General features: G+C 53.5%; 59 protein-coding genes and 1 pseudogene (2 of these 60 running past the window's edge). 20 read left to right on the plus strand and 40 right to left on the minus strand.

Annotation, left to right across the window (positions count from 1 at the left end):
* Together CBW42_RS05195 and CBW42_RS05200 are read left to right on the plus strand one after the other, a co-directional pair.
* Positions 1–199, plus strand: the final stretch of a protein-coding gene (locus CBW42_RS05195; protein ID WP_087018434.1) for a DUF421 domain-containing protein. Its footprint begins 485 nt before the window's first position; only the last 199 of its 684 coding nucleotides appear in the window; its start codon lies beyond the left edge, outside the window; it ends in the stop codon at positions 197–199.
* Positions 196–576, plus strand: a complete 381-nt coding sequence (locus CBW42_RS05200) for a DUF4363 family protein (RefSeq protein WP_087018436.1) — start codon at positions 196–198, stop codon at positions 574–576. Before CBW42_RS05195 ends, CBW42_RS05200 begins: the two co-directional genes overlap by 4 nt.
* 54 nt (positions 577–630) lie before the next feature.
* Here CBW42_RS05200 and CBW42_RS05205 read toward each other — a convergent pair whose 3' ends face one another.
* The 3 genes from CBW42_RS05205 to CBW42_RS05215 form a co-directional block, all read right to left on the minus strand.
* Positions 631–1,041 carry a hypothetical protein gene (locus CBW42_RS05205; RefSeq protein WP_087018438.1) on the minus strand — a complete coding sequence of 137 codons (411 nt, stop codon included), beginning with the start codon at positions 1,039–1,041 and terminating at the stop codon, positions 631–633.
* 126 nt (positions 1,042–1,167) lie between these two features.
* A complete protein-coding gene (locus CBW42_RS05210) occupies positions 1,168–2,319 on the minus strand; it encodes a D-alanyl-D-alanine carboxypeptidase family protein (protein ID WP_087018440.1) in 1,152 nt (383 codons plus the stop codon).
* Positions 2,320–2,479: 160 nt separating this feature from the next.
* Positions 2,480–2,719: an HPr family phosphocarrier protein gene (locus CBW42_RS05215; RefSeq protein ID WP_242969801.1), complete on the minus strand. Its 240-nt coding sequence runs from the start codon at positions 2,717–2,719 to the stop codon at positions 2,480–2,482.
* Between the two features lie 122 nt (positions 2,720–2,841).
* Between CBW42_RS05215 and mtaB the strand changes: the two genes are divergently transcribed.
* Positions 2,842–4,137, plus strand: coding sequence for a tRNA (N(6)-L-threonylcarbamoyladenosine(37)-C(2))-methylthiotransferase MtaB (gene mtaB, locus CBW42_RS05220; protein WP_165761068.1), 1,296 nt, complete (start codon positions 2,842–2,844; stop codon positions 4,135–4,137).
* Between the two features lie 408 nt (positions 4,138–4,545).
* On the opposite strand, the gene glgB is transcribed toward mtaB, so the two are convergent.
* Complete coding sequence (gene glgB, locus CBW42_RS05225; protein ID WP_087018445.1) at positions 4,546–6,504, minus strand: 1,4-alpha-glucan branching protein GlgB; 1,959 nt, start codon at positions 6,502–6,504, stop codon at positions 4,546–4,548.
* Between the two features lie 285 nt (positions 6,505–6,789).
* On the opposite strand from glgB, the gene CBW42_RS05230 reads away from it, so the two are divergent.
* The gene (locus CBW42_RS05230; protein ID WP_087018448.1) at positions 6,790–7,224 is read left to right on the plus strand and encodes an acyl-CoA thioesterase; all 435 of its coding nucleotides are present in this window, start codon (positions 6,790–6,792) and stop codon (positions 7,222–7,224) included.
* A gap of 162 nt (positions 7,225–7,386) precedes the next feature.
* Complete coding sequence (locus CBW42_RS05235) at positions 7,387–7,638, plus strand: DUF6061 family protein (RefSeq protein WP_087018450.1); 252 nt, start codon at positions 7,387–7,389, stop codon at positions 7,636–7,638.
* A 51-nt stretch (positions 7,639–7,689) separates the two neighbouring features.
* Here CBW42_RS05235 and CBW42_RS05240 read toward each other — a convergent pair whose 3' ends face one another.
* Positions 7,690–8,001, minus strand: a complete 312-nt coding sequence (locus CBW42_RS05240) for a helix-turn-helix domain-containing protein (protein ID WP_087018452.1) — start codon at positions 7,999–8,001, stop codon at positions 7,690–7,692.
* 111 nt (positions 8,002–8,112) lie between these two features.
* On the opposite strand from CBW42_RS05240, the gene CBW42_RS14625 reads away from it, so the two are divergent.
* From CBW42_RS14625 to CBW42_RS05265, 6 genes are all read left to right on the plus strand, one after another.
* On the plus strand, positions 8,113–8,268 hold the full coding sequence (locus CBW42_RS14625) for a hypothetical protein (protein ID WP_165761069.1): 156 nt from the start codon (positions 8,113–8,115) through the stop codon (positions 8,266–8,268).
* A 108-nt stretch (positions 8,269–8,376) separates the two neighbouring features.
* A complete protein-coding gene (locus tag CBW42_RS14325) occupies positions 8,377–8,580 on the plus strand; it encodes a type II toxin-antitoxin system prevent-host-death family antitoxin (RefSeq protein ID WP_054339137.1) in 204 nt (67 codons plus the stop codon).
* Positions 8,577–9,236, plus strand: coding sequence for a type I restriction-modification system subunit M N-terminal domain-containing protein (locus CBW42_RS05250; protein WP_087018456.1), 660 nt, complete (start codon positions 8,577–8,579; stop codon positions 9,234–9,236). Before CBW42_RS14325 ends, CBW42_RS05250 begins: the two co-directional genes overlap by 4 nt.
* Before the next feature lie 156 nt (positions 9,237–9,392).
* A complete protein-coding gene (locus tag CBW42_RS05255; RefSeq protein ID WP_165761070.1) occupies positions 9,393–9,881 on the plus strand; it encodes a helix-turn-helix transcriptional regulator in 489 nt (162 codons plus the stop codon).
* Positions 9,882–9,886: 5 nt separating this feature from the next.
* Positions 9,887–11,812, plus strand: a complete 1,926-nt coding sequence (locus tag CBW42_RS05260) for a hypothetical protein (protein ID WP_087018460.1) — start codon at positions 9,887–9,889, stop codon at positions 11,810–11,812.
* Entirely contained in the window at positions 11,802–12,074 is a 273-nt protein-coding gene (locus CBW42_RS05265; RefSeq protein ID WP_087018463.1) for a hypothetical protein, read from the plus strand. Before CBW42_RS05260 ends, CBW42_RS05265 begins: the two co-directional genes overlap by 11 nt.
* 24 nt (positions 12,075–12,098) lie before the next feature.
* Here CBW42_RS05265 and CBW42_RS05270 read toward each other — a convergent pair whose 3' ends face one another.
* The 5 genes from CBW42_RS05270 to CBW42_RS05295 all read right to left on the minus strand — a co-directional run bounded on the left by CBW42_RS05270 (position 12,099) and on the right by CBW42_RS05295 (position 16,288).
* Entirely contained in the window at positions 12,099–12,380 is a 282-nt protein-coding gene (locus CBW42_RS05270) for a VRR-NUC domain-containing protein (RefSeq protein ID WP_087018467.1), read from the minus strand.
* A 139-nt stretch (positions 12,381–12,519) separates the two neighbouring features.
* A complete protein-coding gene (locus CBW42_RS05275; RefSeq protein ID WP_087018469.1) occupies positions 12,520–14,793 on the minus strand; it encodes a phage/plasmid primase, P4 family in 2,274 nt (757 codons plus the stop codon).
* Positions 14,793–15,125, minus strand: coding sequence for a hypothetical protein (locus tag CBW42_RS05280; protein WP_087018472.1), 333 nt, complete (start codon positions 15,123–15,125; stop codon positions 14,793–14,795). Before CBW42_RS05280 ends, CBW42_RS05275 begins: the two co-directional genes overlap by 1 nt.
* A gap of 4 nt (positions 15,126–15,129) precedes the next feature.
* Entirely contained in the window at positions 15,130–15,354 is a 225-nt protein-coding gene (locus CBW42_RS05285; RefSeq protein ID WP_087018474.1) for a hypothetical protein, read from the minus strand.
* 655 nt (positions 15,355–16,009) lie between these two features.
* Entirely contained in the window at positions 16,010–16,288 is a 279-nt protein-coding gene (locus CBW42_RS05295) for a hypothetical protein (RefSeq protein ID WP_087018478.1), read from the minus strand.
* Here CBW42_RS05295 and CBW42_RS05300 point away from each other — a divergent pair.
* The 6 genes and pseudogenes from CBW42_RS05300 to CBW42_RS15335 form a co-directional block, all read left to right on the plus strand.
* Positions 16,279–17,316 (plus strand): annotated as a pseudogene (locus tag CBW42_RS05300) (DNA primase family protein); the annotation flags it as partial. The gene CBW42_RS05295 and the pseudogene CBW42_RS05300 sit on opposite strands and share 10 nt — an antisense overlap.
* A 423-nt stretch (positions 17,317–17,739) precedes the next feature.
* Positions 17,740–17,991 carry an LLM class flavin-dependent oxidoreductase gene (locus tag CBW42_RS05305; RefSeq protein WP_087018480.1) on the plus strand — a complete coding sequence of 84 codons (252 nt, stop codon included), beginning with the start codon at positions 17,740–17,742 and terminating at the stop codon, positions 17,989–17,991.
* Between the two features lie 411 nt (positions 17,992–18,402).
* Positions 18,403–19,668, plus strand: coding sequence for a plasmid recombination protein (locus CBW42_RS05315; RefSeq protein WP_087018484.1), 1,266 nt, complete (start codon positions 18,403–18,405; stop codon positions 19,666–19,668).
* A gap of 17 nt (positions 19,669–19,685) precedes the next feature.
* The gene (locus tag CBW42_RS05320; protein WP_055080158.1) at positions 19,686–19,955 is read left to right on the plus strand and encodes a hypothetical protein; all 270 of its coding nucleotides are present in this window, start codon (positions 19,686–19,688) and stop codon (positions 19,953–19,955) included.
* A gap of 77 nt (positions 19,956–20,032) precedes the next feature.
* Positions 20,033–20,839, plus strand: coding sequence for a recombinase family protein (locus CBW42_RS15330; protein ID WP_407922951.1), 807 nt, complete (start codon positions 20,033–20,035; stop codon positions 20,837–20,839).
* A gap of 29 nt (positions 20,840–20,868) precedes the next feature.
* Entirely contained in the window at positions 20,869–21,417 is a 549-nt protein-coding gene (locus tag CBW42_RS15335; RefSeq protein ID WP_407922952.1) for a DUF4368 domain-containing protein, read from the plus strand.
* Between the two features lie 71 nt (positions 21,418–21,488).
* On the opposite strand, the gene CBW42_RS05330 is transcribed toward CBW42_RS15335, so the two are convergent.
* The 30 genes from CBW42_RS05330 to CBW42_RS05475 all read right to left on the minus strand — a co-directional run bounded on the left by CBW42_RS05330 (position 21,489) and on the right by CBW42_RS05475 (position 53,029).
* Positions 21,489–22,187, minus strand: a complete 699-nt coding sequence (locus CBW42_RS05330; protein WP_087018485.1) for a DNA alkylation repair protein — start codon at positions 22,185–22,187, stop codon at positions 21,489–21,491.
* Complete coding sequence (locus CBW42_RS05335) at positions 22,184–24,190, minus strand: leucine-rich repeat protein (protein WP_087018487.1); 2,007 nt, start codon at positions 24,188–24,190, stop codon at positions 22,184–22,186. The genes CBW42_RS05330 and CBW42_RS05335 overlap by 4 nt, the downstream gene beginning before the upstream one ends.
* A gap of 113 nt (positions 24,191–24,303) precedes the next feature.
* Positions 24,304–25,683 (minus strand): MATE family efflux transporter, encoded by a 1,380-nt coding sequence (locus CBW42_RS05340; protein WP_087018489.1) that lies wholly within the window; start codon positions 25,681–25,683, stop codon positions 24,304–24,306.
* Between the two features lie 58 nt (positions 25,684–25,741).
* Positions 25,742–26,086 carry a hypothetical protein gene (locus CBW42_RS05345; RefSeq protein WP_133058265.1) on the minus strand — a complete coding sequence of 115 codons (345 nt, stop codon included), beginning with the start codon at positions 26,084–26,086 and terminating at the stop codon, positions 25,742–25,744.
* Positions 26,087–26,120: 34 nt separating this feature from the next.
* Positions 26,121–27,056, minus strand: a complete 936-nt coding sequence (locus tag CBW42_RS05350; protein ID WP_087018493.1) for a magnesium transporter CorA family protein — start codon at positions 27,054–27,056, stop codon at positions 26,121–26,123.
* A gap of 118 nt (positions 27,057–27,174) precedes the next feature.
* Positions 27,175–28,338, minus strand: a complete 1,164-nt coding sequence (gene ftsZ / locus CBW42_RS05355; RefSeq protein ID WP_087018495.1) for a cell division protein FtsZ — start codon at positions 28,336–28,338, stop codon at positions 27,175–27,177.
* Positions 28,339–28,566: 228 nt separating this feature from the next.
* A complete protein-coding gene (locus CBW42_RS05360; protein WP_087018497.1) occupies positions 28,567–29,685 on the minus strand; it encodes a cell division protein FtsQ/DivIB in 1,119 nt (372 codons plus the stop codon).
* 24 nt (positions 29,686–29,709) lie between these two features.
* Positions 29,710–30,834, minus strand: coding sequence for an undecaprenyldiphospho-muramoylpentapeptide beta-N-acetylglucosaminyltransferase (murG, locus tag CBW42_RS05365; RefSeq protein WP_087018499.1), 1,125 nt, complete (start codon positions 30,832–30,834; stop codon positions 29,710–29,712).
* A gap of 36 nt (positions 30,835–30,870) precedes the next feature.
* A complete protein-coding gene (locus CBW42_RS05370) occupies positions 30,871–32,157 on the minus strand; it encodes an FtsW/RodA/SpoVE family cell cycle protein (protein ID WP_165761071.1) in 1,287 nt (428 codons plus the stop codon).
* Between the two features lie 46 nt (positions 32,158–32,203).
* The gene (gene mraY / locus CBW42_RS05375; RefSeq protein ID WP_087018502.1) at positions 32,204–33,250 is read right to left on the minus strand and encodes a phospho-N-acetylmuramoyl-pentapeptide-transferase; all 1,047 of its coding nucleotides are present in this window, start codon (positions 33,248–33,250) and stop codon (positions 32,204–32,206) included.
* A 23-nt stretch (positions 33,251–33,273) separates the two neighbouring features.
* On the minus strand, positions 33,274–34,632 hold the full coding sequence (locus CBW42_RS05380; protein WP_087018504.1) for a UDP-N-acetylmuramoyl-tripeptide--D-alanyl-D-alanine ligase: 1,359 nt from the start codon (positions 34,630–34,632) through the stop codon (positions 33,274–33,276).
* Positions 34,633–34,720: 88 nt separating this feature from the next.
* Positions 34,721–36,169 (minus strand): UDP-N-acetylmuramoyl-L-alanyl-D-glutamate--2,6-diaminopimelate ligase, encoded by a 1,449-nt coding sequence (locus CBW42_RS05385; RefSeq protein ID WP_087018506.1) that lies wholly within the window; start codon positions 36,167–36,169, stop codon positions 34,721–34,723.
* 16 nt (positions 36,170–36,185) lie between these two features.
* Positions 36,186–38,498, minus strand: a complete 2,313-nt coding sequence (locus tag CBW42_RS05390; RefSeq protein ID WP_087018508.1) for a penicillin-binding transpeptidase domain-containing protein — start codon at positions 38,496–38,498, stop codon at positions 36,186–36,188.
* A 169-nt stretch (positions 38,499–38,667) separates the two neighbouring features.
* Positions 38,668–39,147, minus strand: coding sequence for a septum formation initiator family protein (locus CBW42_RS05395; protein ID WP_087018510.1), 480 nt, complete (start codon positions 39,145–39,147; stop codon positions 38,668–38,670).
* A 17-nt stretch (positions 39,148–39,164) separates the two neighbouring features.
* A complete protein-coding gene (gene rsmH / locus CBW42_RS05400; protein ID WP_087018513.1) occupies positions 39,165–40,109 on the minus strand; it encodes a 16S rRNA (cytosine(1402)-N(4))-methyltransferase RsmH in 945 nt (314 codons plus the stop codon).
* 18 nt (positions 40,110–40,127) lie between these two features.
* Positions 40,128–40,544, minus strand: coding sequence for a division/cell wall cluster transcriptional repressor MraZ (gene mraZ, locus CBW42_RS05405; protein WP_087018515.1), 417 nt, complete (start codon positions 40,542–40,544; stop codon positions 40,128–40,130).
* 278 nt (positions 40,545–40,822) lie between these two features.
* Entirely contained in the window at positions 40,823–41,284 is a 462-nt protein-coding gene (locus tag CBW42_RS05410; protein WP_087018517.1) for a F0F1 ATP synthase subunit B family protein, read from the minus strand.
* A gap of 45 nt (positions 41,285–41,329) precedes the next feature.
* Entirely contained in the window at positions 41,330–41,815 is a 486-nt protein-coding gene (gene coaD, locus CBW42_RS05415; protein WP_087018519.1) for a pantetheine-phosphate adenylyltransferase, read from the minus strand.
* A gap of 37 nt (positions 41,816–41,852) precedes the next feature.
* Positions 41,853–42,410, minus strand: a complete 558-nt coding sequence (gene rsmD, locus CBW42_RS05420) for a 16S rRNA (guanine(966)-N(2))-methyltransferase RsmD (RefSeq protein WP_087018521.1) — start codon at positions 42,408–42,410, stop codon at positions 41,853–41,855.
* A complete protein-coding gene (gene uvrC, locus CBW42_RS05425; protein WP_087018523.1) occupies positions 42,407–44,251 on the minus strand; it encodes an excinuclease ABC subunit UvrC in 1,845 nt (614 codons plus the stop codon). Before uvrC ends, rsmD begins: the two co-directional genes overlap by 4 nt.
* 74 nt (positions 44,252–44,325) lie before the next feature.
* On the minus strand, positions 44,326–44,604 hold the full coding sequence (locus CBW42_RS05430) for an HPr family phosphocarrier protein (protein ID WP_087018525.1): 279 nt from the start codon (positions 44,602–44,604) through the stop codon (positions 44,326–44,328).
* Positions 44,605–44,860: 256 nt separating this feature from the next.
* Entirely contained in the window at positions 44,861–47,257 is a 2,397-nt protein-coding gene (locus tag CBW42_RS05435) for an endonuclease MutS2 (protein ID WP_087018527.1), read from the minus strand.
* Positions 47,258–47,299: 42 nt separating this feature from the next.
* A complete protein-coding gene (locus CBW42_RS05440) occupies positions 47,300–47,779 on the minus strand; it encodes a DUF1648 domain-containing protein (RefSeq protein ID WP_087018529.1) in 480 nt (159 codons plus the stop codon).
* 28 nt (positions 47,780–47,807) lie between these two features.
* On the minus strand, positions 47,808–48,560 hold the full coding sequence (gene recO / locus CBW42_RS05445; protein ID WP_087018530.1) for a DNA repair protein RecO: 753 nt from the start codon (positions 48,558–48,560) through the stop codon (positions 47,808–47,810).
* A 23-nt stretch (positions 48,561–48,583) separates the two neighbouring features.
* Positions 48,584–49,477: a GTPase Era gene (era, locus tag CBW42_RS05450; protein ID WP_087018533.1), complete on the minus strand. Its 894-nt coding sequence runs from the start codon at positions 49,475–49,477 to the stop codon at positions 48,584–48,586.
* The gene (locus CBW42_RS05455; RefSeq protein WP_087018535.1) at positions 49,474–49,947 is read right to left on the minus strand and encodes a diacylglycerol kinase family protein; all 474 of its coding nucleotides are present in this window, start codon (positions 49,945–49,947) and stop codon (positions 49,474–49,476) included. Before CBW42_RS05455 ends, era begins: the two co-directional genes overlap by 4 nt.
* Positions 49,937–50,440 (minus strand): rRNA maturation RNase YbeY, encoded by a 504-nt coding sequence (gene ybeY, locus CBW42_RS05460; protein WP_087018537.1) that lies wholly within the window; start codon positions 50,438–50,440, stop codon positions 49,937–49,939. Before ybeY ends, CBW42_RS05455 begins: the two co-directional genes overlap by 11 nt.
* A gap of 9 nt (positions 50,441–50,449) precedes the next feature.
* A complete protein-coding gene (locus tag CBW42_RS05465; RefSeq protein ID WP_087018539.1) occupies positions 50,450–51,460 on the minus strand; it encodes a PhoH family protein in 1,011 nt (336 codons plus the stop codon).
* Between the two features lie 71 nt (positions 51,461–51,531).
* A complete protein-coding gene (locus CBW42_RS05470) occupies positions 51,532–52,782 on the minus strand; it encodes a sporulation protein YqfD (protein WP_087018541.1) in 1,251 nt (416 codons plus the stop codon).
* A 4-nt stretch (positions 52,783–52,786) separates the two neighbouring features.
* Positions 52,787–53,029 carry a YabP/YqfC family sporulation protein gene (locus CBW42_RS05475; protein WP_133058266.1) on the minus strand — a complete coding sequence of 81 codons (243 nt, stop codon included), beginning with the start codon at positions 53,027–53,029 and terminating at the stop codon, positions 52,787–52,789.
* A gap of 102 nt (positions 53,030–53,131) precedes the next feature.
* On the opposite strand from CBW42_RS05475, the gene CBW42_RS05480 reads away from it, so the two are divergent.
* The 3 genes from CBW42_RS05480 to CBW42_RS05485 all read left to right on the plus strand — a co-directional run.
* On the plus strand, positions 53,132–54,112 hold the full coding sequence (locus tag CBW42_RS05480) for a nucleoside recognition domain-containing protein (protein WP_087018545.1): 981 nt from the start codon (positions 53,132–53,134) through the stop codon (positions 54,110–54,112).
* Positions 54,113–54,252: 140 nt separating this feature from the next.
* Positions 54,253–54,738 (plus strand): hypothetical protein, encoded by a 486-nt coding sequence (locus CBW42_RS14630; RefSeq protein ID WP_165761072.1) that lies wholly within the window; start codon positions 54,253–54,255, stop codon positions 54,736–54,738.
* Positions 54,725–56,307, plus strand: the 5' portion of a protein-coding gene (locus CBW42_RS05485) for a D-alanyl-D-alanine carboxypeptidase family protein (RefSeq protein WP_165761073.1). 13 nt of this gene lie beyond the right edge of the window; the window shows 1,583 of its 1,596 coding nt (coding positions 1–1,583); the start codon lies at positions 54,725–54,727; its stop codon lies beyond the right edge, outside the window. The genes CBW42_RS14630 and CBW42_RS05485 overlap by 14 nt, the downstream gene beginning before the upstream one ends.

The raw sequence follows: 56,307 nt of genomic DNA on the forward strand, positions 1-56,307 counted from the left end.
AGAACAGGGTATGCCACTGGTTGTCGTGTCTGAAGGGAAGCTGGTTCACTACAATATCCGGCAGCTGTACAGGACAGAGGACGAAATTATCCAATTGTGCCGCGAACGGGGTGCCGATTCCCTGGACAGCGTATTTCTGCTGACATTGGATGACTGCGGCAATGCTTTCCTCCAGCTGCGCGGCGGTGGGACATCATGAAGCGGTTTTGGGCAGCCGTCGTGCTGCTGGTTTCCGTCGCCGCAGGCGGATTGTATAACCTTTCCTCCGTTTCCAGCACAGTGCACGACATCTCCGCCACACTCACGCAGGCACAGAATGCTGCACAACAGGAACAGCTTTCCACCGCCGCACAGCTGACCGCGCAGGCACACGACGACTACCAGCAGCACGAAGCATATCTGTCCGCGGTCATCGGTGAAAAGCTGCTCGATGAGGTGCGTCTGGGCTTTGCGCGCACACAGGCCGGCGTGCAGGCAGGTGACTGTACGCAGCTCGCGCTCGAACTGGCCGGGCTGCGGCAGGCAGTGGATGACCTGTTGCGTGCCGAAGCCATCGGGCTGAAAAACATTTTCTAAAACAAGAAAAAGCCCGCCGGATACACAATCCCGCGGGCTTTATGGTCAATTGAATTACAGGTACTTCTTCATCACGTCGCTGGCAGAAGCCGCGTCGCCGGACAGAGCAACGGTAAATTCTACGCTGTGCTTGGAAGAGAACTCATCCAGAGCCAGAATGAACTGATCCGCATCCTCCGGCTTGTCATCACATGCAACCTTGTACAGGCTGTCGATGAAGATCTTGGTGATGTCGTAGTTTCCTGCATGAATGCCGGCCACGAAGCCAAGAAGCGAGGAGTAATTTGAAACACTATAGTCCTGAACGTTAATCAGTCGAGCCTTGTGAGAAATGTCAAAGTTCAGCTGATTGCCCTTTGCGATGCAGACGATGGAGCCCGGCTCCTGTGCTGCCGCCTCGTTGACGAGATCGATAATGTTCTTGGTCTTACCGCTTCCGGTAGCCGCCATAATTAATTTAACCATTTTAGTTTTCCTCCCAATCTACTATGAGGTTGTTACAATGGTATCATAAATTGCAAAAAATTACAACGGATTTTGTAAAGAAAACCGAAGGTTCCGCTGCAAGATTTACAGTCCTGTAAAAAATTTTTAAAATGCCTGCCGTTTCATAAGCAGATATGCGAGCAAATCGCGGTAAATCGCAGAAATTCCCTTGCGCGCAACGTCTTCCGCTGCCACAATATCCCGACGGGCAATTTCCTCCTCTCCGCGCCGCAGCACGACCTCTCCCAGCTTTTCGCCCTGTTTCACCGGTGCCTGCACGCTGTTCTCCTGTATGATCTCCCGCTCAAGACCTTCCGCGCCCGCCTTTTCCATCAAAATCGGTGCGTCATCGGCGAGCTGTACGGATACAGACGACTGCATGCCCAGCTCAACCGGCACGCTGTCCAGCTTCTGCCCGTCCTCCAGAATATCTGCCATCGCATAATTGGCAAAGCCATAATTGAGCATCGCGGTGATGTCTGAATTGCGCGATTCCTTATCCGGTTCCCCCAGTACAACCGCAATCAACCGCATGCCGTCGCGCTCTGCAACAGCGGAAATACAGTATCCCGCTGTACTTGTATAGCCCGTCTTGAGCCCGATCATACCATCATACAACCGCAGCATTTTATTGGTATTGGCCAGACCAAATGCGCCGTCACGCACGGTATCCATCCAAATGGAAGTATACTCCAAAATCTTTTCATGGCGCAGAAGTTCGGCGGACATTTTGGCGAGATCAGCCGCCGTCGTGCGCGTCTCCTCCCCATCGGTATCCAATCCGTTCGGATTGACAAACGTCGTACCCGTACAGCCCAGTTCCTTCGCGCGCTCATTCATCATGGAAACAAAAGTCTCCTCGCTGCCGCCCAGATGCTCTGCAACAGCAACTGCCGCGTCATTTGCCGACGCGACTGCGATGGATTTGAGCATATCGTCCAGCGTCATTTGTTCGCCTTCCTTGAGGTAAATCTGCGAACCGCCCATCTCCGCCGCATGTGCCGACGCCGTTACAAGATCATCCAGCGATGCCTTTCCGCTGTCAACCGCCTCCATTGTCAGCAGCATCGTCATAATTTTTGTCACTGATGCAGGTGGAAGCGCCTCGTCCGCATTCTGCTCGAACAGCACCTGCCCGTCTTCCGTCGTCAGGATCGCAGATTTTGCCTTGACTTCTCCCAACCCGGCAGCGGACGCCGGAACGGATACTGCCAAAAGGCAACACACCACGGCGCCAATCACACAGATTCGTTTCATCCTCACACACCAGTCCTCTCCGGCACAGCCCCTTCTGTCGCATCTTTGTCTTCCCCTCAACCATATGCGGCGCGGCGGCACGCCATGCCGATTTTGCGCGCAAAAAAGCCGCCTGCACCGCAGGCGGCCCTCTGCTTCAGGCAGCATGTCTTACTTTTTCCTATCGTTCGACCATCATCGGGCGGAGATACCGCAAAAACGGCTCCGCACTATGTCTGTCTGTATAGATATCCACACGGATCGGCGAGGACAAATCCAACCCGAACAGTCCTACCATAGACTTTGCATCTGCTACATACCAGCCGGATACGAGGTCAATATCAAACGGCATGCGTGTTGCTGCCGCATTGAGCTCTGCCAGATCATCCAATCTGTCCAGACGAATCCGAACCTTAATCATCTGCATGTACCCCCCATTGTATCTCTTTGTAAAATTTATTATAATATTTTTGTTTGAAACAATCCATGCCTGGAACCAAAAGTTCACAGGGAGTTTACAGGCTTGATACACGGAGGACTATCATGAAATTCTGCTTTGCCACGCTCGGCTGCAAGGTAAACCAGTTTGAAACGCAGGCGCTGGCGCAGCTCGCGCAGGCGCGCGGGCACACACTGGCACAATCCGGCGCTGATGTGTGCATTTTAAATACCTGCACCGTTACATCATCCGGCGATCACAAAACCCTGCGCGCACTGCACAAAATGCAGCGGGATAATCCGGATGCCGTTGTCGCACTCTGCGGCTGCTTCGCGCAGACCGAACCGGAACGCGCGGCACAGCTGGACGGCGTAGACATTGTCTGCGGCACGGCAGACCGCGCCGCTGTGCTCACGCTGTGTGAGCAGGCGGTGCAGAACCGAAAAAAAATCTGTACCGTATCGGATATCCGCCAGAAGCGCACCTTTGAGGCGCTGCCCGCAGGCGTCCTGCCCGGGCATACACGCGCTCTGCTCAAGATACAGGATGGCTGTGACAACTACTGCACCTATTGCATCATTCCGTATGCACGCGGGCATGTCCGCTCACTCCCTCTTGCGCAAGCTGTCGAACAGGCTCAGCGACTCGCGCAAAACGGCGTACGTGAAATCGTTGTGACCGGTATTGAAATCGCAAGCTATGGACGCGACCTGCCGGATCAGCCGGATTTAACTGCACTGACTGCAGCGCTCTGCCGCACTGTACCACAGGTACGCATCCGACTCGGCTCACTGGAGCCGCGTATGGTCACACAGGAATTTTGTGACACGCTATGCGGTTTCCCCAACCTCGCGCTGCATTTCCACCTGTCCTTGCAGTCCGGCTGTGACGCAACACTGAAGCGCATGCACCGGCGCTATACAACCGCCCAGTACCTCGCCTGTGTTGAGAACCTTCGGAAAGCATTTCCATCCAGTTCGATCACAACCGATGTGATTACCGGCTTTCCCGGAGAAACCGAACAGGAATTTGCACAGACAAAGCAGTTCCTATGCCGCTGTGGGTTTGCGGCTGTACATGTATTCCCCTATTCCGAACGCGCAGGTACGCCCGCCGCATCCATGCCGGATTCTGTGCCGCAGACGGTGCGCGCACAGCGCGCAGATGAGCTGCGCACCCTTGCGTTCGGACTGACCAGTGATTTTCTGCGCGACTTTGTCGGAAAGACTGTTCCCGCCGTGCTGGAGCATGCTCGCGCAGACTGCCAGCCCGCACACAGCCGCTGGCATTTTGCCATTGAGCTCCCGCTCGGCTGCGGCAATCAGGGCGACGAAATCGATGTTGTCCTGACAGAGGTCTGCGGCAACAGCATGCGCGCCATACCGGCGAAAAAAGACTGAATATCCATCAACCAGATATCTTCCGTTATTTTAAACCTAATGAACCTAGGCCTGTCTGGTTACGGTCTTTTGCATTTTTCACTTGGTATGCATAAGTATCTTATCAGACAATGTGCGCAAAGATCGGTGCAACTCCATCATCCGTTATCTTTGCAACATAAATCTTCTACAATTCATATCTTCAACTGGAAGTTACCGCCCATCTATTTTTTCGGCAAGGCATCACTTGCTGCGAACATATTCAGACTTATAATCCCCACATCTTTTCTGTTTTCCTGTCCTTTTACCGACATATCACATTTCTTCTTTGCTATATCAAAAAAGCATCGCTTATGCGATGCTTTTTCGACAAGTTGCCAGCTGGCAACAGCCTGCCAGCCGGGTTTATTCTGTGTGAGAACAAAGAGATCAGAACTTAAATACTGCCACACCGTAAGCCGGGAGCGGATATTCAAACGAGAACGGCTGTCCGTCACATTCACTCTTTTCAGACTTGTAAATCTCCGGTGTCGTATCGCCTGCACCGCCGATTTCCGGCGCATTTGTGCTCAGAATCTTGGTATAACGCTTTTTCTTCGGCACACCGACACGATAATCCGGACGGTCAACCGGAGTGAAGTTGACAACAAACAGCAGGTTATTGCGTTTCGACGGAGAATAACGAACAAAGCTGAAAATGCTGCGATCTCCATCGTTTGCATTGATCCACTGGAAGCCATCCCATGTGTCATCCATCGCATACAGCGCCGGATATTTCCGATACAGCGTCAACAGCTGGCTGACAAACTCCGACAAGCCCTGATGGCGCGGATCCTTCAGGCAATCCCAATCCAACTCACGCGCTTCGCTCCATTCGCGGCGCTGACCGAATTCCTGACCCATGAACAGCAGTTTTTTGCCCGGATGGCCGAGCATGAATGCATATGCCGCCTTGAGGTTTGCAAATTTCTGATCCTCATTGCCCGGCATTTTCTCGATCATCGAACCCTTCAGGTGAACAACCTCGTCGTGCGAAATAACAAGGACATAGTTCTCGCTGTACGCATACGTCATCGAGAATGTCATCTTGTTGTGGTTGTACTTGCGGAAATACGGGTCACACTTCTGATATTCCAGGAAGTCATTCATCCAGCCCATGTTCCACTTGAGGTCGAAGCCAAGTCCACCGTCAACTGGGGAACCGGTGACCTGCGGCCATGCGGTGGATTCCTCCGCAATCATAACTGCACCTGGGCGGCGCTGATGTACGATGGAATTGAGGTGGCGGAAGAACTCAATTGCTTCCAGGTTCTTGTTCTCACCATACTGGTTTGCAATCCACTGTCCATCCTGCTTGCCGTAGTCGAGATACAGCATTGATGCAACGGCGTCAATGCGCAGACCGTCAACATGATATTCCGTCAGCCAATACAGTGCATTGGCAATCAGGAAGTTCTTGATTTCATTGCGCCCGTAATCAAAAATCTTAGTACCCCAGTCCGGGTGTTCGCCCTTCTTCGGGTCGCCATATTCATACAGCGGATAACCGTCGAAATTGGCAAGGCCGTGCTCATCGCGCGGGAAATGTGCCGGAACCCAGTCGAGAATGACACCGATTTTATTCTTGTGTAAGTAGTTGACAAAGTACATGAAATCTTTCGGTGTACCATAGCGGGAGGTCGGCGCATAATAGCCGGTAACCTGATAGCCCCAGGAGCCATCGAACGGATGCTCGGCAACACCGATCAGCTCGACATGGGTATAGCCCATTTTTTTGAGATAGGCGACCAGCTCAGGTGCCAGCTCACGGAAATTGTAATATCCCGGGTCATCCTCATCCTTCGGCTCATGCTTCTTCCAGGAGCCCGGATGAAGTTCATAAATCGCCATCGGTTCCTTCTTGAACTGGAAGGTCTTGAGCGCTTCCATCCAGCGGGTATCTGCCCACTTGAAGCCATCAATCGAGGCAACCTTGGAAGCCGTACCCGGACGCAGTTCTGCGCTGAAGCCATACGGATCGGATTTCAGGACAGTTTTGCCTTCCTGCCCGGTAACAGCGTATTTATACAGGTCACCTTCCTGCATGCCCGGCACGAAGATTTCATAAATGCCGAGCGGCTCAAGTCGTTCCATCGGGGTTGCCTCCGGATCCCAGCCGTTGAAATCACCGGTCAGGCAGACACTTTTCGCATTTGGTGCCCAGACAGCAAAATAAACGCCCTTCTCGCCATCCTTTTCCGCGGCATGTGCGCCCATTTTTTTATAAATTTCATAATGAACGCCCTGGCCGAACAGATACTGGTCAAATTCCGTGATAAATGGAACCTGTGCAGCCGGCTGTTCTGCCTTCTGTACCGAGCGCTTTCTCGTACTCTTTTTCTTCTCCATGTGACATTCTCTCCTTATTATCAATTGCCTGCGTTCTGCTAAAGCCCTCAGTTTTTATCTACAGAACGCGGAAGGTCGATTCACACCGTTTGCTATATTATAATATGTTTCCGCGCATTTGTAAATTATAAACAAAGTATTTTCTCAAATTACCCGAAAACTCATACACATTTTCTCATAAGTGTGGAAAAAAACCGGTCGAATCAAAAAAGTTCTTCCATTCCTCTGTTCTTTTTTCCAGAAAAAGTGTATGCTAAAGAAAGCAAAAAAGCAGGAAGGGATCACATGGACAAAATATTTTCCTATCAACACCGCATACAGTATTATGAAACCGATGGTATGCGCATCGTACATCACTCCAATTATATCCGCTGGATGGAGGAAGCTCGTACCGCAATGATGGAGCAGCTCGGCTATGGCTATGACCGGATGGAACATGATGGCATTTCCATCCCTGTGCTGTCTGTCAGCTGTGACTATAAAGAAATGATGCACTTTGGACAGACCTGCCGCATCGAGGTGCGCGTGACAGCAGTCTCACAGGTGCGCATGGCGGTTGCCTATGAATTCTATGATGTCAAAACCGGGCATCTGTGTGGGATCGGCACAACGAGCCACTGCTTTGTCGGACAAAACGGACGTCCGGTATCGCTCAAAAAGAAGCTGCCGGACATTTATGAGCTGTTTTGCAGCACACTCTATACACCGGATGAAGCATAAAAAAAGTCCTGAATCGGTTGGCTTAACAGTGATAAGGAACTAAATCGCTTATCAACTGTTAGCTGACGGTTTTCGGGTGCATACGAAACTCCCGTCTGATTCCTAACAGGAATTAGGCAGGAGTTTTTCTTGTTAACAGAGCTTATATTGGAGGATAGCATTATGAAAACATTACTTTCTTGTGAATTTAACATGGATACCGGCTGCGTTGAACTAAGATATTCTGACGGCAGCATGATTTCCATTAACTGCACCGATGTTGAGGCTGAGGTTGCGAATAGCCGTTTCCAGCGTTCTGAACTGGATTGGCTTATTTACAACGACCCGCTGTCCTATGCGGAATTGATTTTGAATGGTGATCCAGAAAAATACTTACGAATCGTCACGGAGATACCACAGTCAGATTTCGATTGATAAGCAAAACCGCCAGAGGCACATCCATGCGATGCTGCTTCTGGCGGTTTTTTACATTTTGTCAATCAAAGCAAACACTACGGCTTGTTGCTCTTCACTTAATCTCGACCATCGTTTCAAGAGCTCCCTTTGTGAATCGGTTAAAGAAACCGGTGAATCTTCTTCTGCAAATAGCTGAGAAAGCGTGATGCCAAAAGCCATGCAGATTTTTTCCAACGACGGAATAGTGGGAACCATATTCTTGCGGTACCACGAGGAGATCGTAGACTGCGGCAAACCAGAGCGTTCTGCAAGCTGATACTCCGTCCAGCCCCGATCCTCTCGATATGTGGTTATGGCAGAGAGAATATCTTTCACCTGCATCACCCCTTTGCTTGTGTTTTTCGTAAATTATACTTTTATTTGTCGTTGCCTTTTAATAATTCTAATCGTATAATTTTAACGATATACACAAGCAAAAGGAGAATGATTTCAGTGAGACAGAAGAGCTGCTTCTTTATTGGGCATAGAGAAACATCGGAAGAAATTTACCCAGTGCTATGCGCCGTTGTTGAGGAGCATATAGTCCGCTACGGTGTTACTGAATTTATTGTTGGTCGTTATGGATGTTTTGACGGTCTTGCCGCATAATGATTTATAAGAAAAAGTCATTACTTTTATTTGGTTTTTTATCTTGCGAAAAGTAATGACTTTGTGTTAAAATTAAATCGACATATTTTGCCGAAAAGAGGTGGTTTTGTGGCGAAAAAGAGGTCCGCTTCTACCGTGACGCCGGATTATGAAGCAATTACATCATTTCAAAAAGGCCAGGCTTCACGCATTTTTAAGGAAGTGAACGAGCAGGACAAAGTTTTGATTGTCAGCAAGCAAAACAAGCCGCAGAACGTCGTTATCTCATACGAACGGTATAAGAGACTCAGGGAAGAGGGAGCAGATATATGAACATCAATGAACAAGCCAATTTTATATGGAGCATAGCCGATTTGCTGCGTGGCGATTTCAAACAGAGCGAATACGGCAAGGTGATTCTGCCCTTTACTGTGCTGCGTCGCTTTGACTGTGTACTTGCACCTTCCAAGGCAAAAATTTTGGAGACTAATAAGACTTTGACGGTCAGCAACAAGCGCCCTATCTTTAAGCGCATGACTGGCCATGATTACTATAATGTCAGCCAGTTCGATTTCGAAAAGCTGATGGATGACAGCAATGCTATCGAAGCTAATCTGCGGGATTACATCAATGGCTTTTCCGAAGATGTCCGTGAAATCATGGATAACTTTGAAATTTTCGGGGTAATAGATCGTCTATCAAGGGCAAATCTGCTTTATCTGGTTGTACAGCGTTTTGCGGAGATTGATATGAGCGACACCCAGATTGACAATCTGGAAATGGGATATATGTTCGAGGAATTGATCCGGCGATTTTCTGAGCAGTCCAATGAAACCGCTGGCGAACACTTCACGCCCCGTGAGGTAATCGAACTGATGGTAGAAGTGTTGCTCGATCCTGACATGGATGAAATTGCAAATACCGACGGAAAGGTCATCACCATTCTGGAAATTAAGACTCGCTATTTGATACAAAGAAATGCGGCATAGGCACAGGGGTGTCGGAGTGTCGTTTAGGGTGTCGGTTTTGTGACCGGCTTTTTTTTATGCTCAGAAGTGTTTATAAATTATTTACATCAGGAAAATTTATAAACGATTGACAAATTTATTGTCAATGCATATTATATAAACAGGAGGTGCATGACGATGGACGAAATTCAAAGAATGCAAGATAACCTTCTGCTCATTCGTAGGGCGGTTGGCTGGAGCGCCGAAGAGTTCGGTAACCAGATTGGAGTTACAAGACAAACCATAAACAATATTGAGAACGGTCGAAATAAATTAACAAAAACGCAGTATATTGCTATGCGTAGTGTTCTGGATGCAGAAATCGCCAGATGCCCCGAAGAAACAGATATGCTTCGCACAATGCTGGATGTTTTTGTAGACCATCCAGATAAGTATAAGGAAGAAGATAGAAATAGTCTGCTGGATAAGGCAAACTTGGTCACACCTTCTATTCTTGCAGGTACGGCATCGAGAAAGGCTGTATCGAAAGAGTGGATGCAAGCAGCCACCGGCCTTGGAATAGCAGCTGCTGTTGCAGGCGGGCCTATGGGAGTTGTCGGCGGTCTGATGGGTGCTTGGCTTATGAAAGTAGTAAGCGGTACAGACAGGAAGGATAAAAAAGGGTGAGCTGAATGGATGAGATTTTACGAGAACTTATAGCGACGCTTCCAAAGTCTCCAACAGCGCTGGATAAATCTACGGTCGAAAAGATACATAGGTATATTCCAGTACCGACAGATTATAAAATATTATGGGCTGACATTGGCAGCTTCGGGGGATATCCTGCAGGTGTTGTTATTACAAATCGTGCAATTATTGTGAAAGCCTCACGAGAAGAGGCAAAGAATAACAAGGCCCAAATCAAAGAGGAAAACAAAAAGAAAAAGGCCAAAGAAAAAGTCAAAGCTCCGAAAACAATTTATCAGATTATTCCTTGGGAGTATTACTCGCCAGAGGATTATGATGTTGTGGCTTTAAGTGATGACAAAGGTAGTGTTCACTATGTTCTTAAAGCTGGAAAAACAGAATTGGCACAATTCAGTAGTAAGGGGCTTTATAGTATGCTTACGGCGTACAAGAAAAAAGCTGTTGAAGCAAGAGAGGCTGCCGAAGCGACCTTTAGCGCCATCAATACCGTCAATGTTGAGGGCGTAATGTTTAATGCTGCATACGGAGCCGACCAAACAAAAACGGGCCACGGTATCTATGCTGAAGAAGCTGGTGCGATTTTAGATAAGTTGGCCGGAGAACAATCCACAGTGGTGGGACGAGATAACGCTAAAAACGGACCAGATAAGATTGTGGACTCGTCGCCGATTCAATGCAAATACTGTAAGCAAGCATATAATTCAGTTGATGCCTGCTTTAAAAAGAATCCTCAAACCGGAACGAAAAGTTTTAGGTACTATGACCTGAACGGCAATGCGATGAAGGTGGAGGTTCCTGCTGACCAGTATGCTCAGGCGATTGAGTATATGAAAACTCGCATCTCAGATGGTCAGGTTCCCGGTGTTACAGATCCGAATGCGGCCTATGATATTATTCGTAAGGGAAAGCTGACATATAACCAAGCGCTAAAGCTGGCGAAAGCAGGCACAATCGAATCAATCACCTTTGATGCGTACACAGGTGCAGTTAATTGTCTATCTGTTTTCGGCATATCAGCGGTTGTATCTTTCGCACAAACCTACTGGGTGACCAAGGATTATAAGAAGGCTGCGAAAAGCGCCATTTTCACCGGCGTTCAGGTCTACGGCATGGCTTTTGCAGGTGGCATCATTGCTTCTCAACTTTCCAGAACAGGTCTGGCATCTGCGCTAAATCCATTGGCAACAGAAATTAGCAAATCGATTAGTCCGCAGATGGCGCAAGAAATCATCAATGCCTTTAGAGCGCTTGCCGGTAAAAAAGCGATATACGGAGCAGCGGCACAAAAGAGTTTTGCAAAGTTTTTAGGCTCGACTGCAATTACACAAGGTGTGATGTTTATCGTTTTTTCTGTACCGGACACCTTCAAAGTCTTTGATGGGAAGATTTCTGGGTCGCAATATCTGAAAAACATGACTTCGCTATTCGCTTCCTTTACCGGCAGCATCGTTACAACGACAGCGGCGGGAGCGTTGATTGGGAAAACACTCGGTGAGAAGGTAGATAAAAAAGTCGGCGCTGCAATTGGCATGGGAGCCGGTCTAATTGGTGGAGCTGTTTGTGGAACTGCGGCTAAAGGTATAGGTAATTTAATTCACGAAGACGATGCAGTGATTACAGCAAGGCTGTTCAATGGAATTCTGCTCAATCAATTCATGGACAATATGCTTACACCCGAAGAACAGGATTCCGTGATAAAAGCGCTGGATGATGACGAAAAACAGCTCCGTCAGTTACAGCAAGACCTGAGAAAATCAGAAACACAGGAGGCTGATATTATTAAATATCTTGCGCCGAAAATCAAAGCAGCTATTAAAGGAAGAAGTTCTATCGACCTTGCTGCTGAGCAGGAAATGGAAGAAAACATTAAATCTATCGTTTTGAAAGGAGAACTGGCATATGGTTTGTGATTGCTGCGGAAAAAAAAGAAAGTTGTTCGAATCTTTTGCTGCTGTAAAGTATAAGCAGGCACAATTGAATTTTTGTGTGGATTGCAATGATTTGGCATATAAGGTTAGAGACGATGCCAACGAACAGAATAACGATAGCTATGAAAAGCATCTGAAAGAATGGAAAAAAAGAGCTAAGGAACCCTCTGAGTTGTTTCTGGCATGGCAGCAGGAGTTTTTAACTCCGCTTGAAAAATCCCTTAAAAAAGAAGAATCAAAATAAACAAAAAGAGCCTCACCGCTGGCATCAAAACCAGTAGTGAGGCGTTCGTGCGTTGAGGGGCTTATCTTCGCTGTCGATGACGTAGACCGGAAAGCCCAATCGTCTCAGCACTCGGTGTCTTGCTTCTTGGAGCGGGCGAGGCTTTTCACCCGGTGCCTTCAGTTCTGCGAAGGCGATAACGCCATCAGGCAGTAATACAAGGCGGTCGGGCATTCCTGCGAAACTCGGAGACACGAACTTCGGTGCGATACCACCAGCCTTTTTTACCGCCAGTGTTAACTTGTTTTCTATCGTTTTTTCTAACATTGTCGTCCTCCCATCAGGGCTTTAATAGCTATGGTGCAAAGTGTATCAATGCCATTTCTAAACTTTTTCTTAGACCATTTTTTATAGTCCTTAGAGAATTTTTGTATTTGACCTTGATACACCTTGTCATAGCCTTCTATCAGTTCAGGAAATCCTCCTCAGCACTGGTATCTGGTCTAATGCGCAGACCCTTAAAGTAGCGCTTGCGATTCTGCGTGATACGCTCAAAGCCCGCGCCCTCCAATGCGAAATAGAAATCCTGTGTGTTGCGCACGTACTCATTGGTGTCCATGCAGTAGTTGCGGTAGGCCTGATACAGAGCAGAGGAGCTTTCCTTATACTCCACATCGACATCACACTTGTCCTCCAAGAAGTGACCGAACCAGTCGTTCTGGCTGCGATACTCGTTGATTGCCTTCTGTACGCACTCAGGCACCGGAATCTGGTAGTCCAGCTCGATGACCTTCTTGGCTCCTTCGATGACCCACGCCAGAATACTGCCGCCAGCGTTGTCGTACAGATATTCGCTGTAATTCTTGATGTCGCTCTTGCCGGTAATCTTGGCATTGAACGGGATGACGATAAGTCGCCTCCAGATACCATCATCGGATGCACTGACGCGAGGCAGATGGTTGGTATAGAGCACCAAGGTGTGACAAGGCTTGAAGGAGAACGGGTCTTTATACTTTTTCTCGGCAAAGACATCATCCGTGGAGCAGAGCTGCTTGACGGTGGAGTCGTTCAGGCGAGCGCCTTCCTGCATCTCAGCAGCGATGAGCAGTCGCTTGCCCTTGACCTCAGCCATTTCCGGCTTGATATTACGGCGGCATCCGACAGTCAGAGTGTCCGCAGAGATGTTGCCGGAGTACAGGCCCAGCACACGGGAGATAGCATTCCAGAAGGTGGATTTACCATTACGACCGTCGCCGTATGCGATGATGAGGGCCTCCACATATACCTTGCCGATAGCGGCGAGACCGCAAATCATCTGGACATAGTCGATGAGGCTCTGGTCGTGCTGGAAGATACGGTCGAGGCAGTCCAGCCAAATCTGCTGACCCTTCTGACCCGGAGATACGCTGGTAATCTTGGTGATGAAGTCTTCCGGCGAGTGTTCTCTGGCTCCGGCCATACCCTTACGCAGGTCGTAGGTCGCTTCGGGTGTACACAGGGCGAAGCAGTCAGCATCCAAGTCACGAGGAGAAATCTCCAGCATCGGGTGGGATTCCTTCAGCGTGGAGGTGATGTACTTGGAATCACGGCGCTTGATGGCGAAAGCCTGATATGCCTTGGCTGCCAGAAATTCCTGATACGCCTGCAGCTGGTCGTCGTTCATGAGCTGTTCGGCCTTGGCCTTGGAGGTTCCCTCCAGAATGGTCTGGGCACCGCTGTTCTTCATTTTTTCCAGTGCAGCCATCAGGTCATTGCCAGCTTCCTTCATCTGACGGCGGGTCAATTCGTGTGCGACTGCCTGTGCGCCCGGTTCGCTTTCCTGCCAGTAGTGGTCAGAGTAGCGGATGAAGTGGGTGGCCGGTGAATAACGCAGCTCGTTGGAGAAGTACTTCGCCAGTACCTCAGCCTGTCCGACATCGGAATAGTCGCCCGGTTTATAGCTGGAAGGGTCATTATAGACTTCCGGCGCCACATAACCGTCCTGCTGGGAGAGCCTTGCATAGAAACGCTGAGCGCTGTGCCAGATGGTGGCCAGTTCGGAATTGTCCAACGGAGGGACGCATTTAGCTGCTTCCTCCAGAAATGCCTGGTAGGCTTTATCGCTGTCGCCGTATTTCTTGATGACCTTACCGGCGAAGCGGGACATGGTCGCATTACGGCTGCCTTCCGGGATAACGGAGTTGTCATACTGGCCCTGCGCCATATCCTCGTCGAAGATGTCCTCGTCGAGATATTCGGTCAGGTTCATGCGGCCCGGATACAGAGCGACCTCGGCAGCAGTGGTACCAAAGAAGAAACGAGCGGCATCCAGTGCCTGCGTATCAAAATAAGGAAAGATGGAGTTGACCAGCTTTTTCATATCGCTGTAGAGAGTAGCATCGGTGACGTACTCGATTGGGAACAGGACATGGAACTTCGGTCTTGCAGGCTTGCCGTTCTTCTCACGATTGTGGAAGCGGCTGTAATGGATGGCGAATGTCACACCGGGAAAGGCCTGCATGACATCATCGGGAGTAACCCAATCCTCCGGTTTCTCGGAGTGGTCGTTGTCGCAGTCTACGGGTAGGCAATCGCTGCCGATGAAGTTCTCGCCATTACGATAGCTATTCTTGTACTCGGCGCAGACATAGTCATGGCAGATAGCTGCCTTCAGACTGGCATCGTCCAAGATGACATGTTTATGCGGATAGGAGCAGTTACCGGGATTGCCGGTGACCTCCGCGCTGTAGAGAGTAAACATCAGTCGAATACCTCCTTGGCTTCTTCCTCCAGCACCTTGGTGATGAACTTGAGGGCACGGATTGTGGTCTCCAGCTCACAGTCGCCGCCGAGGGAGACTTCAAAACCGGTGCAATCACCAAAGCGGTCTCTCATGACACGGACATCCATATCGGTGCAGGCTGCGTCCTTGATGCTGAAGTAGGTGCGTCCGCCGTGGCCGGTGTCGCCACCCATATAGCCGGTGGTACCAGCTTCGACTTCGAGGATGTTGCAGCTCACTACCTCGCGGGAGTAGGTTGTGATTTCAGTGCCGTCCTTCAGGCGACGGCGATTTTCTTTGATTCCATACATAGTCTTAGACCTCCTGACATTCTTCGGTGAAGTAGCGCAAGCGGTCGCCGTCGCAGAGCCAGAACTTGTTCTTCGGGCAAGCGCACTGACCGTGATACTGAGCCTTCTTGCGGAAGGTATCATAGTAGCTGGTATGCTCGCGGTAGTACTCTTCAGGGACTTCCACCCACTCTTTGGTGGACTTGATGTAGATACGGTAGGTTTTACTCTGGTTTTCAGTGTTTTTCATGATAGATGTCTCCTTTGGATTTTGAAATCCGTCAGAGGCATCCCAATCCGTCAAAACGAAAAAAGACGACAGTAGGCCTATAACCATTCTGGTTTATAGGCCCGCTCTGTCGTCTTGCGCTCTGGCGGATTATATTAATTTGATGTTGTTATGCAGCAGGTCTAATTGTTGCACCATCGAATTTTAAAGTACCGTCGCTGTTGGCTGTGATGGTAACAATACAACCAGCGATACAGATGCAAGCAGTTCGACGGTCTTTGCTTACATCGCATACACGCTTCTTGTTTGCATTTAGAACTTTATCCGTATTCGCGTCCTCCTTTCTTTAAAAATCATAGCATCACCTCCTTAAAGCAAAAACCGCTTGGTGTGGCTGTGCTGTAGAATGACAATCATTTCTGATTTAGTTCTACAGCATAGCTCGTCCAAGCGGCTTTCCTGTGAGTAACTTTTTATTAAGTCCCTATTACAATGGGGATTTTTTGGTTTTTCTGAACCGGACATTGGAACAGTACCGTAATTTTGCCCGGTAGAGCTTCTGTGGTTTCGAGAACGTGGCAGTGCTTATGGCCCTTGCAGTTGTTTCCTTCGTGAGGGCACTTATAGATGCTGGTTTTCACTTTATTCTCTTGAGTCATGCAATCCCCCCTTGAGATTAGAGAATGATATTAGGTAGTTCAGCATCTTCGTTGTTTCTTGCATTACGGATGATATTCTCGACATCTGCAATTTCATCAGAAGTCATAAGGTTACCCATCACCATGTAAGAGATAACCATTCCTGCATATCGAACAGAGTCTTTGCCGGTAATCATTCGTTTGTTAGCACTTCCAATAACGAGAATGTTAAACCAGAGAGCGTTGTCAAATGACCAGTCGATGGAGTTCAATTTCTGGGTGACGGAATCCCAGTCGACATTTTTTGCCTTTGCCATTGCGGCAACATGCGCAAGGGCCATTTTTTCTGGACGGTACATTTACAGAGGAAAAAGAGTATTGCGGCAACCGCCTATCGGTGTCTTATCGGGCAGATGCTCCTGCACCGCAACACTGGCTACGTTTTCTTTCGGAACTGTTGGAGCCGGAGGATATTCCCGCTTTGCAAGAGTATCTGGGCTACTGCCTGATTCCCTCCACCAAGGGACAGAAAATGCTCATGCTGATTGGCAAGGGCGGCGAGGGCAAAAGCCGGATCGGTGTGGTGATGAATGCCATTTTCGGGCTCAACATGAACACCACTTCTATCCAGAAGGTAGAAAACAACCGTTTCGTCAGAGCCGATCTGGAGGGCAAGCTGCTGATGATTGACGATGATCTGGATATGAATGCCTTGACCAAGACCAACTATGTAAAATCAATCGTGACAGCAGAACTGCGGATGGATTTGGAAAGGAAGAAAGAACAGAGCTATCAGGGACAGCTTTATGTACGCTTCCTCTGCTTCGGCAACGGGGCATTGACTGCGCTTCACGACCGCAGCGACGGTTTCTTTCGCCGCCAAATCATTCTGACCACCAAGGACAAGCCTGCGGATCGGTTCGATGACCCGTTTCTTGCCGAGAAACTGATTGCCGAAAAAGAGGGGATCTTCCTCTGGATGCTGGAGGGACTGCGGCGGTTGATCGCTAATCACTATCACTTTACCATTAGCCAGAGAGCCAGGGACAATATCTCTTCCGCTGTTCGGGATGCCAATAACATTCTGGACTTTCTCGATTCTGAGGGTTATGTGGCATTCAAGGCCGATTATGAATCCAGCACCAAAAATCTGTACGCAGCCTATAAGCGGTGGTGTGAGGACAACGCAGAAAACCCACTGTCCCCAAAGAGCTTTGCAAACCAGCTTAGCCAGAACGCAGAACGCTACCATTTGGAACCGGTCAGCAATCTGCACATCGGCGGCGGAAAACGGTGCCGGGGGTATATGGGCATTTATGTTCTGCTCTCGCCTATGGAGTTGTAATGAAACTTCAAAACCTTCTGTTCGTGCGTTCATGCGTTCCTGATCGGGTGCAGCCTTTGGAACGAAGGAACGCACGAACACAAAAATTCAAAGTTTATTTTTATATTGTTCAGCTCAGATACTTCCTAAAATAGCCGCTTTCCTGTCAATGATTGTGCAAACAGTGAAGAACATTACCGTAAGCAGAATACAAATCATCATTCGGTGATTTGCGGAACAGTGACGCTGGTATGCGGAAAGGTGGCTATTCTTGCGGTTTCGCTTGCAAGCCCACTTAATGGCAAAGTCGATGGGGTGCTGTTGCGAACAGTTCTTCATGGACATAGTCCGGAGCATTTTTTTGAATATTATCTGTGTTTGTCGAGTCGTGCAGTGAGTATGCTCCCCGGCAAACTAATTTTACGAAAGAATGAGGTATTTTCTATGAAATCCAATTTAAGAAATGAAATCAAGTCGTTCATCGTGCGTTCCGGCTACACGATGCAGGAAGTCGTTGACCGGCTTTCCGAGGATTATGGCTGGAGTGACAGCGTTTCCAACCTGTCCAACAAGCTCCAGAGAGAGTCTCTGCGGTATGTGGAGGCGGTACAGCTTGCCGACGCCCTTGGCTATGACATTATTTGGGGACCCCGCAAGAGTGAAACTCTTGTGGGGAGAGGAGGAGCAGCGAAGTGAACGAGCTTTTGTGCTTGCACAGAAGCGAGCGATACGGAACTTGTGACGACGAGGCAGAAGCGGAGGGACAAATGATGCCTGTCGTCCCTGCTCTCCGTATCTCTCGCCCCCATAGCAATACCGCAGTATTGCTATGGACAGGCGGCGAAAACATTCGATTTTTCGCTGCCGCCGGATGGCTAATGTTTCGCAAAACATCGGCTGTCCGGGCTGAACAACAGGAAACGATGCAGACGGTTTCCGGGCAGTTCAGCAGTGGTCATCGCAATGACCGCAATTCTCCCTCGGAGAGCCCACGGCACTTTGCAGCCCTCTGGGATGAAAGTGTCATAGTGGGTTATTACACTTCCCGCAGGAAGTGCATCCCCGTCCCCAAGCCGTCTGCCACGCAACAGAAAGGAGCTGATTTCCATGGCCAGAAACGACGGAATCGACCGCACCTTTGCCCGTAACCAGGACTTGCCCACCCTTGATGATGTGGCGAAGGTTCAGGAGCATAACGAACGAGAAAAGAAGAGCTACTCCAACCAGGATATTGATACCACCCAGACCTACCGGAATATCCACTTCAAAGCCCCCACCGGCAGCTATGCTGCCATGTTCGATCAAATGATTGCCGATGGGGTTATCTCCACCCGTGGCCTGAAATCCGATGCGGTGAAATACGGGGAAATGATTTTTGATGTGAACTCCGCTTACTTCCACAATCACGGCGGCTATGAATACGCCAAGCAATTTTACACCGACGCATATAACGCTGCCGTAGAGATCGTGGGCGGTGAGCAATATATTCTCTCCGCTGTTATGCACGCCGATGAACGCAACCGAGCTATGTCAGAAGCTCTGGGGCAGGATGTGTACCACTACCACCTTCATGTGGTCTATGTCCCGGTGGTGGAAAAACAGATTCTCTGGTCGAAGCGGTGCAAGGATAAATCCCTTGTGGGTACAGTCAAAGAAACAATCATGCAGGTCAGCCGGAGCAAAAAGTGGGAATCCAAAGTTGCTCTGGATGAGCAGGGCAATCCGCTTCTGACCTCCAAAGGCAAGAAAGTCCTGCGGACATCGTACAGTGTCCTGCAAGACGATTTCTTCAACTATATGAAAGCTGCCGGATATACCGATGTGGAGCGTGGAGAGCGTGGCAGCACCGAGGAACATCTGACTGTGACCCAGTTCAAGGTGGCACAGGAGCAACAGCGGCTGGAAGCTGTGACTGCTCAAATCACTCAGTCAGAGCAGGCGCTGGACACCGCACAGGCAGCCGTTGAGAAAAAACAGAAGGAGCTGCAATCCCTGCAAAAGCAGACCAAAGAACAGCGTACTGCCGCCCTGACTGTGCAGGAAATCCGCTCCATGGGGAAAAAGACGATCACCGGCAACATCACTCTGACCCCATCCGAGTGCAGCACGCTCAAGGATTATGCGGTCAATGGAATTCTTGCCAAGGCGGAAAACAGCCGCTTGGAAGAAAAGCTGCAACAAGCGCAAAAGAGCGCCGCTGTCTGGAAACAGCGATATGAATCGCTGAAAGAACAGGCACGGCCCTATCTGGACGCTGTCAAGCTCGCACCCGAAAAGGTGCGGGCTTTTCTTGACGCCATTTTGACCCAGACCCGGCAAACAAGGCAGCACGATCAACCTTCCCGCCGCAAATCGCAGAATATGGAACTTTAATTGATGGAGGAAACTGCATGAGAAAATACAAAGATTTTATGAGTGAACCTGACTATGGTTATATCGACATTGAATCTTGCTTTGACCCAATTTTTGAGCCGCCGATTGATTTTCTGGAAGAATGCCGGAAACGCTGGGAAAACCGGATGAATCCGTTCACCGGTACGGTGGAACGGAAAATCGGGAATACCTGGTATCTGCTGGAGACTGTATGTGACGGAAATGAGCCGCTTACCCACAAGGTAAAACGGCTCATTTTTTCGGATAAGGAGGTGCTTTGTTCATGACACAGACTCAAATTCATGCTACAATATCACCATGCACACCGATTCTGTCAGCTGAGCCAACCGTAAAGGAGGACGCTATGTTGGATCAGCAGAAAATTACCATCCTGTACTACCGCCTCAGCAATGAGGATGCGCTGGATGGAAAATCAAATTCAATACAGAATCAAAAAGAGTTTTTAACCCGGTACGCAGCCGAGCATGGCTACACCAACCTGAAAATTCTGGTAGACGACGGATATACGGGAACCAATTTTGACCGTCCCGGCGTACAGGAAGGCTTTGCACTGGTTAAGCAGGGGCTTGTCGGTTGCTGGCTGGTCAAAGATCTCAGCAGGTTTGGCCGAGATTACCTGACCGTTGGGCAGTACACGGACATCATTTTCCCCAGCTACGATGTACACTTTATCGCCGTCAACGATGGTGTGGACAGTGAACGAGGCGACAGCGACGGCTTTGCCGCTATTCGTAATTTGTTCAACGAATGGTATCCACGGGACACCAGCAAAAAAGTCCGGGTCGTATTCCGTCAGAAAGGCACCAGCGGAAAGCATCTGGGAAAACCGCCCTATGGCTATCGCACCGATCCCGCCGATAAAGACCATTGGATCATTGACGAGGATGCCGCCCCAGTAGTCAAGCGCATCTTTGACTTGGCCATTGACGGCAAGGGGCCGGAACAGATTGCCCGTATACTGGAGCAGGATAAGGTGTTGACTACCAAGGCGCTGTATGCCAAACAGTCGGAAAACCATCCTGACCCCAAAAAGCGGAAGAAGATGCCGGAGCGTCCTTACCATTGGATTGCTCAATCGGTTGCGGGTATTCTGGAACGGATGGAGTACACCGGCTGTACCTGCAATTTCAAGACCTATTCCAAGTCCTAATCCGGGGAGATGTACTGCGGGAACTGGTGTTGGAGCGCATTCAGGCGGTCAATGCCTATATCCGGCAGGACGTGGAGAGTTTTCAGGAGGAGTGGCTGCAATGCCGTCGCTCCGATCAGGAACGCAACATCCGTGAAGATCGGAAGCGAGTGGAGCAGGCCAAGAAGCGGCTGGCTGACTTGGATGTTCTTCTGTCCCGACTCTATGAGGATTTTGTCCTGGGCGATCTGAGCAAGGAGCGGTACAAGAAAATGACCGCCGATTACGAGGCGGAACAGGAACGGTTAAAACTCGAAATTGAAGTGACGGAAGAATGGCTGGAAACGCAGGAAACCATGAGTGCAGATGTAGATGCCTTTGTCGCTCTGACCCAGAAGTATGTGGATGTGCCGGAATTAACACCTACGATAGTCAATGAGTATATCAAGAAGATTGAGGTGTTTGCGCCGGACAAATCCAGTGGCAAGCGGGTACAGAAGGTAAAAATCTATTTCAACTTCGTGGATGACGTAGAGATTCCTGTGATTTCCGAGCCTGTTGTTGCAAAATCTACCCTTGGACGCAGAAAAACGGCGTGACCATTGCGGTCACACCGTTCTCTGCCCCTCGCAAAGCTAAATAGTACCTTATCACTATTAAGTCTTTCGATTCAGGATTTTTTCTTTTTCCGCTGCTCCCGCAGCTGTACGATGCGTTCACGATCTGCCCCGGTCACACGGCGCGAATCAAGGATTTTCTGTATTGCCATGCGTGCAGTTTCCGTGTCCAGTGTGACCCGCTGCATCCAGTCCCATGTATCATCCGGATCACGGACATAACACACAGACACAGCCCAGCCGACTGCCATTCTGACATAATACCCCGGATGCGATACCTGTTCCAGCTGCGCCAGCACGCGCGGCAGCCATTCGCCCTGCGCGAAGTGGAAAAGCAGCATGACCACGCCAAACCGCACCGCAAACTCCTGTTCACCGGAAAGATATGGCAGGATAAACTCCCAATAAGCCTCCGGTTTTTTCTTCGCTTCCTTCAAACCGTTACAGAAGCTGTCACACACTGACCAGTTATCAATGAGCGGGATAAAATCCCGTATGTGCTGCATGCGCTGATCCGTCGGACACTTCATGCAGCCGATGACCATACCGCGCAGCATAATCTCCTCAAACAGGTCGCCGCACGGTTCGGCAAAATACGCGTCGGCATCTGTGGCAATTTCCTTTGCCAACGCACGCAGGCGCGGCAGGCGCACACCAATCATGGTTCCACAGCCCGGAACGAGTGCGGACGAAAAATCGCGGTATTCCCTTTCCGCCATCGCAAACAGCCGCGCACGAATTGTGTTCTTCATGGCTCGCGCACCCGAATGCCGCACTGCTTACAATACTGCCAGGCATAGCTTCCGCTGTGTGCAATGACAGTCAGCTTGCCAAACCGCCCGCGCAGCAATCCTCCGCCCGCACCAAAGGCTTCCTCTCCGATGTGCTGTACGGAATCCGGCACACGAAGGACTGTCAGGCTGTCACACTGTGCAAACGCCTGCCTGCCGATGCGGCGCACACCCTCCGGTATCACAATCTGTTCCAGCGCCGTGCAGCCGAAAAAGGCACGTTCCCGGATTTCCGTCAACCGGAACGGCAGATCAAACTGCCGCAATGATACACAACCGGAAAAGCACTCTCGCGGTATCACTGCCAGCCGCAGGGAGAGCTGTACCGAAGCGAGGCTCCGACAGCCCGCAAAGGCGGCTTCTCCCAGCCGGATACAGCGGTCCGGCAAGAGGAGCTTTTTCAGCCCACTCCCCCGGAATGAAGCATGTCCCACACTGCGCAGCCCGGATGGCAGCGTAACCTGATGCAATCCTGTGCAGCCGTCACACAATCGATCGCCCAACACCTGCACGCCCTCCGGCACGCGCAGTGAGCCGAGTGCCGTACAGCCTGCAAACGCACGCTCACCAAGTTCCTGCACAGTATCGGGCAGGTGGAAACGCGACAAACGCACGCAGTCTGCAAACGCGCCGTCCAGAATCTTTACCAGTCCGCGCGCACACTCCACCTCACTGAGATTGCCGCATCGCAGGAATGCCTCTGTACCGATGCTCTTCACGGTCTTGCCGCATGAAACCGCAATAATGTCTTTGCGTCCGCGGAATGCGCGGTCACCAATCGACGAATATCCGCGTACAGACAGACGGTTAAACGGAAACCATGGCATACGGATACGCCATGCGGGCAGATGTGCCGCCGTGCGCGGTGTCAGTACCCCAGTCGGCTGTGCCGCCCCGCGCTGTACCGGATAACCGGTAAGCTGCTGCGCCATATAGCGCATTTCCGGTGATGCTGTGGCCGTCAGTCCGAAGATACCCAGCAAATCAAACCGGGGTTCCTGCGGCCTTTGCCAGAAATCCAACGCAGTCTGTGGTTTGCTCTCCGGCACAGATGCCGGACGACCCATCGCATCCAACGCGTCATACAGCTCCTGTGCCGATGAGAACCGGTCAGACGGACGAAATGCGCACGCCTGTAAAATCACACGGCTGAAGGCAGCATCTGCCTGAGACGGCGGCGGGAATTCCTCCCCGCTCAGCCGGCGTGCCACTGCGGTATCCCAATCGCGCGGCGGCATGTCCCTGTGGAAAAATGGCAGATAGCCGCCATTTGCCAGCTGATACAGCACGATACCGAGCGAATAGATATCCGCGCGCGCATCATACTCTTCTCCGGCAACCACCTCGGGTGCCGCATATTTTTTCGTGCCGATTGCCGTACCCGCATGCACTGTACCTGCCAGCTGCTTGGCAATGCCGAAATCACCCAGCTTATAACTGCCGAACCGGCTGCGGAAAATATTATTGGGATTGATATCGCGGTGCAGAATGCTGACGCTGTGGCAACAGATCAGGCCACGGCTCAAATCCATACCGAGGCGGCGAATCTCTTCTGCCGTGTACAGCTTTTTCTCTCCTCGGCCAAGCAGTGTGCCGAGGCTCTCCAACAGCTCCATGCGGATCAGCAAGTCACAGCCGACCAGCCTGTCATCTTCATACAGTTCCATCACGGCATGATCGTCCATATGCACGACATGGTCTGCACCGCGCAGGGTATCCATCGTGCCAACCTCACTGTCATATGCCTTTTTTGCGAGCGCACGCACCCGTTCCGGCGTATCTGCCAGTGTGCGATCCGGCAGAATTTCCACCACCTTGAGCGCCGCAGTATGTACCCCGCCGAACAAATCGCGTGTTTCCACGCGATAGACACGCCCGAAATTGCCGCTTCCAATTTCCCCGCACACGTGCCAGCTGCCAAACAGCGGCTCATACCCGTGCAGGCGCTGTTCCAGCCCCAGCATACCGTTGCCCCCTTTCGTTTTTCTCTCTGCCTCAAATTATAACAAACGATGTATGTCCCGTCAAACCGAAGGCAAAAAGCGGAGCCGCACATTCTGCGCGGCTCCGCCCCGGTTTAATTTTCCGATTCCCTCTGCATCTTGCGCAGTGGGATAAAAATCTTTTGATTGATTTTGTACATAAATGTGAGCGACAACGCCAGCGAAGCGACTTCTGCAATCGGGAACGACCACCAGACTGCATGGATGTTGCCGGTCAGGGACAGCAGATAAGCTGCCGGAAGCAACACAACCAGCTGGCGGCCAAACGAAATGGCCAGGCTGTACAGGCCGTTGCCCAGCGCCTGGAAGGTGGACGAGCTGATGATACAGATTCCCGCGACCAGGAAACTCCACGAAATGGTACGCAGCGCCGGCTCTCCAATGGCAAGCATCTCCGGCGAAGCGTTGAAAAAGCTGAGCAGCAAATCCGGCTTGAGTTTGAATACCAACAAACCGATCAGCATGATGCACTCTGCATAGACCATCGCCAGAGCAATGGTTTTCTTGATTCGATCCGGTTTACAGGCACCGTAGTTATATGCAATAATCGGAACCATGCCGTTGTTCATGCCAAAAATCGGCATGAAAATAAACGACTGGAGCTTGAAATATACACCGAAAACCGCAGTTGCCGTCGAGGTAAACGCGATCAGAATGCGGTTCATGCCGTACACCATGACCGACGAAATTGACATCATCAGGATGGACGGGATACCGACCGAATAAATCTGTCCAATGATATGCCCGCTCGGACGGAATCTGCCCTTCAGGCTGACATCGGTGTTAAACTTAAAGTTGAAGAAAACCGCCATCACACTGGCGATAATCTGTCCGGCAACCGTTGCGACCGCCGCACCCGCGATGCCCAGCTTCGGCAGGCCAAACATGCCGAAAATCAGGATCGGGTCGAGAATGATATTGATAATCGCACCGGTGCCCTGTGTGAACATGGTATAAATCGTGCGGCCGGTCGCCTGAAGCAGCCGTTCAAACATCATCTGGATGAACATGCCGAACGAGCAGATCATACAGATGCTGAGATACGTATCACCATATGCAATAATGGTCGCACTATCGGTCTGCGTGCGGAAAAACAGATTGCATGCCGTGAGTCCCAAAATCAAAAAGACCAGATAGCTGCAAATCGCCAGAAAAATGCCGTTTTTCGCTGCTTTATCCGCAGCTTCCTGATTTTTTGCGCCGAGTGAGCGCGAAAGCAACGCATTGACACCGACACCGGTACCGGATGAAATCGCAATCATCAGATTCTGCACCGGAAACGCCAGTGAAACGGCGGTCAGCGCGTCCTCACAAATGCGCGATACAAAGATACTGTCAACAATGTTATACAACGCCTGTACAAGCATGGAAATAATCATCGGCAGCGCCATCGAAATCAACAGCTTGTTTACCGGCATGACACCCATCTTGTTTTCCTGTTTTGTCTCAGCCATAAGCAAACCCTTTCCCCACCTGATACATCTTCAATTCTGTCACATCTTCAAGTTCAAATCAGCACTCGTATTCGTCAATTTCAAAGCGGTTGCCGTCATCATAGCCCACATCGAGGTATTCCATGACAGCCAGCGCCTCCCAGCAGTCGCACAGACGAACCTGCTGTACAATATCCATCTTATCCCACTGTGAACGGGTGCACAGCTTGCGCGTGCAGGCAATGCTGTCCTTGTAATTGGTGCGAATCCAGCGCTCCGGGTCCTCCTCATGAATTTCGCAAATCTTGTTGCCTTTTGAGTCAACCAGCTGCATCGGGAGATCCTTTTTAAAGCGGCCGGAGATAAAAATGCTCTTGAGCAGGCCGGCCAGAGATACCACCGAAGTGATTGTCTTGGTTGTCATACGCATTATCCTTTCCTATCGTCAAATCAAATACTCAATACAGCTTGTGTTTTTTGAGAAACTGCCATGCGACAATGCAGCCGATGACCGCAATAATCACCGGGATAAAGCTGATTGCGCCCGGCAGGTGTGAAACATTCATGCCGTAAAAGCCGAACACCATATTCGGGATGGTCATAATCAGGGTGATGACAGTCAGAGCCTTCATGATGTCGTTCATGTTGTTGGAAACAACCGAAGAATATGTCTCCATCGTACCCGCCAGAATGGAGGAATAAATACCTGCCATCTCGATTGCCTGACGGATTTCGATCAGCGCATCCTCCAGCAGGTCGCGGTCATCCTCATACAGCTTGAGGATACGTCCGCGCAATACCTTTTCCATCGTCACCTCATTGCCCTTGAGGGAGGCGGAAAAATAGACGAGGGATTTTTGCAGGCCGAGCAGCATCATAAGTTCTTCGTTGCGCAGGCTGTCATACAGGCGGCGCTCGATATCGGTGAAGCTGCGCTCAATGCGGTGCAGGTAATTCAGGAAGCGCCCCGCCACGCGGAGCAGCAGCTGAAAGACAAACCGCGTGCGCATGGCGGTCTGCACGCCGCGCACCTTGCCCGATGCGATATCACGCGTGACACTGGTGTCCTCCAGACAGACCGTAATGACGACATCTTCCGCCACGACAATGCCCATTGGGAGTGTTGCATACATCTGTACATCGCGCGTGATGCTATCGCTTTCCTCCTCAACCGGGATATCGACAATAAGCAATGCCTGGTCATCCTCCAGCTCCACACGGGAGGTTTCTTCCGGGTCGAGCGCAGCATTGATGAAGCCCGCATCCACATGCTGGGACACGATCACGCTGTCGATTTCTTTCCGCGTCGGATTGACCAGATTGATCCAGCAGCCAGGTTCTGCGCGTTCCAGCGCGACCACCGTCCCTGCATCTGCCTTGAAGTATTCAATCATCGCATGCACCTCCCATTTCACTTTCGTCCCGATGAAAAGCCCTTCCTCCGAAGAAGAAGGGCCATTCGCCTTTATTTCTGCTGTATCGGTTCGAAAAGGCTCGAACCTGTCGGCAAAATTACTTGCTGCTGAAAATCTTCATGATATCCGCGAACGGATCATCCGCTTCGACCGGATTTCCGTCAGCCACGCTCGCCTCAGCCTGAGACTGCTGCGGAGCCGGCGCTGCCGGTGCGCTGAAGGTCTGCGCCGGTGCGGAGAATGTAGAAGCTGCCTTCTTCGCGTTGGAGAAGATGGAAGAGGTCTGCTCCTGCTTGGCAGCCGGAGGCGCGTCGAAGCCGGTTGCGATGACAACAACGCGGATCTCATCGTCTACATCGTCGTCAATGGATGCACCGAAGATGATGTGTGCATCCGGATGCGCCGCAGCCTGAACCATGCTTGCTGCACGCTCGATTTCATCCAGACCGATATCGGAAGAACCGATGATGGACAGGATGACGCCGTGTGCGCCGTTAATGGAGGTCTCGAGCAGCGGGGACTGGATTGCCTTCTTCGCAGCTTCCTCTGCCTTGTCCTTTCCGGCAGCAGCGCCCACGCCCATGTGCGCATAGCCTGCGCCCTTCATAACGGAGGTAACGTCCGCAAAGTCCAGATTGATGAGACCCGGGACAGTAATCAGCTCGGAGATCGAAGCGACTGCCTGACGCAGTACGTTGTCGGCGATTTCAAATGCGTTCTTGAAGCTGATCTTCTGCTCGGAGACATACTTCAGACGCTCGTTCGGGATAACAATGAGGGAGTCTACATTTTCCTTGAGGTTTTCAATGCCCTCGTTCGCCTGCTGCATGCGCTTCTTGCCCTCGAAGCCGAACGGTCTGGTGACAACGCCGACGGTCAGAATGCCCATTTCGCGCGCGATCTGCGCAACAACCGGTGCGCCGCCCGTACCGGTGCCGCCGCCCATGCCAGCGGTGATGAATACCATATGTGCGCCTTCCAGTGCCTTGGAGATATCCTCGCGGCTCTCCTCAGCAGCCTTGCGGCCGGTTTCCGGTCTGGAGCCTGCACCCTGGCCCTTGGTGAGCTTGGCGCCGATCTGGATCTTGACGGAAGCCTCAGAACGGTTGAGTGCCTGCTTGTCCGTATTTATTGCGATAAACTCAACGCCCTGTAAGCCGCTGGTAACCATGCGGTTTACCGCGTTGTTGCCGCCGCCGCCAACACCGATGACCTTGATGTTGACAATGGTATCGTAATCCATTTCAATCTCGAAACCCATGTTTGATCTCCTCCGTTGTGTTATATGAAGTAATTTTCATTTTCAAATTCAGATGAGCGCCGCACCACCGGGTGCAGGAGCCCATAACCCTATTTTCTTCATTCTACCTCTTTCCCGCTGCTTTTGCAAGATAAGATGGCAGATTCGTTCAAAAAAACTTCCGGATTTTGCAGAATCCGCCGTGCGCAGCGGCACAGCAATCAGAAAAAAGGATGCTATGGCAACAGGTTACAGGATAATTTTTCCATACAGCACCACCCCTGTGGTCTGTCCATCCGAATTCTCCTGGCTGCTGTCCCCATCCTGTGCGCCGGTATCCGCCTGTTCCTCCTGTCCGGAAGCATCATCCGCACCAGTTTCCTCCTGCTCTGCGGAATCATCCGTGCTGTCCTTCTCCTGCCCGTCGTCCGTGCTGTCCCCGGACTGTCCGGTTTCAGCCGCATCGTCGGCCTCTTCGGTGTCATCCTGCTCTTCGCTCGTGCTCACAGTATCATCCGGACGGTAATGCGCCTTTTTGTCATCCGTCAGGTCAATGATGCCGGTCTCCGGCAAGGACGGCTCTTTCAAAATAGCCTGTAAAAACTGAATTTTATGCTCCAGATCGCTCAGGTTTCCAAGCAGGATGGTATACCGGTCGTCAAACCGCATGCGCACATCATAGGCTTTTTCAATATCAATGCTGCCAACTTTGTCGTTCATTTCATATTGCGTCATCAGGTTCATCAGGTCGAGTACTGTCTGCAACTTTTCCTGCTCGTCCCCGACCGTATCGCCGACCTTGAGTTTTTCTGCCTCCGCGCCGACAACTTCAACCGTATTGTCTGCCACCTGCCCGTTCTTCTCCAGAACCTTTCCCGTCATATCCATCAGCAGGTATTCGCCGTTTACCTCTACCGACAGCGCCGCAGTGCGCTCGGTGATTTCAATTTGCAATGTGCTCGGCAGCCTGCGGTGCAGCTTCACCGTATCCAGATAGGGATATTTCGCCTGTAGGATCTGCGCGATATGGCTGGAATCGAGGAAAAACATGTTGTCGCCCTCGCGCACACCGCTCGCATCAATCAGCTCCTGTTCGGTATAGCGGGTATCGCCCGTGACTGTGATATGCGATACACGAAAAAAAACCGTCGGTGCAAGCACAATCGCCGCGCAGATCAGAAGCCCGCACACCACCCGGAACACCAGCTTATTCCGTCTGCGCCGCCGTTGCCGCTGCTGCCGCGCCCGCTCTGAGTTGCGCGAGGTGCGCGCCGGGCGGGCAGGCTGCCCGGCTCTGTTTGCCTGCTGTCCGCTGCGGGATGACACCGGACTATTTGTTTTCCGTCGGGGCTCCGTTTGTTTTGCCATGTCCCCCTCCTCTCCGACTGCCGGTTATCTGCGGGCAGCCTCCAGAATATGCTGATAAATCTTCTCGCTGGCGTCAACGATCGCCATTTTTTTGGCGCAGCGCCCCATTTCCGCGAGCTTTTCATCGTCTGCCAGCAGCTCAGTCACCGCCGCATACAGCTTTTCCGGCGTACATTCCGGCTCAGTGATGACCTTACATGCGCCATTCTGTTCCAACGCTCGCGCGTTTTTTTCCTGATGGTTCTCCGCAACATACGGGGACGGCACGATAATCGACGGCTTGCCCAGCACGCACAGCTCGCCCAGTGTTGCCGCGCCTGCACGGCAGATGACGAGGTCAGCGGCTGCCATGACATCCGCCATGTCGTAAATATATTCGCGCAGCTCAATATTCGGGTGCTTGTCCAGATCTACACCCAGCTCGCGCACGCTGTCCGGCAGCCACTTGTATGCCGCCGTACCGGTCGCATGAATATGGCGGAACGCGTCATGCTCGCTCTCCAGCTTGATAAAGCCCGCCATGTGGCGGTTCATATACAGAGCGCCCATGCTGCCCCAGAACGAAACAACCAGCTTTTCTCCGTCCGCAAGGCCGAGCTTGCGGCGCGCGTCCTCGCGGCGGACAAAGATAATTTCGCCGCGCACCGGTGCGCCGGTCAAATGGATATTCGGGCGATTTTCCAGCAGTTTCCGTGTGTTTTCAAAGCAGATCAACACGCGATCTGCCTTTTTCGCGCATGCCTTGGTCACGACGCCCGGAAACGCGTTGACCTCGAGCAATACAGTCGGAATATGCAGCTCCTGCGCAGCACGCACCATCGGGAAACTCGCATAGCCGCCGCAGCCGACGACGACATCCGGGCGGTATTCCTTCAGGATTTTCTTCGCCTTCGAGGTCGCAGTCAATGACTTTTGCAGCGTGGCAATGTTATATGCAATCGCGGACGGTGAGAAGGAGCGCTTGAGGCCCCGCACATCTATCGTATACAGCTGATAACCCTCGCGCGGAACGAGTCGGGACTCGATACCGGTCGAGGTGCCTGCGAAGCGTACCTCTGCGTCTGCACGGCGCGACTGGACATATTTTGCGATTGCGAGACCGGGGTTGACATGACCTCCGGTGCCGCCTCCTGTGATGAGCAATTTCATATCGGATTACCCCTTTTCGTCAGATCCAACCTGCCGTCATTCTTTTTTTGACGGCGGAATATTGCGGGAAATATTGAGCAGAATGCCAATCTCAACCAGCTGCATGACAAGTGCTGTGCCGCCGTAGCTGAACAGCGGCAGAGACGCGCCGGTGACCGGAAACAGGCCGGAGACAACGGCGAGATTCAGCAAAATCTGGAACGCAAACTGCATCGTGATGCCCGTCGCCAGCAGACAGCCAAAGCGGTCCGCCGCGCGGCGCGCGATGGAGAAGCCGCGGTAGACAAAGTAGGCGAACAGCACCAGAATCAGTGCCGCACCGACAAAGCCCAGCTCCTCACAGATGACCGAAAAAATAAAGTCATTCATCGGCTCCGGCAGGTACAGAAATTTCTGCCTGCTCTGTCCGAGGCCGAGCCCGAACGCGCCGCCCGAGCCGATGGCAATGAGCGACTGTACTGCCTGGTAGCCGGTATCCTTCGCGTCGAGAAACGGATTGAGGAAAATATTGATGCGCTCCTGTACGTGGTTGAGCGTAAAATACGCAATGACCGCGATAATGCCGCCGCCGATACCGACCGGAACAAGAAACCAGACATGCATGCCCGCGACAAACAGAATCACAAAGCCGATGACAATCAGGATCATTGACGCCGACATATGCGGCTCCATTGCGAGCAGCAGGATATACACGCCGATCAGCGCGACATAGACCAGCAGTCCCTTCACCTTGCGGACGCTCTCCGACTTTGCACTCGCCATCGTTGCAAACAGCAGGATAATCGCCAGCTTCGCAATCTCAGACGGCTGAAAGCCGAACAGCCAGCGGCGTGATTTATTCAGTGTCGTTCCGAGTGGCGTAAGCACCAGCACCAGCATGACAAAAGAGATAAAATACAGGATAAATGCCCATCTCTTGTACATGGTATAGTTGATACAGGAAACGCCCCACATCAGCACCAGCCCCACGACCGCCATGCCGAGCTGACGGATGAAATAATAGAACGGGCCGATATTGCTGCTATAATATCCCTTCGGATAGCTGGCTGACAGCAGCGCGATCAGGCCGACAACCAGCAGCATCACCGTAATGAGCAGCAATGGTGCATCAATTTTTTTCTTTGACTGTTCGAGCAGCCCCGCCTGAAACGCATTGCGCGGCTGCACCGTCCTGACCCTCGCGCGTGAACGCCGGACACGCCGCTTCCCACGGCTGTCCTGCCGGGACTGCGCCTGTGCCTTCTGCGGGGATCTGCGGGACGCCGCGCGCCGCCGCGGGGAACCCCGTCGCTTTGTATTGGACGCTGTAGGCAGAGAGACCACCTCCATTTCCCGTCACAGCAATCAGTTTCTCCGTTGATTTGTTGATCTACAGATAGCGCGGTGCAACACCGAAATACGACAGGATGCACATCAGCGCGGTAATTCCGGCAAAAACCAGAACGATCTTCTTTTCGCTCCAGCCGCACAGCTGGAAATGATGGTGCAGCGGTGCCTTGCGGAACACACGCTTGCCTTCCATTTTAATATTGCCCTTCGCATCGCGCACCGGATTGCCGTTTTCATCCAGCACCGGCTTTTTGGTCATCTTGTAATAGGTGACCTGAATGATGTCGGACAGTGTCTCAATGACGTAGATCAGGCCGACCAGCGCGAGGATCAGCGGCTGGTCACAGGCAAACGCAAGACCGGCAACCGCACCGCCGAGAAACAGCGAACCGGTGTCGCCCATAAACACCTTCGCTGGATTGAAGTTGAAAATCAGGAAGCCTGCGAGACCGCCTGCCAGCGCAGACGCGAATACGACAACCGGCAGATTGCCCGAAACCGCACCGATCACGATGAAATACACCGCTACCGGCAACGTGACGCCCGCCGCCAGACCGTCCAGACCGTCGGTCAGATTGACCGCATTGTTGCAGCCGACCATGATGAACGCTGCAATGACGACGTAAATCAGCCACGGAATGTCGAGCGAAACGCCGACAAACGGAATATACAGGCTGGGCATCAGATAACCGCCCATATGCACGACTGTCAGGAAGACCAGCGCCAGCACCAGCTGAAGCGCAAATTTTTGACCGGAGGTCAGGCCTTCATTTTCCGCCTTGCGAATCTTCGTACGGTCATCGATGAAGCCGATCACGCCGTAGCACAGCGACAGCACGAGCACCGTAAACGACTGTACGCTGAGACCGCCCAGCACGAGATTGACGACAATCGTCACAAGCGTAATGCTGATGATGAACATAAATCCACCCATCGTTGGTGTGTTCTGCTTGCCCGCATGTTCGGGCACATAGGACAGAATCTTCTGTCCAAAGTTCATTTTCCGTAAGTATCGAATCAGGAACGGTCCGATTGCCGCCGTAATCAAAAACGACGCAATGACCGACACCGCAATAATGGTTGTCATGTACAAAATCCCCGTCTTTCTTTTTATTTTTCCCGGAACAGCTCGAGTGCTTTTTCCATCTTCCAGTACCGGCTGCCCTTGAACAGCAGCGCGTCGCCCGGCTTTGCCGCGCGCTTCAGCGCACAGGCAAGGCCCTCATGCGAATACAGGATATGCATGTTTTCCTGCGGCATACCCGCTTCTGCGGCACCCGCGCAGTAATCCTCCGCACCATCGCCATAGCAGTAAAGGAAGTCTGCACACGCCGCCGCCTTTTTGCCGCAGCGCCGGTGCTCGACTTCGGCAAACCGCCCAAGCTCGCGCATGCCGCCGAGCACGGCAAACCGCCTGCCGTTGACACTCAGGCTTTTGAGCACCTCCAGCGATGCCTCGACCGCATCCGGGCTGGCGTTGTAGCACGCATCAATAATGGCAAAGCCGTCTTCGTAGGTAATCGTCTGGTGCAGATCGTGAAATGAGGCAAGCCCTACCGCAATCTGCTCATGCGACAACCCGAGACACAGCCCCGCTGCTGCCGCCGCCAGCGCATTGTATACGTTGTGATAACCCGCTGTATTCAGCACTGCGTCAAAGCTGCCGCCGGGATGTACAATTGTCAGCTCAACACGGTCGTCATGCAGCACGATATGCTCCGCACGCACGTCGCATTCCGGATTGTCGATGCCGAAATACAGCGTTTTAACGCCCAGCCAGTTTTTCTTGCACCAGAGCAGCGGCTCGTCGCCGTTGAGCACCGCTGTGCCGCCCGGGCGCAGACCCTCCAGAATTTCCAGCTTCGCATCACGGATCCCCTCACGAGAGCCGAGAAATTCAATGTGCGCCGTACCAACGTTGGTAATAATGGCGACATCCGGCTTTGCCTGCACAGTCATGTGGGAAATCTCCTTGAAATTGGACATACCCATCTCTACCACTGCCGCCTGTGTATCTTCCTCCAGGCGGAACAGTGTCAGCGGCATGCCGATTTCATTGTTCAGGTTGCCCTGCGTATAAATGGTATTGAACTTCTGTGCGAGCACTGCCGCTGTCATTTCCTTGGTTGTCGTCTTGCCGACCGAGCCGGTGACGCCGACAACCGGGATGTCAAACAGGCTGCGATAACCGCCTGCCAGCGCCAGCAGCGCGCGGCGCGTGTCATCGACGCGAATAACCGGAACCGGAAGGTCGACATCGCGTTCAGACATCACTGCCGCCGCCTGTGCCTCGACCGCCTTTTCCAGAAAATCATGCCCGTCGAAGCGCTCACCGCGCAGTGGGATGAACAGGCTTCCCGCCGGAATCGACCGCGAATCGGTGGATACGCCGGTCATGCGCGTATTGCCGTCTCCGACGACCACGCCGCCCACAAATGCGGCAGCCTGCGCAGCCGTAATTGTCTTCATAATTCGGATTCTCCTCTTATCATTCTCTTACCCCCGCAGGAGCATTTGAGCGTATCTGAACAGTCAAAAACTGGGGTTCAGACAGCGCTTACTTCTTTTTTTCAAAATATTCTGCAACCACTTCGCGCTCATCCAGATGATGCTTGACGTGGTTGATTTCCTGATAGGTCTCATGCCCCTTACCCATCAGCACGATGGTATCACCCGCCTGCGCGATATCCAGCGCGTGCCAGATCGCCTCCGGACGATTGACAATGACCTCATACGGCGTTTTGGTGTCCTTCATGCCCTCGAGGATGTCGTCGATGATTGCCTCCGGCTTTTCGGTGCGCGGATTATCCGACGTGACGATACACAGATCGGACAACTGTGCCGCAATAGCACCCATCTTCGGGCGCTTGGTGCGGTCGCGGTCACCGCCGCAGCCGAACAAACCGATCAGGCGACCCTTTGTGAAGCCGCGCGCCGCCTTCAGGACATTTTCCACGCCATCCGGGGAATGCGCATAGTCAATGAGTACGGTGTAATCGGTATCGGTCGGCACGACCTCAACGCGGCCCTTGACGCCATGTGCACAGCGCAGAGCAGCGGCTACCGCAGCGATGGAAATACCCAGCGCTTTTGCACAGGACAGCGCGCACAGCGCATTGTAGACGGTAAACTGTCCCGGAATCCCCAGCGAGACCGGAACGCATTCACCTTCTGCCACGCAGTTAAACTGAATGCTGTCTGCATGCAGCTGAATGTCCTGTGCGCACAGATCACAGCCCTCTTCCTCGCCATAGGTAAGGAACGGGCACGCCTGCTCCGCGAGAATGATCCGGCCATCCGCATCGTCGCGGTTCATGACGCCGGTTTTGCTCTGATGGAACAGCAATGCCTTTGCATCACGGTATGCCTCCATCGTCTTATGAAAATCCAGATGATCCTGTGTCAGATTGGTAAATGCGCCGACGGCAAACGTGATACCGTACACGCGGTCGAGCACGAGCGAATGCGAGGAAACCTCCATCAGCACGTGCGAGCAGCCCGCATCGCGCATCTGCGCAAACAGGCGCTGTAATTCAAATGACTCCGGCGTGGTGCGCTCGGTCGGCAGAATCTCATCGCCGATCATGTTCTGGTTGGTGCCGATCAGACCGACCTTATGACCCTGTGCCTCAAGAATGGTCTTGAGCAGATAGGTTGTCGTCGTCTTGCCGTTGGTACCGGTGATACCGACCATGGTCATACTGTCCGCCGGGTGGTCGAAATAATTTGCTGCCATCTGCGCGAGCGCGCGGCGGGATGACGGCACGCGCACATACGGCACGGAAATGCCGCCCTCCGGGACATATTCGCAGACAATGACGCCTGCACCCAGTTCAATTGCCTTGCCGATGTATTTGTGTCCGTCGGTCTCAAAGCCGGTGATGGCGACAAACACATCGCCCGACTTTACCTGACGGGAATCATACTTCAGTTCGCCGATTTCACATGCAGCGTCTGCGGTCTGCTCCACAATTTCAACGCCGCTGAGGATTTTTTCCAATTTCATTGTATGCGTCCTCCTTTTATTCCTGGCTGGTAACCGCATTGCCAAATGCTACCGTGACAACCGAGCCGGGGGAAACCTTGCTTCCCGCTGCGGGACTCTGCTGCATGGCGACCGATGCGCCGCTGGCGCGCCAGTCCGCAATGCCGTTCTGCTTCATATATAATCCGTAGTCCGCGAGCTGCTGGCGTGCCGCCTCAATGCTCATGCCGCTGACATTCGGAACTTCTACCTTATCCACCGGTTTGTTTTCGCCGCAGTACAGAACAACCTTGTTGTCCGGCTGAAGCGAAATGCCCGCCACCGGAAGCTGGTCGGTGACTGTGTCGCCATCGCCCTTGACCCGATAATCCAGCCCAAGCTCTTCCAGCGCGGCCTCGGCGTCCTCGACCGACTTGCCGACCAACGACGGAATCGTGATCTCCTGACGGTCAGTTTCATCCTCCGAATAAATTGCTTCCACGCCGAGATACGGCAAAATATCCTCAAAAATACGTCCAACTGTCGGCGCTGCAAGCGCGCCGCCGCCCTTGACCGAGGTCTGCGGCTCATCGATCATGACAAGCACAGCATACTGCGGGTCATCCATCGGCGCGACGCCGATAAACGATGCGATACGCAGCGAGTCATCGCTCTTCGGCTGCTTCTGCGAGGTTGCTGTCTTGCCGCCGACACGGTAGCCCGCGACATAGGCATTCTGACCAGTGCCCTGTGAAACGACATTCTCCAGATAAGTCCGGATCAGATCGCTGGTTTCCTCCGAAATAACCTGCCGCTTGACCTCTGTCGAAATTGTCTGTTTGACGTTGCCATCGGTGTCGACAATCTCCTTCGCCACATGTGGTGTGACCAGATCGCCGCCATTGCAGGCTGCTGCGACCATACACAGCTCCTGAATCGGCGTGACCTGGAAGTTCTGACCGAACGATGCAGTCGCCAGGTCGACCTCACCCATCGGATCGTCGAAGAAAATACCGGTCGCCTCACCCGGCAGATCGATGCCGGTCTTTTCCATCAGGCCGTACGCCTCAAAGAATTTGCGGAACATGTCTGTCCCCAGCAGAGCACTGATATCCATCATCGCGACGTTGCACGAATTTTCCAGCGTCTGCCCGAGCACCTGCGTGCCGTGACCGCCGCTCTTCCAGCATCGGATGGTGCGATCCTTGACGATCTTGGAGCCACCGCAGGTAAACGTGCTGCTGTCCTCCACGACACCCGCCTCCAGTGCGGACGAAACCGTAAAGACCTTGAATGTCGAACCGGGCTCATAGGTATCGTTGATGGCCTTGTTGCGCCACAGGCGCAGCAGGATCTCACTGTATTTGCTGCTGTACTCCTCGCCGCTGAGATTATCCAGCTCAGCGAGCAGCGAGGTGTATTCCTCCGGAATGGTGCGCGGATTGTTCAGATCGAAGTCCGGCTTGGTGGACATGGCGAGGATTTCGCCCGTCTTGATGTCCATGACAATGCCGCACACGCCCTTTTTCGCCTGATAGTCGTTCAGCGCCTCCTCCAGATGCTTTTCCAGATAGTGCTGCACGCCTTCGTCGAGTGACAGCACGACGCCGTCGCCATCCTGCTCCGGCACATACTTTTCATAATCATACGGCATATCCGAGCCAAGTGCATTGGTCGCCTTGACCACGCGGCCCGCGACGCCCTTGAGCACATCGTTATATTGCAGCTCGACGCCATACAGCCCTTCGCCGTCGTTGTTGGTAAAGCCGATCACCTGCGAGGCAAATGTGCCATAGCGGTAATAGCGCTTGGAATCCGCCGTCGTATACACGCCGGAGAGGTTCTCCTCCTCCAGCGCCTGCATCAGCTCGTCGGCAATATCCGCGTCCACGCGGCGCGCAATGCGGACATACGACACTTTTCGCTGAATTTTTTCCAGTGTTTCGTCATAATCCAGCTCCAGCTTTTCCGCGAGCACGCTGGCGACTTTCTTCTGATAGGTTTCGACCGCTGCGGCGATTTCTTCGTCGGTCGGATCGATGGTCTTGCCATTGGCATCTGTGCGTTTTTGCACGGATGCCTTGCCCTTGTCACGAATGATGGAAGGGTCTACGCTGATTTCCTGCGTTGTCGCACTGACGGCAAGCTCTGTCATATTGCGGTCATAAATGGTGCCGCGCATCGGCGTAATAATCAGATCCTTGGTCTGATTTTCCGCCGCTTTACTCTGATAAAAATTGGTGTTAATCACCTGCATGTAAAACAGCTTCGCCGCAACCACAACGAAGCCCAGCACGGCAAACACCAGTATCAGAAAGGAAACCCTCTGGCGCATGGATTTATTCGGTTTGCTGGGGCGTTTTTGTGCCATGTGTCTGTTCTCCTATCGTTCCTTCCTGCCTGATACCTGTATCAAAACGGAATACATGTTATTATATCACAACTGTAGCGTCATTTCATCGTCATTGTGACAAAAAACAGGAGTCAGAAGGTTGTTCACACTTCTCACTCCCACTGCTTTCAATATGTATATGGTTTCATCACCGCAAAAATGATAAAATGGCGTTGAAGCTCTTTACAAAGCTGGAGACCAGCTTGTCCACCCCACTGGAAGCCTCATTCACCTCGACCTGGTCAGTCTTCTGGAGTTCGAGGTATTCCTCCTGGCTGCGATCCATCTTGACGAGACCCAGGACATTCTTGGCGTAATCCTCCACCTCATCCAGATCCACCGAATTTTCTTTTTTCGCGTTGAGCGAGACATACTCACTGTTCAGCTGCGCAAGGGTCGCCTGTTTCTGCTCGACCTGCCCCTTGAGTTCGGTCATCTGGACGTAGCACGACACCGTAGTGACCGCGATAAATGCGCAGATCACACCGATGAGTCCCATCGCCAGCATATGAATCCGTCTGCGGCGGCGCAGCGCACGCTGACGCTCCCGCTTTCTTCTGCTTGCACTTATGTTTTTATCTTGAACGGCGCCGGCAGTTGCTCCGCCGCGCCCGGAATACTCTCTCATTGTTGAGCCGCTCTCCCTTAATGATCCGATAATTTCTCACACACTCTCAATTTGGCGCTCCGTGCGCGGGGATTTTGAGCGATTTCCTGCATAGACGGCAGCATCGGCTTGCGTGCCACCAATTTCACCTTTGCAGTCTTCCCACACACGCAGACGGGGAAGTCCTTCGGGCAGGTGCAGCCCTGTGCGGCCTTTCGGAACGCGGTCTTGACGATACGATCCTCCAGAGAATGGAACGTGATGACCGCCAGACGCCCGCCGGGTGCCAGCGCGTCAATGGCGCGATCCATCGCCTCCTGTACAGCCATCAGCTCATCATTGACCGCAATGCGGATCGCCTGAAAGCTGCGCTTGGCAGGATGCTGTTTTTCGCGGCGTGCTGCCGGCGGCATTGCGCTGCGGATGATATCCGCGAGTTGGACCGTGGTTTCAATCGGCTGCTGCTGTCTGGCGCGGTCAATCGCCGCGGCAATCTGCGGCGCATAGCGCTCCTCGCCGTATTCCTGTAAAATGCGGCGCAGCTCTGCACGATCCCACTGGTTGACAACCTCATAGGCAGACAGCTGCTGCTGCTGATCCATGCGCATATCGAGCCGTGCATCCTGCATATAGGAGAAGCCGCGCTCGGCGATGTCCAGCTGCGGCGATGACACGCCGAGGTCAAACAGGACGCCGTCGACCTGATCCACGCCGCACGATGCGAGCGCCGTGTCTAGATTGCGGAAGTCACTCTTGACCAGTGTAACACGATCCATGACATCCGCCAGACGATCCTTTGCATTTTCCAGCGCCATGTCGTCGCGGTCGAGCGCGATCAGCCTGCCGCCTGCGGTCAGCCGCTGCGCGATGTGCAGGGAATGCCCCGCGCCGCCCAGCGTCGCGTCCACGTAAATACCATCCGGGCGGATGTTCAGGCTGTCAAGGCATTCGGAAAGCAAAATCGAAATATGTTGAAATTCCATTCCTGTCTGAATCCTCCGTTAAAAGCCCAAATCTTCCATCGCTTCCGCGATACTGCCCGCGTCAAGCTGTCCGTTGTATTCGTCCCATTTCTGCCTGTCCCAGATTTCCGCGCGGTCAAGCACGCCGATGATCGTAACGTCATGTACCAGCTTCGCGTGACTGCGCAGGACGGGCGGAACGACAATGCGACCCTGCTTGTCCACGGTGACATCAGCCGCCGCCGACAGGAAGAATCGCTGCAAGTTTCTTGATTTCGACATGGGGAGCTGCCGGATCTTATCTTCCAGCGCCTTCCATGCATCCAGCGGGTACAGGAACAGGCATTCATCCAGCCCTTTGGTCACAACAAAGCTGTCGCCCAACTCCTCCCGGAGCTTTGCCGGGATGAACAGGCGGCCCTTGGCGTCCAAGGTATGCTGATACTCACCCTTCACAGCTGCGCCCTCCTGCTCCGTTCAGCGGAAATCCGTGGTATTTTGCGCCACCTTTCCCCACCGTAGTTTTATTATACGTTTTGTAATCTGAAAATGCAAGGACATGCGGGATTTTTTTGAGTGGAAAGCAAGACTTTTTTAGTGATTTGTGAACAGATTGCGAACATTCGAACGTATGTTCGCCCGTTTTGGTTGTATTTGGCAACTTCGTCCAAAGCAACAAGAGCAGAGAACGAACCGAGTCCATTCTCTGCCCTGTATCTGCTCATGTAAGACACTTATTTCTGGTTGGCGCTTTCAAACTGCTGGCGGCACTTGCGTACCTCCTCCAATGTCGCCTGTGCGCAGGCCTCAGTTGCGTTCAGCTTGTCGCTGCAATAGGTGCTGACTGCGCTGCGCAGCTGTGCTGCCTGCTGCTCCGCGCTGGAAACGATTTCGTCCGCCTGCTTCTGTGCTTCTGCAACCAGTGCGCTTTCGTTGACCGTCTTGCGCACATATTCCTCCGCCTTGCGGCGCAGGTCATCCGCTTCCTTTTTGCCCGCCGCAACCATCTCATTGCGCTTCTCGACAATCGCGCGCGCCATCTCGAGATCCTTCGGCATGCTGGTGCGGATTTCGTCCAGAATATCCAGCGCCCGTTCGCGGTCGATCATGCACTTTTCCGTGCTGAGCGGGACGCTGCGCGCCTCCTGAATCATGTCATATAACGAATTTACGAGTTCTTCTAAAACAGCAACCATATCTTGAGCCCTCCCATGATTGTAATCTATCTGACGTTCGGACGCTCACCTTGTCCGATCCAGTTTTTTCATAATATCGTCGCGGATCTCCTCCGGAACAAAACCGGTAATGTCCCCACCGTGGCGTGCAATATCGCGCACGATTGTCGAACTCAGGAACAGATACTTCTGTCCCGTCATCAAAAAGACGGTATCCACATCCGGATTCAGCTTTTTGTTTGCAAGCGCCATCTGGAATTCATATTCAAAATCGGACACTGCGCGCAGTCCCTTGACGATGGCGCAGGCGTTTTTTTCCTTCACATAATCCGCCAGCAGCCCGCCGAAGCTCTCGACCTCCACGTTGGGAAGATCGCGCGTCATGCGCCGAAGAAAGTCCACCTTTTCCTCCATCGTAAACGACGAATGCTTTTCGCCGTTAATCATCGGTGCGACAATGAGCTTGTCAAACAGACGGGATGCACGCTGAATAATGTCCAAATGTCCGAGCGTGGCAGGGTCAAAGCTGCCGGGATATACCCCGATTCTCATACTGTGCCTTTCCGGCTCCCCTGTGCGGAAAGCCTCCTCAGTCGTTTTCTGCTCCCTTTCGGCGCATCGCCGTCAGGCAAATCGTGCCGTACCGATAGGTTTTCTGTACGGACAGGCTGTCTGGGCAAATGACGGTATCCTCCACGGAACTTTCACATATTATTATACCATCCGGCGACAGGATGTCAAACAATTCTACAGCATTCAGCGCAGAATTTAATATCTCGCCGCCATAGGGCGGATCGAGGAAAATAATGTCAAATTTCTGTCCACGCAGCCGCTCAAGCGCCTGATGGAACTCCGCTCGGATGACCTCCGCACGCGCCTGCACGCGTGCACCCGCGATATTTTTCTGAATGACGGAGACCGCCTTCTGTGCCTGATCGACGAACACCGCGCGTGCTGCGCCGCGGCTGAGCGCTTCAATCCCCATCTGCCCGGTTCCTGCAAACAAATCGAGCATTGTTGCGCCGACGACACGAAACTGTAAAATATTAAAAACCGATTCTTTGACGCGGTCGGTCGTCGGGCGTGTATCCATGCCCGGCACAGCATCCAGCATCTTACCGCGTGCGCTTCCGCTGATGACTCTCATTTCTCTGTCTCCTCCTGCGCGCTGTGAAAATAATGATAGACCGCCTGTGCGGTGGAATGCGGTACAGCCGCTTCCAGCTGCTCCACAGTCGCCTCACGAATGCGTTTGACGCTCTGAAAGGTCTTCAGAAGCGCCGTGCGCCGTTTTTCCCCGACGCCCGGAATGTTGTCCAGCTCGGAGCGCACGGCATCTGCCCCGCGCAGCTGACGCTGATAGGTGATCGCAAAACGATGCACCTCCTCTTGGATGCGCCCGACCATCGCAAAGACCGCAGGTGTTGCCGAAATGCTGAATTCCCTGCCGTCCGGCGCGACAAGGCCGCGCGTGCGGTGGTGATCGTCCTTGACCATGCCGAACACCGGCTTTGTGCAGCCGAAGTGGTCGAGAACCTGCTTCGCTATGCGCACATGCCCCAGGCCGCCGTCAATGAGGAACACACTGGGCAGCTCGGTGAATTTTTCGTCACCGTCCTTCCAGCGCTGCATGCGGCGCGCCAGCATTTCTTCCATCGCCTTATAGTCATCCTGCCCGTTCGCAACCGATTCAATGCGGAACCGGCGGTATCGGCTGCGCCTGGGCTTTCCGTTTTCAAAAACGACCATCGAGCCGACGGTATTTGTCCCCGCAAGGTTGGAGATGTCATATGCCTCAAAGCTAACCGGTGTCTCGGTCAGCCCCATCATGCTGCCGAACAGCTCCAGTGATTTCTGGCGGCGCTCCGCATTTGTCTCCATGCGAATAATCTCTTCTTCTGCGTTTTTCTTCGCCATGTGCATCAGCTCACGCCGCCTGCCGCGCTGTGGGACGGTCAGCGTGACTTTCTTGCCCGCGACCGAGCGCAAAAATGTCTCGACCGCTGCCATGTCCTCAATTTCCTCCGAAACGAGCACCAGCGGCGGCACAACCCCGCGCAGCGAGTAATATTGCTTGATATAGCTGCCGAGCAGCTCTGCACCGTCCTCACTCGACGTGCCGTCCAGCATGGTGTATTCCTTGTCGTGGAAATTGCCCGCGATATAGTGCAGTGTGACAATGCAGCCGCGCGTCTCACCCTGCACGAATGCGATGATATCGGTATCGGAAAATCCGCTTGCGACGACCATCTGGTGCTGTCCCGCGCGCATAATCGCGCGCATGCGGTCGCGCAGCTGTGCCGCCTGCTCGAAGTGCTCCTCCTCCGCAGCCTGCATCATCTGCTGTTCCAGCTGTTCCGCGAGCTGTTTGTAATTGCCCTCGAGTACATCAATCGCCTGCGCCACACGCTGAGCATATTCCTCCTGCGTGACTGTCCCGGCACACGGCGCACAGCAGCGGCCAAGCTGGGCATTCAGGCATGGACGCGATCTGCCGATGTCGCGCGGCAGCACACGGCGGCAGGTGCGCAGGCCGAGTGCCCGGCTGACCGTATCAATCGCCTGCATGGCAGCGCCGCGCCCGGCATACGGTCCGAGATACCGCGCCGTGTCCTTCCCGCGCCGCCCGACGACCGTGAACTCCGGATAGGGGCGGTCTGTCGACACGCGGATAAACGGATAGCCCTTGTCGTCCTTGAGCAAAATATTATACTTCGGCTTGTATTTTTTAATCATCTGGTTTTCGAGCACAAGCGCCTCGAATTCCGATTCACACACAATAATATCGAAGCTATCAATATTTTCTACCATTTTCCGCGTCTTGGGCGTATGCTTTGCCTCGTTCTGGAAATATTGGGAGACACGATTTTTGAGCACCTTTGCCTTGCCGACATAAATAACCTGCCCCTGCCGGTTTTTCATGATATAGACACCCGGCTCACGCGGCAGTGTCAGCACCCGCTGGTGCAGCTCTTCCCTGCTGGACATGCAGCCTCCTTTCCCGGAGAAAAAAAGAGACACCGCAAAACAAGCGGTGTCTTCTTGCGTGCGTTGGATTGAAATCAGTCGCTGAAGTTCGAGTCGCTGAAATTGGACTGGATGAGATCGGTCAGCGCATTGACAGCCTCAACCTCGTCAACGCCGTCTGCAATCAACGTGATGGTCGTGCCCTTGGTGATGCCGAGGGAAAGAATGCCGAGCAGGCTCTTCGCGTTTACTCTGCGCTCTTCCTTTTCAACCAGAATGGTGCTCTTGAACCCATTGGCGCACTGAATGAAAAATGTAGCCGGGCGCGCATACAGCCCAACCTGATTGGTTACCTGAACTTCCTGTGAAAACATTTCAACATCGCTCCTATAAACAAAATTAAAACTAAACCTATACAAACACAATACAACATCGTTCCGATCTGGAATCGATAACAGATTATATATAGAATACCTGTTTTTTTTCGTTTCGTCAATATGCTTTTGTACCAAAAGAGAGCATTTTCCTGCCGGAATTTGTAGGCGCTTACACCCTCTCTCACGAAATAACAGGGCAAATCTACACAAACGTGCACAATTCGCGGCGAAAATTTAGCTTTTGTGCCAAAGACTATTTTAATTCGACAACGGTAACGCCGAGGTCGCCCTCGCCATAGCGCCCGTTGCGCACGGACCGGACATGTTTGTCATGCTTCAGATGCTGCTGAATCGCAGCGCGCAGGGCACCTGTGCCCTTGCCATGGATAATCGTCACCAGATCGAGGTGCGACATCAGGCAGTCGGACAGATAACGGTCGACCTCAAGCAGCGCTTCCTCGACGGTCATGCCGCGCACATCCAGCTCGCTTTTTGCGTGGGCGCGCTTTATTTCCCGCATTCCACCCGCCGGTGCGCGATAGGTCGTCTTCGGCTTCGCGGGCTTTTTCTTTTCGACAAGGCGCAGCTCGTTGAGCGGAACATTGACCTTCAGGATGCCCGCCTGTACATAAACTGTGCCGTCTTTATCCTCCGGCTTGAGCACAACGCCGTCTACGCCGACATTGAGCAGATGGACGGTATCGCCCACCTTGAGCGGACGCACGCTGTCCGGCTCAACCGTCTTTTTCTCGCGGCGCATTGCTTTTTTCTCCGCCTGTCCCAGCGTGCTGCGCAGAGCGGCACGCGCGGCAGCGAGGTTCTGGTCGGCAGCATTGGTCTCCGCCTTTTTCTTCATTTCGTCCAGCTGGGCAAATACAGTCTCCGACGCCATGCGCGCTTCGCGCAGAATGCGCTCCGCCTGATCGCGGGCCTTTTCCAGGATCGCATCGGTTTCATCCTCTGCGCGTCCCTTCAGCGTCACCGCCTTATCCTTCTCCGACTGTGCGGTACGGCGCAGTCGGTCTGCGTCCTCGCGCTGCTTCTGCAACTGGTGTCGCTCGCGCTCCAGTGTCTCCAAAACGTCCTCAAACCGCTGATTTTCCGCAGAAATCTGTTCCTTTGCGCGATCAATAATGGCTGGGGGCAGGCCGAGCCGTTTGGAAATCGCAAAGGCATTGGATTTGCCCGGTACGCCCGTCAGCAGATGATACGTCGGCTGAAGCGTGCGTACATCAAACTCACACGACGCGTTTTCAACGCCTTCCGTCGTCAAGGCGAATACTTTCAGTTCAGAATAGTGCGTCGTTGCCGCGACGAGCGAGCACATTTTACGGCCATATTCGATGATTGCCACAGCGAGCGCTGCACCTTCCTCCGGGTCTGTACCGGCGCCCAACTCGTCAAACAGAATCAGGTCATCCGGGCCACACTTATCCATGATTGCAACGATATTCTTCATATGCGCCGAAAACGTGGACAGCGACTGCTCAATCGACTGCTCGTCGCCGATATCCGCATAGATGTTCTGGAACAGACAGACCGAGCTCTCCTCATTTGCCGGGATGTGCAGACCGGATGCCGCCATCAGGCACAGCAGACCGAGCGTCTTGAGGCTGACCGTCTTGCCGCCCGTGTTCGGGCCGGTGATGACCAGCGTATCATACTCCCCGCCGAGCGCGATGTCAATCGGCACTGCCTTTTTCTGGTCGAGCAGTGGATGGCGCGCACGCAGCAGATTGACCTGCGTTGTTTCGCTGATTTCCGGCGCACAGGCATTGAGTGCAAACGAGAACCGCGCCTTGGCAAAGATAAAGTCCAGCTTGCACAGTACATCATAATCCGCCGCAATCGCATCGGAAAAGTCCGCGACATCCGCGGTCAGCTCGGCGAGAATGCGCTCAATTTCCGCCTTTTCCTTGCCCAGCAGAATTTTGAGCTGGTTATTTGCATCGACAACCTGTGCCGGCTCGATAAACAGCGTCGCGCCGGAGGACGATACATCGTGTACCATGCCTGGGATATCGCCGCGGTGTTCACTCTTGACCGGAATAACAAATCGTCCGTCACGCTGGGTAATCAGGCTCTCCTGCAAGTATTTGGAATACGTCGGAGACGAGACAAAATGGTTCAGTGTCTCGCGCACGCGCACATTCTGCGCGCGCATCTGGCGGCGCAGGTTGGCAAGCGTCGTGGACGCCGCATCTGCAATCTCCTCCTCACTGATAATCGCACGGTTGATTTTTTCTTCGAGATATTTGTTGCTGTTAATGCGCGAAAAATACAGATCCAGCGTCGTTGTCAGACCCTTTTCCTGCTGCTCCGCGCCATATTTGCGCACCTGATTTGCCGCATGCAGCAGCGATGCCACATCCAGCAGCTCGCGCGTGGACAGTACGCCGCCCATCTCAGCACGGCTGAGCGCGGCGGATACTTCGCGGATGCCGCCGAAGGCGGGCGCGCCGCCTGTCGTCATGAGGCGCTTGGCATCGTCGGTCTGGGTCAGCAGCTCGCGCACATCCTCGGCATCATGCAGCGGACGCAGCGCCTTCGCCGCCTGCTTCGCCTTCCGGCTGACACAGTGTTCTGCCAGCATGTCGAGAATGGTGTAATATTCCAGCGTTTTCAGGCTTTTTTCTGATAATTTACTCATAATATGTGAACTCCAAAGATCATTGTCATAACAGGATACGGATCACCGGTTGTGCCGGTATGCGAGGATACACAGGCCGATGATGGTAACCGCCAGTGCAGCTGTCAGCAGCACGGTCGCCAATACAAGCCCATCACCGCTCTGCTGATAGCTTTTCACCTGCATATACAGGGAAAAGCCCGCAATTTCCAGCTGAATCGCATGCAGCATCGTCAGTATGTCCCCATATACTGGTGCTTTGCGCTCTTCCCTGACCGCAAACGGCATATTCCACTGTGCAGGGTCTACCAAATGCGCAATCAGGCTCACGATACCCAGACAGGGCACCATCAGAAGCGGCGTAAGGAATAGGATAGCCGGAGAACCGTAGCCGTCCGGTGTTCCGTCAAGCGCGAAATGCGTCGCGATCTCCTCCGGCAGCGTGCGCACGCCGTACACGGCGACGAGCAGTGATGCCAGCAATATCAGCCATGCCCCAAGCTCCAATATCCGGTGCAGGCGCGTTCGATACCCTGTCTTCATCCTTTTTCACCTTTCCCTTCTTTTGTCCTCACTGCATCTGGAACAGAGAGTGATAAAAATCCAGTGTTGTGCAGTGGACGTCCAGATGGTACAGCAGATACCTCTCACAGATCAGCCCGAGCTGCTCTGCCGTCTGTGCATTCACCGCAAACGCAAACAGCCTTTTGCCGTCGCACGACAGGATATACCGCATGGCATCGAGCACACCCTGCGGCATGTCGTAATATGTCCCGCCGACGCGCTTGCGGCAGCCGCTGCACACAAGCGCACCGTTCTCCAGCAAAAGCGACCACGCCTCACATTGAGCTGCTCCGCATACGGCACATCCAGTCAAATCGGGTGAAAATCCCAGCTCAGACGCGAGCCGCAGCTCAAACGCCGCCTTGACGGTCTGCACCGGACGCTTCTGTCGGTCAAGCGCATACAGTGCACGCAGGAACATCGGCAGCAGACCGCTGACATCGCTGTCCGCATCCGCTGCCATGTTGACCAGCTCCGCAAAGTAACAGCACAGCGCATATTGCTCAATGTTTCCCGTAATGCCCCAGAACTGCGTGTCAATTTCTGCATCACTCAGCGTATAGCGCCTGCCGGAAAACAGCGTGAATTCGCTGTAGCAGAACAGCCCCACTGCGTTGGCAAGCCGTCCTTTTTTGCGCCGGATTCCGCGGCACAGCACCTCAATTTTGCCCAGCTCGGCGGTCAGTACGGTGATATAGCGGTCTGCTTCGCCGAAATCTGTTTCGCGGATGACCAGTCCCTTCACCGTAACGTGTGCCATGTCCGTTGTCCTTTCGTCCTCTGTTATTCGTCCTCATAGCCAAAGTTGCGCATCTGATACTGGTTGTTGCGCCAGTCTTCCTTGACCTTGACCCACAACTCCAAAAAGACGCGCGTACCAAGCAGCTCTTCGATGTCCGCACGCGCCTGTGCGCCGATCTTCTTGAGCATCGAACCGCTCTTGCCGATGATGATGCCCTTATGGCTCTTTTTCTCGCAATAAATGGTCGCATTGATTTCAATCAGCCCGTCGTCACGCTCGCGCATGCGCTCGACAGCGACCGCTGTGCCATGCGGCACCTCGCGGTCAAGCAGACCGAGCATCTTCTCGCGGACAATTTCCGCGACGAGCTGACGCTCCGGCTGATCGCACAGCATATCATCCGGGAACAGCTGCGGGCCTTCAATCGCAAATTTGGCAAATTCCTCGAACAGAATGTCGCAGTTTTCGCCGGTCTTCGCGGACAGCGGCACAACCGCGTCCCACTCGTGCGCCTGCGAATATGCCGCGATGACGGCAAGCAGATCTTCGTTTTTGACCGTGTCAATTTTATTGATAATCAGTACCGACGGCATGTGGTACTGCTTCATGCGCGCAATCAGCTCCTGCTCCGCCGGGCCGATGCGCGGCACCGGGTCAACGACCAGTGCGGCAATGTCGACATCGGTCACCGTATCGTTGACGACCTTTACCATATAGTCGCCCAGACGGGACCGCGGCTTGTGCAGGCCGGGCGTGTCCAGAAAGACAAACTGGCAGTCATCCTTTGTCAGCACGCCGGTGATGCGTGTGCGCGTCGTCTGCGGCTTGTTGGACACAATTGCGATTTTCGCGCCGACCAGCTGATTGAGCAGGGTCGATTTGCCGACATTCGGCTTGCCGACAATGGATATGATAGCACTTTTTGTTACACTCATTTGAGTTCTCCCTTTTGTTCTACTGCAAAAACAAACGCAACCGCAGCCGGAACAGATACCAGCAGCAGTGCGTCAATCCAGATATGCTGCGTCAATTTGGTAAGTATGGCGCGGATGGGCGCGGGATGGGCAAACAGCACCAGCCCAACCGCCGCGCTGAACAGCGCGGTCATCAGCACCGCGCCCGCCGCGATGTCCTTCGCGTCGCGGATCAGCGGGTCATGCTGCCGCGTGACGCGGTCGCACAGCGTTTCCATCGCCGTGTTGACCAGCTCCGCTGCTGTCACCAGCCCAAAACACAGGCATAGCACGGCGATTTCTGCACGGCTCAGGTCTGCCAGGAATCCGGCAGCCGTGACATAGCATGCCGCCGTCAGATGGATGCGGAAATTGCGTTCGCGCAGGGCGAGACACACACCGCGCGCCGCCCAGTGAAACGACCGGCGCAGGCCGCCGATGTCAATCCGCATCGCGGATCAGTCCCAACGAGGACAGCACAGCCTCTTCCTGTGTGCGCTGAATGCGGCGCTCCTCCTCGCTGCGCTCATGGTCATAGCCGAGCAGGTGCAGCATCGAATGCACGGTCAGAAAGCCGCACTCGCGCTCCACACTGTGCCCGTACTCCGCCGCCTGCTCGACAGCGCGGTCATAATTCAGAACCATATCGCCGAGGAACAGCGATCCATCCTCCGGATTGCGCTCTTCCTCCACATCTTCCGGCCATTCGCCGTTGAAGAATTCCAGCATTGGGAAGGACAGCACGTCTGTAACGGCATCCTTTCCACGGTTTTCGCGGTTGATCTCGCGGATGGTCTCTCCGTCCACGATGGTCACATCAACAAAGCAGCCCTCCGGCGCGTGCTCCATTTCAAACGCAGCCTTCGCACAGCGTTCGATCAATGCACCGACCGCCTCCAGGCCGTCCACTTCCACCTCCGGGGTGATGCGAATGCGGTGTTCCATGTGATTCCCTCACTTTCTCGCGGCTGGGCGGCGCTTCTGTGCTTCCTTCGCCTGCCGCATAACCTTCTGCTGCTCGTACTTTTCATAAGCGCGGACGATGCGCTGTACCAGCTCATGGCGCACAACGTCGCGGTCAGTCAGCTGGCACTGGGCAATATCCTCGACATTTTTCAGCACCTTGACCGCTTCCTTCAGGCCGCTTACGCGGTCGCCCGGCAGGTCGATCTGCGTGATATCACCCGTGACAACCGCCTTCGAGCCAAAGCCGATGCGTGTCAGAAACATCTTCATCTGTTCCGGTGTCGTGTTCTGCGCCTCGTCGAGGATGATGAACGAGTCGTCCAGTGTGCGTCCGCGCATATATGCCAGCGGTGCGACCTCAATGCTGCCGCGTTCGAGCAGCTTGTTAAATGTCTCTGCACCCATCATATCGAACAGACCGTCATACAGCGGACGCAGATACGGGTCGACCTTGCTCTGCAAATCGCCTGGCAGGAATCCCAGCTTCTCGCCCGCCTCCACTGCGGGGCGCGTCAGGATGATGCGGCTGACCTGCTTGTCGCGAAACGCCGCAACCGCCGCAGCGACGGCGAGATAGGTCTTGCCTGTACCCGCGGGGCCGATGCCAATCGTGACAGTATGTGTGCGCATGGCGTCCATATACCGCTTTTGTCCCAGCGTCTTCGCCTTGATCGGCTTTCCCTTCGCCGTGATGCACACCACATCCTTGCCGATTTCCGAGACCTGGTTCTGTCGTCCATCGCGCACCAGTCCGAGGACATACTGCACGGTCTGCGTGCCGATGCTCTCGCCGCGCTCCGCCAGCTGCATCAGTGACTGGATGGTCTTCATCGCCAACTCGACATTGCCCGCATCCGCACCGGTCACCTTCAGCTCGGTCTCCCGGCTGAGCACCGTCACGTCCAGCTCCTTTTCCAGTACCTTCATATTTTCATCGAACGCACCGAAGATGCCCATAATCAGATCAATCGCATCGATGTGCATGGTCATTTCTGCCATATATGTTTTCGCTCTCCTTGTGTCTGAACATCTAGGGCGTATCTGAAACGCAACAATCAAACGCGCCCTGTTTATGATTCATCCGGTTGTTCCGTTTCGTCCTTCTGTGGCAGGTCAGCTTCTGTCCTGCCGTCCTCCACGCTTTCGGCAATCTGTTCATAGCACCAGACTGTGGCGCGCAGGACTGCCGCGCCGTCCTCCTCGCTGACATCCGCCTGCATGGAGGATACGCTGCCCTCCGCAAGCTGCGCTTCGACTGCGCGCTGCGCGCCGTATTCCAGCTGTGGCTGTACGTCGGCGGCCTCATGCATCACAGGTTCCGTTGTGTACGGCGTGATGGTCTCACGGTACAGCGAAACCGGAAGCACCAGATGGTCGTTGAGCTTTACCGTCTCAATCGATATTATTCTATCACAATTCCCCTGTATTAGACTACTGCCAAAATATAAATTTATCCGTGTTTTGCCAAAACATATGGCATATCGCGTTTTCGACGCGCCAGTTTTGTGTTTTTTGTCCGCTTCCAGCGCCATTTTCCGCGTCACCGTATACCGTGTTGACGCCCAGATGTCCGCATTTGCGTCAACAAGCTGCGGCGTGCCCAGCTCGCTCTGCTGTTCATCCTTTGGCTCGACAAGCGCATCGACAAGGATATCTCCTGCCAGCACGGCATCTCCCGGTTTACATTTTGCCGTGCCGCGCCGGACAATCATCTTGTCAATCACACCGTCGCGCAGAGCAACGACATTGCGCACACCGTTGTTCTGGTCTACCTCCGGCACTTCGGTCGCTGCCGCAGTCTGGATAGACAGAATATTGCCATCGACGTTGACCGCAAAAAATTTCAAATCGTCCAGCGTCGTCATCATATGCACCTTTACCGCATGCGCATCGATATCCGAACTCTTTGTGCCGACACCGATGCCGAGCTGATCGAGCTCCTCCAGCACCGCATAGCCGTCCACCCCCTGTGGAAAATCCGTTTCAATCACCCAGATACGTGTTCCCAGCTCATAACACACCAGGCACAACAGCAGCAGACCGCCCCACAGGGCATATCGCCGCCGCATTCTGTACAGCAGAAACGGCAGACCGCGCCGCCGCAGAATGTGAATGCGGCACCGTTTTCTTTTTTTCAGCCGCGCAAGGCGACAGAAATCGTACAGCGAAATTTCCGCATGCAGCTCGTCGATATCAATGCGCTCAATGTGGCGCAGGCGGATGTGTTCCTGTGTGCACAGGTTCAAAAACCGTTCCAGCTCCGCGCCGCGTACGCGCACGGTCAGTATGCCGCCGCACAGGCGGATCCATCTGGAAACCATGCGCTCACCCCTCTCCGGTCAGAAAGCCCACTTCCGCAATCAGCCCGACAATGGACAGCTCCGCTTCATCCAGCGTGCGCAGCTCCAGCCCGTCCCCGCTGACGCGCACCGTCAGTCCGCCGCACCGCACGCGCATCTCTGTCTCGCTGTACAGTGTAATGGCGCAGCGTCCGGTAATGACAACACTTCGATTTCCATCCAGTTCCACCGTCGGGTCGCCCATGTGTGTGTGAAACCTCTGCTCCAATCTGCTCCGACCCCCTTCGGTGCCTCTCAAAAATTTGTATGCAGGGTGGGCATGTTTGTTGCCTTGTTTCGATAGGATGAAGCAAAGGAGGGGATTGTCTTGATGCGAAAGCTGTGCGTCTGTACCGGCTGTGTGCTGTTCCTCGCGCTGCTGTGCCGGTATTCTACAGACTGCGCGGACGCCGTGCGCGCAGCGGTTACGCTGTGCCTGACCTCCGTCATCCCGTCGCTGTTTCCTTTTTTCGCGGCGAGTTCGCTGGCTGTCTCCTGCGGTCTGGCACAGGAGCTGGGGCGTCTGCTGTCCCCATTCATGCGGCGCTGCTTCCACCTGCCCGGCTGTGGCGCGGCAGCGCTGGCACTCGGCTTTCTCGGCGGCTATCCCGCGGGAGCGCGCATGTCCGCCGAACTGTATCACAGCGGGCTGTGTACCCGGGAAGAAGCCTCCGCACTCGCGGCCTGCTGCAACAACACAGGCCCCGCCTTCCTGGTCGGCATGTGTGGCGGCGGACTGTTTCACTCACTGCGCGCGGGCATATTCCTGTATGCGGTGCACATCGCGTCCGCACTGCTCACCGCGCTGCTGCTGCGTCCAAAACGCACACAGTCCGCCGTATATGCGGCAAATCAGACCAAACCGCTTCCGTTTTTCCACTGTCTGGTGCAGGCGGTCACCTCCGCCGGGCATTCCTGCCTGATGATCTCAGCATTCATCCTGTTCTTTTCTGTTGTGCTGTGCCTGCTGCGCCTGACCGGTATGCTGTCCGTATTATGCACCGCCCTTACGCCACTGCTGTCAATTTCCGGCCTGTCTGCCTCCGGTGTGCACAGCCTGCTGACCGGCTGCGTCGAGCTGACACAGGGGCTCGCCGGACTGACAGACCATGCCGGGACCATTTCCGCCCGCCTGACTGCGGTTTCCTTCCTGTGCGCCTTTGGCGGGCTGTCTGTGCTGTTTCAGACCGCCGCCGCCACGGAAGGCCTGGCGCTCACCCGCTGCGTGTACGGCAAATGCATACATGCCTGTCTGGCGGCACTTCTGTGCGCGCTGCTGCTTCTGATCTTCCCCAGTCTTTCACAATTGTGACGTTTCTCCCCACATGCCGGGATTTAGGCGCCATAATCCCGTTTTTTTATCGATATTTTCAAATAATAGCTCTGGAAACAGCGTGTCTTTTGCGCTATAATATGGAAATAGTGCCCTATGATACGAAAAGGAGACTTACTATGTTCAATCTGTTCCGCAGGAACTGCTTATACAACGAGTCCATCGATCCGCACTGCGCATACTGTGCGCACTGCAAGCCGGACAATGAATATCAGGGTGTCTGCGATTTCCGCGGCATTGTAGCGATGGCAGGCAGCTGCCGCCGCTTTGAATATGATGCGCTGCGGCGCAAGCCACCCAAGCCCGCGCGTATCCGCGGCCGGTTCACCGACGATGATTTCTTTTTTGAGGAAAAAGAGACCGATGACCAGCCGCGCCCGGCCGAATCCAAACCGGAGGAGCCGGAAACGCCGCCGCAGAAGCCGTTGATCTCCGACGATCTGAGCCAGTTTGCCGATCTTTGGGAGGATGACGACGACATGGCACCTGCTCCGAAAACGACAAAAACTCCGGAAACAGCTGAGCCGGAAACTGCATCCGAACCAAACGAGGAACCGGCAGAAAAACCAGACGCACAGGAGGACAATGGGCATGAAATGGAATAAGAAACTGGGGGCACTGCTGTTGTCCGTTGCACTGCTCGCCGGAACGGCGCTACCGTCGTTCGCTGAGCCGGAGCCTGCGGACACTGAAACACCTGCCGCTTCCCAGACCACAACGGATACCACCCCGACCGCAGAGGGGACGGACGGCGCCACCGACACCGGCACAACCGACACCGGCACAACCGACACCGACACAACCGACGCTGGCACAGCAGATAGCAATGCCGATGCCGCAGACAGCGCGCAGACGAATCCAACCGAACAGCAGCCTGCCGAAACGGAGCAGCCGAAAAACCAGACCGGCGCCGAGGCAGAGGATGGTTCGATCCAGATGCCGACCATCGACATCGATGCAAAGGCGTCCATTCTGGTCAACGCCGAGACCGGCGAGATCATTCATGCAAATAACGAAAAAGAAAAGATGTATCCCGCATCGTGCACCAAAATCATGACTGCCCTGCTGGCGCTGGAAAAGTGCAATCTGGACGATGTCGTGACGATGCAGGAGGAGGATTTCACCGATGTCAAAAACGGCGCGAGCAATGCCGGTCTGAAAATCGGCGAGAAAATCACCGTGGAGAATCTGCTGTACTGCCTGATGCTCCCCTCCGGCAACGAAGCTGCCAATGCGCTCGCGCGCACCGTCGCCGGTTCCGTGGATGAATTCGTCCAGATGATGAACGACCGCGCCAAAGAGCTGGGCTGTGTCAACACACACTTTGCCAATCCGAATGGCTTACATAACGACAACCACTATACCTGTGCCTATGACCTGTATCTGATTGCGCAGCAGGCCATGCAGAATTCCACCTTTGCAACCGTGGTCAATACAGCGCAGAAAAAACTCCCGGCAACCAACAAAAACCCGGAGCGTGTCATTTATACAACCAATCATCTGATTCTCAGCAGTTATTCGTCTATCTATTATGACAACTGCTACGGCATCAAGACCGGACATACCTCACAGGCGGGCTACTGCCTCGTGTCCTACGCCAAGCAGAGCGGATATACCTATTACTCCGTCGTACTCGGCGCGAAGGATGGCGCGGATTATGCGGGCAGCTTCACCGAGACCAAGCGCATGTTTGAGTGGGCATTTGACAATTTCCGCATGCAGACTGCAACCTCTGCCGGCTCCGCCGTCACGGAGTGCCCGGTTCGTCTGGCGCGCGGCACCGACCATGTGACGCTGGTTACGGCAAATGATGTTCCGGTACTCGTCCCGAAGGGACTGGATATGAGTGAACTGGACATCGATATTTCCGTCGAAGACAGCTATGACGCACCGATTGCCAAGGGAGAAAAGCTGGGCACAGTCACCTATTCTTACGAGGGCATGGAATGTGCCACTGCCGATCTGGTCTCCCTGACCGAAGTCAAGCGCTCAGTCATCCTGTTCATTCTCGACCAGATCGCGAAATTCTTCCGTCTGACACCGGTTCGCATCATTGTGGGCATTGCCGTTGCCGCTTTCCTGCTGTACCTGATCCTCTCGTTTATCGCGGGACGCAACCGCCGCAACCGCAGAAGACGTCGTGCACAGAAGCGCAGAAAGCAGAGACAGAACCA

The organism is Butyricicoccus porcorum (genome assembly GCF_002157465.1).
Lineage (GTDB): Bacteria > Bacillota > Clostridia > Oscillospirales > Butyricicoccaceae > Butyricicoccus_A > Butyricicoccus_A porcorum.

What these genes read in the sequence shown, in the direction of transcription:
- CBW42_RS05200 (WP_087018436.1), top strand. Translation starts at nt 196, where the DNA reads ATGAAGCGGTTTTGGGCAGCCGTCGTGCTGCTGGTTTCCGTCGCCGCA.
- CBW42_RS05205 (WP_087018438.1), bottom strand. Translation starts at nt 1,041, where the DNA reads ATGGTTAAATTAATTATGGCGGCTACCGGAAGCGGTAAGACCAAGAAC.
- CBW42_RS05210 (WP_087018440.1), bottom strand. Translation starts at nt 2,319, where the DNA reads ATGAAACGAATCTGTGTGATTGGCGCCGTGGTGTGTTGCCTTTTGGCA.
- CBW42_RS05215 (WP_242969801.1), bottom strand. Translation starts at nt 2,719, where the DNA reads ATGATTAAGGTTCGGATTCGTCTGGACAGATTGGATGATCTGGCAGAG.
- mtaB (WP_165761068.1), top strand. Translation starts at nt 2,842, where the DNA reads ATGAAATTCTGCTTTGCCACGCTCGGCTGCAAGGTAAACCAGTTTGAA.
- glgB (WP_087018445.1), bottom strand. Translation starts at nt 6,504, where the DNA reads ATGGAGAAGAAAAAGAGTACGAGAAAGCGCTCGGTACAGAAGGCAGAA.
- CBW42_RS05230 (WP_087018448.1), top strand. Translation starts at nt 6,790, where the DNA reads ATGGACAAAATATTTTCCTATCAACACCGCATACAGTATTATGAAACC.
- CBW42_RS05235 (WP_087018450.1), top strand. Translation starts at nt 7,387, where the DNA reads ATGAAAACATTACTTTCTTGTGAATTTAACATGGATACCGGCTGCGTT.
- CBW42_RS05240 (WP_087018452.1), bottom strand. Translation starts at nt 8,001, where the DNA reads ATGCAGGTGAAAGATATTCTCTCTGCCATAACCACATATCGAGAGGAT.
- CBW42_RS05250 (WP_087018456.1), top strand. Translation starts at nt 8,577, where the DNA reads ATGAACATCAATGAACAAGCCAATTTTATATGGAGCATAGCCGATTTG.
- CBW42_RS05255 (WP_165761070.1), top strand. Translation starts at nt 9,393, where the DNA reads ATGGACGAAATTCAAAGAATGCAAGATAACCTTCTGCTCATTCGTAGG.
- CBW42_RS05260 (WP_087018460.1), top strand. Translation starts at nt 9,887, where the DNA reads ATGGATGAGATTTTACGAGAACTTATAGCGACGCTTCCAAAGTCTCCA.
- CBW42_RS05265 (WP_087018463.1), top strand. Translation starts at nt 11,802, where the DNA reads ATGGTTTGTGATTGCTGCGGAAAAAAAAGAAAGTTGTTCGAATCTTTT.
- CBW42_RS05270 (WP_087018467.1), bottom strand. Translation starts at nt 12,380, where the DNA reads ATGTTAGAAAAAACGATAGAAAACAAGTTAACACTGGCGGTAAAAAAG.
- CBW42_RS05275 (WP_087018469.1), bottom strand. Translation starts at nt 14,793, where the DNA reads ATGTTTACTCTCTACAGCGCGGAGGTCACCGGCAATCCCGGTAACTGC.
- CBW42_RS05280 (WP_087018472.1), bottom strand. Translation starts at nt 15,125, where the DNA reads ATGTATGGAATCAAAGAAAATCGCCGTCGCCTGAAGGACGGCACTGAA.
- CBW42_RS05285 (WP_087018474.1), bottom strand. Translation starts at nt 15,354, where the DNA reads ATGAAAAACACTGAAAACCAGAGTAAAACCTACCGTATCTACATCAAG.
- CBW42_RS05295 (WP_087018478.1), bottom strand. Translation starts at nt 16,288, where the DNA reads ATGGCAAAGGCAAAAAATGTCGACTGGGATTCCGTCACCCAGAAATTG.
- CBW42_RS05305 (WP_087018480.1), top strand. Translation starts at nt 17,740, where the DNA reads ATGAAATCCAATTTAAGAAATGAAATCAAGTCGTTCATCGTGCGTTCC.
- CBW42_RS05315 (WP_087018484.1), top strand. Translation starts at nt 18,403, where the DNA reads ATGGCCAGAAACGACGGAATCGACCGCACCTTTGCCCGTAACCAGGAC.
- CBW42_RS05320 (WP_055080158.1), top strand. Translation starts at nt 19,686, where the DNA reads ATGAGAAAATACAAAGATTTTATGAGTGAACCTGACTATGGTTATATC.
- CBW42_RS15330 (WP_407922951.1), top strand. Translation starts at nt 20,033, where the DNA reads ATGTTGGATCAGCAGAAAATTACCATCCTGTACTACCGCCTCAGCAAT.
- CBW42_RS05330 (WP_087018485.1), bottom strand. Translation starts at nt 22,187, where the DNA reads ATGAAGAACACAATTCGTGCGCGGCTGTTTGCGATGGCGGAAAGGGAA.
- CBW42_RS05335 (WP_087018487.1), bottom strand. Translation starts at nt 24,190, where the DNA reads ATGCTGGGGCTGGAACAGCGCCTGCACGGGTATGAGCCGCTGTTTGGC.
- CBW42_RS05340 (WP_087018489.1), bottom strand. Translation starts at nt 25,683, where the DNA reads ATGGCTGAGACAAAACAGGAAAACAAGATGGGTGTCATGCCGGTAAAC.
- CBW42_RS05345 (WP_133058265.1), bottom strand. Translation starts at nt 26,086, where the DNA reads ATGACAACCAAGACAATCACTTCGGTGGTATCTCTGGCCGGCCTGCTC.
- CBW42_RS05350 (WP_087018493.1), bottom strand. Translation starts at nt 27,056, where the DNA reads ATGATTGAATACTTCAAGGCAGATGCAGGGACGGTGGTCGCGCTGGAA.
- ftsZ (WP_087018495.1), bottom strand. Translation starts at nt 28,338, where the DNA reads ATGGGTTTCGAGATTGAAATGGATTACGATACCATTGTCAACATCAAG.
- CBW42_RS05360 (WP_087018497.1), bottom strand. Translation starts at nt 29,685, where the DNA reads ATGGCAAAACAAACGGAGCCCCGACGGAAAACAAATAGTCCGGTGTCA.
- murG (WP_087018499.1), bottom strand. Translation starts at nt 30,834, where the DNA reads ATGAAATTGCTCATCACAGGAGGCGGCACCGGAGGTCATGTCAACCCC.
- mraY (WP_087018502.1), bottom strand. Translation starts at nt 33,250, where the DNA reads ATGACAACCATTATTGCGGTGTCGGTCATTGCGTCGTTTTTGATTACG.
- CBW42_RS05380 (WP_087018504.1), bottom strand. Translation starts at nt 34,632, where the DNA reads ATGAAGACAATTACGGCTGCGCAGGCTGCCGCATTTGTGGGCGGCGTG.
- CBW42_RS05385 (WP_087018506.1), bottom strand. Translation starts at nt 36,169, where the DNA reads ATGAAATTGGAAAAAATCCTCAGCGGCGTTGAAATTGTGGAGCAGACC.
- CBW42_RS05390 (WP_087018508.1), bottom strand. Translation starts at nt 38,498, where the DNA reads ATGGCACAAAAACGCCCCAGCAAACCGAATAAATCCATGCGCCAGAGG.
- CBW42_RS05395 (WP_087018510.1), bottom strand. Translation starts at nt 39,147, where the DNA reads ATGAGAGAGTATTCCGGGCGCGGCGGAGCAACTGCCGGCGCCGTTCAA.
- rsmH (WP_087018513.1), bottom strand. Translation starts at nt 40,109, where the DNA reads ATGGAATTTCAACATATTTCGATTTTGCTTTCCGAATGCCTTGACAGC.
- CBW42_RS05410 (WP_087018517.1), bottom strand. Translation starts at nt 41,284, where the DNA reads ATGGTTGCTGTTTTAGAAGAACTCGTAAATTCGTTATATGACATGATT.
- coaD (WP_087018519.1), bottom strand. Translation starts at nt 41,815, where the DNA reads ATGAGAATCGGGGTATATCCCGGCAGCTTTGACCCTGCCACGCTCGGA.
- rsmD (WP_087018521.1), bottom strand. Translation starts at nt 42,410, where the DNA reads ATGAGAGTCATCAGCGGAAGCGCACGCGGTAAGATGCTGGATGCTGTG.
- uvrC (WP_087018523.1), bottom strand. Translation starts at nt 44,251, where the DNA reads ATGTCCAGCAGGGAAGAGCTGCACCAGCGGGTGCTGACACTGCCGCGT.
- CBW42_RS05430 (WP_087018525.1), bottom strand. Translation starts at nt 44,604, where the DNA reads ATGTTTTCACAGGAAGTTCAGGTAACCAATCAGGTTGGGCTGTATGCG.
- CBW42_RS05435 (WP_087018527.1), bottom strand. Translation starts at nt 47,257, where the DNA reads ATGAGTAAATTATCAGAAAAAAGCCTGAAAACGCTGGAATATTACACC.
- CBW42_RS05440 (WP_087018529.1), bottom strand. Translation starts at nt 47,779, where the DNA reads ATGAAGACAGGGTATCGAACGCGCCTGCACCGGATATTGGAGCTTGGG.
- recO (WP_087018530.1), bottom strand. Translation starts at nt 48,560, where the DNA reads ATGGCACACGTTACGGTGAAGGGACTGGTCATCCGCGAAACAGATTTC.
- era (WP_087018533.1), bottom strand. Translation starts at nt 49,477, where the DNA reads ATGAGTGTAACAAAAAGTGCTATCATATCCATTGTCGGCAAGCCGAAT.
- CBW42_RS05455 (WP_087018535.1), bottom strand. Translation starts at nt 49,947, where the DNA reads ATGCGGATTGACATCGGCGGCCTGCGCCGGTCGTTTCACTGGGCGGCG.
- ybeY (WP_087018537.1), bottom strand. Translation starts at nt 50,440, where the DNA reads ATGGAACACCGCATTCGCATCACCCCGGAGGTGGAAGTGGACGGCCTG.
- CBW42_RS05465 (WP_087018539.1), bottom strand. Translation starts at nt 51,460, where the DNA reads ATGGCAGAAATGACCATGCACATCGATGCGATTGATCTGATTATGGGC.
- CBW42_RS05470 (WP_087018541.1), bottom strand. Translation starts at nt 52,782, where the DNA reads ATGGTTTCCAGATGGATCCGCCTGTGCGGCGGCATACTGACCGTGCGC.
- CBW42_RS05480 (WP_087018545.1), top strand. Translation starts at nt 53,132, where the DNA reads ATGCGAAAGCTGTGCGTCTGTACCGGCTGTGTGCTGTTCCTCGCGCTG.
- CBW42_RS14630 (WP_165761072.1), top strand. Translation starts at nt 54,253, where the DNA reads ATGTTCAATCTGTTCCGCAGGAACTGCTTATACAACGAGTCCATCGAT.